Source organism: Shewanella scandinavica (assembly GCF_031932065.1).
In the GTDB taxonomy this organism is placed as follows: domain Bacteria; phylum Pseudomonadota; class Gammaproteobacteria; order Enterobacterales; family Shewanellaceae; genus Shewanella; species Shewanella baltica.
The window spans coordinates 1-57,671 of the sequence record NZ_JAUOES010000024.1 but is presented as its reverse complement, the minus strand read 5'-3'; the positions used below and the strand labels follow the sequence as shown (position 1 = coordinate 57,671).

Annotated in this window: 55 protein-coding genes; 24 read left to right on the top strand and 31 right to left on the bottom strand. The window is 45.8% G+C overall.

Going from position 1 to position 57,671, the window contains the following annotated elements; all coding sequences use genetic code 11:
• Positions 1-32: 32 nt before the first annotated feature.
• The 8 genes from atpE to mioC all read right to left on the bottom strand — a co-directional run bounded on the left by atpE (position 33) and on the right by mioC (position 7,022).
• Positions 33-284 carry a F0F1 ATP synthase subunit C gene (gene atpE / locus Q4Q50_RS17900; protein WP_006083840.1) on the bottom strand — a complete coding sequence of 84 codons (252 nt, stop codon included), beginning with the start codon at positions 282-284 and terminating at the stop codon, positions 33-35.
• A gap of 64 nt (positions 285-348) precedes the next feature.
• Positions 349-1,143 carry a F0F1 ATP synthase subunit A gene (gene atpB, locus Q4Q50_RS17895; RefSeq protein WP_006083839.1) on the bottom strand — a complete coding sequence of 265 codons (795 nt, stop codon included), beginning with the start codon at positions 1,141-1,143 and terminating at the stop codon, positions 349-351.
• A gap of 12 nt (positions 1,144-1,155) precedes the next feature.
• On the bottom strand, positions 1,156-1,539 hold the full coding sequence (locus tag Q4Q50_RS17890; RefSeq protein WP_063883871.1) for an ATP synthase subunit I: 384 nt from the start codon (positions 1,537-1,539) through the stop codon (positions 1,156-1,158).
• 225 nt (positions 1,540-1,764) lie between these two features.
• Positions 1,765-2,643, bottom strand: a complete 879-nt coding sequence (locus Q4Q50_RS17885) for a ParB/RepB/Spo0J family partition protein (RefSeq protein ID WP_006084765.1) — start codon at positions 2,641-2,643, stop codon at positions 1,765-1,767.
• A 9-nt stretch (positions 2,644-2,652) separates the two neighbouring features.
• Entirely contained in the window at positions 2,653-3,441 is a 789-nt protein-coding gene (locus Q4Q50_RS17880; RefSeq protein WP_012090674.1) for a ParA family protein, read from the bottom strand.
• A 73-nt stretch (positions 3,442-3,514) separates the two neighbouring features.
• Entirely contained in the window at positions 3,515-4,135 is a 621-nt protein-coding gene (gene rsmG / locus Q4Q50_RS17875) for a 16S rRNA (guanine(527)-N(7))-methyltransferase RsmG (protein WP_006083835.1), read from the bottom strand.
• Positions 4,136-4,252: 117 nt separating this feature from the next.
• Positions 4,253-6,142 carry a tRNA uridine-5-carboxymethylaminomethyl(34) synthesis enzyme MnmG gene (gene mnmG, locus Q4Q50_RS17870; RefSeq protein ID WP_311900469.1) on the bottom strand — a complete coding sequence of 630 codons (1,890 nt, stop codon included), beginning with the start codon at positions 6,140-6,142 and terminating at the stop codon, positions 4,253-4,255.
• 439 nt (positions 6,143-6,581) lie between these two features.
• Complete coding sequence (gene mioC / locus Q4Q50_RS17865) at positions 6,582-7,022, bottom strand: FMN-binding protein MioC (protein ID WP_261273093.1); 441 nt, start codon at positions 7,020-7,022, stop codon at positions 6,582-6,584.
• A 250-nt stretch (positions 7,023-7,272) separates the two neighbouring features.
• On the opposite strand from mioC, the gene Q4Q50_RS17860 reads away from it, so the two are divergent.
• Entirely contained in the window at positions 7,273-8,826 is a 1,554-nt protein-coding gene (locus tag Q4Q50_RS17860; RefSeq protein WP_311900468.1) for a POT-type proton-dependent oligopeptide transporter, read from the top strand.
• 81 nt (positions 8,827-8,907) lie between these two features.
• Here Q4Q50_RS17860 and mnmE read toward each other — a convergent pair whose 3' ends face one another.
• From mnmE to rpmH, 5 genes are all read right to left on the bottom strand, one after another.
• Complete coding sequence (gene mnmE, locus Q4Q50_RS17855) at positions 8,908-10,269, bottom strand: tRNA uridine-5-carboxymethylaminomethyl(34) synthesis GTPase MnmE (protein ID WP_311900467.1); 1,362 nt, start codon at positions 10,267-10,269, stop codon at positions 8,908-8,910.
• 127 nt (positions 10,270-10,396) lie between these two features.
• On the bottom strand, positions 10,397-12,022 hold the full coding sequence (yidC, locus tag Q4Q50_RS17850) for a membrane protein insertase YidC (protein ID WP_311891285.1): 1,626 nt from the start codon (positions 12,020-12,022) through the stop codon (positions 10,397-10,399).
• 3 nt (positions 12,023-12,025) lie between these two features.
• Positions 12,026-12,280: a membrane protein insertion efficiency factor YidD gene (gene yidD / locus Q4Q50_RS17845; protein ID WP_006083829.1), complete on the bottom strand. Its 255-nt coding sequence runs from the start codon at positions 12,278-12,280 to the stop codon at positions 12,026-12,028.
• Positions 12,247-12,603 carry a ribonuclease P protein component gene (gene rnpA, locus Q4Q50_RS17840; RefSeq protein WP_006083828.1) on the bottom strand — a complete coding sequence of 119 codons (357 nt, stop codon included), beginning with the start codon at positions 12,601-12,603 and terminating at the stop codon, positions 12,247-12,249. The genes yidD and rnpA overlap by 34 nt, the downstream gene beginning before the upstream one ends.
• Positions 12,604-12,618: 15 nt before the next feature.
• Entirely contained in the window at positions 12,619-12,756 is a 138-nt protein-coding gene (gene rpmH / locus Q4Q50_RS17835; protein ID WP_006083827.1) for a 50S ribosomal protein L34, read from the bottom strand.
• A gap of 446 nt (positions 12,757-13,202) precedes the next feature.
• On the opposite strand from rpmH, the gene dnaA reads away from it, so the two are divergent.
• The 4 genes from dnaA to gyrB all read left to right on the top strand — a co-directional run bounded on the left by dnaA (position 13,203) and on the right by gyrB (position 19,429).
• Complete coding sequence (gene dnaA, locus Q4Q50_RS17830) at positions 13,203-14,591, top strand: chromosomal replication initiator protein DnaA (protein WP_006083826.1); 1,389 nt, start codon at positions 13,203-13,205, stop codon at positions 14,589-14,591.
• A gap of 19 nt (positions 14,592-14,610) precedes the next feature.
• Positions 14,611-15,711, top strand: a complete 1,101-nt coding sequence (gene dnaN, locus Q4Q50_RS17825) for a DNA polymerase III subunit beta (RefSeq protein WP_311891284.1) — start codon at positions 14,611-14,613, stop codon at positions 15,709-15,711.
• Between the two features lie 201 nt (positions 15,712-15,912).
• Positions 15,913-16,995 carry a DNA replication/repair protein RecF gene (gene recF / locus Q4Q50_RS17820; protein ID WP_311900466.1) on the top strand — a complete coding sequence of 361 codons (1,083 nt, stop codon included), beginning with the start codon at positions 15,913-15,915 and terminating at the stop codon, positions 16,993-16,995.
• Positions 16,996-17,011: 16 nt separating this feature from the next.
• A complete protein-coding gene (gene gyrB / locus Q4Q50_RS17815) occupies positions 17,012-19,429 on the top strand; it encodes a DNA topoisomerase (ATP-hydrolyzing) subunit B (RefSeq protein WP_220776523.1) in 2,418 nt (805 codons plus the stop codon).
• An 85-nt stretch (positions 19,430-19,514) separates the two neighbouring features.
• On the opposite strand, the gene Q4Q50_RS17810 is transcribed toward gyrB, so the two are convergent.
• Complete coding sequence (locus tag Q4Q50_RS17810) at positions 19,515-20,177, bottom strand: glutathione S-transferase family protein (protein WP_226060068.1); 663 nt, start codon at positions 20,175-20,177, stop codon at positions 19,515-19,517.
• 240 nt (positions 20,178-20,417) lie between these two features.
• Between Q4Q50_RS17810 and Q4Q50_RS17805 the strand changes: the two genes are divergently transcribed.
• From Q4Q50_RS17805 to Q4Q50_RS17790, 4 genes are read left to right on the top strand one after another with little or no spacing between them, the layout of a single operon-like run.
• On the top strand, positions 20,418-20,720 hold the full coding sequence (locus Q4Q50_RS17805) for a c-type cytochrome (protein ID WP_012586330.1): 303 nt from the start codon (positions 20,418-20,420) through the stop codon (positions 20,718-20,720).
• Position 20,721: 1 nt separating this feature from the next.
• On the top strand, positions 20,722-21,948 hold the full coding sequence (locus tag Q4Q50_RS17800) for a sulfite oxidase (RefSeq protein ID WP_311900465.1): 1,227 nt from the start codon (positions 20,722-20,724) through the stop codon (positions 21,946-21,948).
• On the top strand, positions 21,948-22,331 hold the full coding sequence (locus Q4Q50_RS17795) for a cytochrome C (protein ID WP_311900464.1): 384 nt from the start codon (positions 21,948-21,950) through the stop codon (positions 22,329-22,331). Before Q4Q50_RS17800 ends, Q4Q50_RS17795 begins: the two co-directional genes overlap by 1 nt.
• A complete protein-coding gene (locus Q4Q50_RS17790) occupies positions 22,328-22,663 on the top strand; it encodes a c-type cytochrome (protein ID WP_311900463.1) in 336 nt (111 codons plus the stop codon). The genes Q4Q50_RS17795 and Q4Q50_RS17790 overlap by 4 nt, the downstream gene beginning before the upstream one ends.
• Positions 22,664-22,755: 92 nt before the next feature.
• Here Q4Q50_RS17790 and Q4Q50_RS17785 read toward each other — a convergent pair whose 3' ends face one another.
• Positions 22,756-23,676 (bottom strand): 5-oxoprolinase subunit C family protein, encoded by a 921-nt coding sequence (locus tag Q4Q50_RS17785; protein ID WP_006084778.1) that lies wholly within the window; start codon positions 23,674-23,676, stop codon positions 22,756-22,758.
• A 334-nt stretch (positions 23,677-24,010) separates the two neighbouring features.
• Between Q4Q50_RS17785 and Q4Q50_RS17780 the strand changes: the two genes are divergently transcribed.
• Complete coding sequence (locus Q4Q50_RS17780; RefSeq protein ID WP_311891278.1) at positions 24,011-25,051, top strand: HDOD domain-containing protein; 1,041 nt, start codon at positions 24,011-24,013, stop codon at positions 25,049-25,051.
• Positions 25,052-25,152: 101 nt separating this feature from the next.
• Here the strand turns inward: Q4Q50_RS17780 and glyS are convergent, their stop codons facing one another.
• Positions 25,153-27,222, bottom strand: coding sequence for a glycine--tRNA ligase subunit beta (gene glyS / locus Q4Q50_RS17775; RefSeq protein WP_311900462.1), 2,070 nt, complete (start codon positions 27,220-27,222; stop codon positions 25,153-25,155).
• A gap of 10 nt (positions 27,223-27,232) precedes the next feature.
• Positions 27,233-28,138 carry a glycine--tRNA ligase subunit alpha gene (gene glyQ / locus Q4Q50_RS17770; RefSeq protein ID WP_219235734.1) on the bottom strand — a complete coding sequence of 302 codons (906 nt, stop codon included), beginning with the start codon at positions 28,136-28,138 and terminating at the stop codon, positions 27,233-27,235.
• Between the two features lie 117 nt (positions 28,139-28,255).
• Here glyQ and Q4Q50_RS17765 point away from each other — a divergent pair, with 117 nt between their 5' ends.
• Positions 28,256-28,858, top strand: coding sequence for a DNA-3-methyladenine glycosylase I (locus tag Q4Q50_RS17765; protein ID WP_311900461.1), 603 nt, complete (start codon positions 28,256-28,258; stop codon positions 28,856-28,858).
• Between the two features lie 201 nt (positions 28,859-29,059).
• Here the strand turns inward: Q4Q50_RS17765 and Q4Q50_RS17760 are convergent, their stop codons facing one another.
• The 6 genes from Q4Q50_RS17760 to fadB form a co-directional block, all read right to left on the bottom strand.
• Entirely contained in the window at positions 29,060-32,248 is a 3,189-nt protein-coding gene (locus Q4Q50_RS17760) for an amidohydrolase family protein (protein ID WP_311900476.1), read from the bottom strand.
• Between the two features lie 262 nt (positions 32,249-32,510).
• Positions 32,511-32,957 (bottom strand): MOSC domain-containing protein, encoded by a 447-nt coding sequence (locus Q4Q50_RS17755; protein ID WP_226060059.1) that lies wholly within the window; start codon positions 32,955-32,957, stop codon positions 32,511-32,513.
• A gap of 47 nt (positions 32,958-33,004) precedes the next feature.
• Complete coding sequence (gene tusA, locus Q4Q50_RS17750) at positions 33,005-33,250, bottom strand: sulfurtransferase TusA (protein ID WP_006083810.1); 246 nt, start codon at positions 33,248-33,250, stop codon at positions 33,005-33,007.
• A 171-nt stretch (positions 33,251-33,421) separates the two neighbouring features.
• On the bottom strand, positions 33,422-34,585 hold the full coding sequence (locus tag Q4Q50_RS17745) for a diguanylate cyclase domain-containing protein (protein ID WP_006083809.1): 1,164 nt from the start codon (positions 34,583-34,585) through the stop codon (positions 33,422-33,424).
• 242 nt (positions 34,586-34,827) lie between these two features.
• A complete protein-coding gene (fadA, locus tag Q4Q50_RS17740) occupies positions 34,828-35,991 on the bottom strand; it encodes an acetyl-CoA C-acyltransferase FadA (protein ID WP_006083808.1) in 1,164 nt (387 codons plus the stop codon).
• 22 nt (positions 35,992-36,013) lie between these two features.
• Positions 36,014-38,164: a fatty acid oxidation complex subunit alpha FadB gene (gene fadB, locus Q4Q50_RS17735; RefSeq protein WP_311900459.1), complete on the bottom strand. Its 2,151-nt coding sequence runs from the start codon at positions 38,162-38,164 to the stop codon at positions 36,014-36,016.
• A gap of 490 nt (positions 38,165-38,654) precedes the next feature.
• Between fadB and pepQ the strand changes: the two genes are divergently transcribed.
• The 4 genes from pepQ (at position 38,655) to hemG (Q4Q50_RS17715) (ending at position 42,680) form a co-directional block, all read left to right on the top strand.
• On the top strand, positions 38,655-39,977 hold the full coding sequence (gene pepQ / locus Q4Q50_RS17730; RefSeq protein WP_311900458.1) for a Xaa-Pro dipeptidase: 1,323 nt from the start codon (positions 38,655-38,657) through the stop codon (positions 39,975-39,977).
• A gap of 26 nt (positions 39,978-40,003) precedes the next feature.
• On the top strand, positions 40,004-40,618 hold the full coding sequence (locus Q4Q50_RS17725) for a YigZ family protein (protein WP_259583132.1): 615 nt from the start codon (positions 40,004-40,006) through the stop codon (positions 40,616-40,618).
• A gap of 77 nt (positions 40,619-40,695) precedes the next feature.
• On the top strand, positions 40,696-42,153 hold the full coding sequence (locus Q4Q50_RS17720) for a TrkH family potassium uptake protein (protein ID WP_311900456.1): 1,458 nt from the start codon (positions 40,696-40,698) through the stop codon (positions 42,151-42,153).
• A gap of 2 nt (positions 42,154-42,155) precedes the next feature.
• Positions 42,156-42,680 (top strand): menaquinone-dependent protoporphyrinogen IX dehydrogenase, encoded by a 525-nt coding sequence (gene hemG / locus Q4Q50_RS17715; protein ID WP_311900455.1) that lies wholly within the window; start codon positions 42,156-42,158, stop codon positions 42,678-42,680.
• A gap of 63 nt (positions 42,681-42,743) precedes the next feature.
• Here the strand turns inward: hemG (Q4Q50_RS17715) and Q4Q50_RS17710 are convergent, their stop codons facing one another.
• A complete protein-coding gene (locus Q4Q50_RS17710) occupies positions 42,744-43,052 on the bottom strand; it encodes an ArsR/SmtB family transcription factor (protein ID WP_006083802.1) in 309 nt (102 codons plus the stop codon).
• Positions 43,053-43,252: 200 nt separating this feature from the next.
• Between Q4Q50_RS17710 and hemG (Q4Q50_RS17705) the strand changes: the two genes are divergently transcribed.
• Positions 43,253-43,804 (top strand): menaquinone-dependent protoporphyrinogen IX dehydrogenase, encoded by a 552-nt coding sequence (gene hemG, locus Q4Q50_RS17705; protein WP_006083801.1) that lies wholly within the window; start codon positions 43,253-43,255, stop codon positions 43,802-43,804.
• Between the two features lie 70 nt (positions 43,805-43,874).
• Here hemG (Q4Q50_RS17705) and Q4Q50_RS17700 read toward each other — a convergent pair whose 3' ends face one another.
• From Q4Q50_RS17700 to def, 5 genes are read right to left on the bottom strand one after another with little or no spacing between them, the layout of a single operon-like run.
• Entirely contained in the window at positions 43,875-45,317 is a 1,443-nt protein-coding gene (locus Q4Q50_RS17700; RefSeq protein WP_006084792.1) for a TrkH family potassium uptake protein, read from the bottom strand.
• Positions 45,318-45,337: 20 nt separating this feature from the next.
• Positions 45,338-46,747 carry a Trk system potassium transporter TrkA gene (gene trkA / locus Q4Q50_RS17695; RefSeq protein ID WP_006083799.1) on the bottom strand — a complete coding sequence of 470 codons (1,410 nt, stop codon included), beginning with the start codon at positions 46,745-46,747 and terminating at the stop codon, positions 45,338-45,340.
• Between the two features lie 15 nt (positions 46,748-46,762).
• Complete coding sequence (rsmB, locus tag Q4Q50_RS17690) at positions 46,763-48,049, bottom strand: 16S rRNA (cytosine(967)-C(5))-methyltransferase RsmB (RefSeq protein WP_011981998.1); 1,287 nt, start codon at positions 48,047-48,049, stop codon at positions 46,763-46,765.
• Position 48,050: 1 nt separating this feature from the next.
• Positions 48,051-49,007: a methionyl-tRNA formyltransferase gene (gene fmt, locus Q4Q50_RS17685; RefSeq protein WP_283627119.1), complete on the bottom strand. Its 957-nt coding sequence runs from the start codon at positions 49,005-49,007 to the stop codon at positions 48,051-48,053.
• 8 nt (positions 49,008-49,015) lie between these two features.
• Positions 49,016-49,528 carry a peptide deformylase gene (def, locus tag Q4Q50_RS17680; protein WP_006084795.1) on the bottom strand — a complete coding sequence of 171 codons (513 nt, stop codon included), beginning with the start codon at positions 49,526-49,528 and terminating at the stop codon, positions 49,016-49,018.
• Between the two features lie 125 nt (positions 49,529-49,653).
• Here def and Q4Q50_RS17675 point away from each other — a divergent pair, with 125 nt between their 5' ends.
• The 6 genes from Q4Q50_RS17675 to hemF all read left to right on the top strand — a co-directional run bounded on the left by Q4Q50_RS17675 (position 49,654) and on the right by hemF (position 54,671).
• Positions 49,654-50,784, top strand: coding sequence for a LysM peptidoglycan-binding domain-containing protein (locus Q4Q50_RS17675; RefSeq protein ID WP_006084796.1), 1,131 nt, complete (start codon positions 49,654-49,656; stop codon positions 50,782-50,784).
• 83 nt (positions 50,785-50,867) lie between these two features.
• Positions 50,868-51,884, top strand: a complete 1,017-nt coding sequence (dprA, locus tag Q4Q50_RS17670) for a DNA-processing protein DprA (RefSeq protein WP_311900453.1) — start codon at positions 50,868-50,870, stop codon at positions 51,882-51,884.
• A 2-nt stretch (positions 51,885-51,886) separates the two neighbouring features.
• Entirely contained in the window at positions 51,887-52,360 is a 474-nt protein-coding gene (locus Q4Q50_RS17665) for a DUF494 family protein (protein ID WP_006083793.1), read from the top strand.
• 119 nt (positions 52,361-52,479) lie between these two features.
• Entirely contained in the window at positions 52,480-53,043 is a 564-nt protein-coding gene (locus tag Q4Q50_RS17660; protein ID WP_311900452.1) for a DNA topoisomerase family protein, read from the top strand.
• Between the two features lie 127 nt (positions 53,044-53,170).
• Positions 53,171-53,737 (top strand): L-threonylcarbamoyladenylate synthase type 1 TsaC, encoded by a 567-nt coding sequence (tsaC, locus tag Q4Q50_RS17655; RefSeq protein WP_011845357.1) that lies wholly within the window; start codon positions 53,171-53,173, stop codon positions 53,735-53,737.
• A 25-nt stretch (positions 53,738-53,762) separates the two neighbouring features.
• Positions 53,763-54,671, top strand: coding sequence for an oxygen-dependent coproporphyrinogen oxidase (gene hemF, locus Q4Q50_RS17650; protein ID WP_226060051.1), 909 nt, complete (start codon positions 53,763-53,765; stop codon positions 54,669-54,671).
• Between the two features lie 34 nt (positions 54,672-54,705).
• Here hemF and Q4Q50_RS17645 read toward each other — a convergent pair whose 3' ends face one another.
• Positions 54,706-55,143, bottom strand: coding sequence for a group II truncated hemoglobin (locus Q4Q50_RS17645; protein ID WP_311900451.1), 438 nt, complete (start codon positions 55,141-55,143; stop codon positions 54,706-54,708).
• A gap of 152 nt (positions 55,144-55,295) precedes the next feature.
• On the opposite strand from Q4Q50_RS17645, the gene aroE reads away from it, so the two are divergent.
• Positions 55,296-56,144, top strand: coding sequence for a shikimate dehydrogenase (aroE, locus tag Q4Q50_RS17640; RefSeq protein ID WP_011982002.1), 849 nt, complete (start codon positions 55,296-55,298; stop codon positions 56,142-56,144).
• Positions 56,145-56,149: 5 nt separating this feature from the next.
• Positions 56,150-56,425 (top strand): DUF1488 family protein, encoded by a 276-nt coding sequence (locus Q4Q50_RS17635; RefSeq protein ID WP_012586350.1) that lies wholly within the window; start codon positions 56,150-56,152, stop codon positions 56,423-56,425.
• A gap of 139 nt (positions 56,426-56,564) precedes the next feature.
• Here the strand turns inward: Q4Q50_RS17635 and Q4Q50_RS17630 are convergent, their stop codons facing one another.
• A complete protein-coding gene (locus tag Q4Q50_RS17630; protein WP_011982003.1) occupies positions 56,565-57,113 on the bottom strand; it encodes a gamma carbonic anhydrase family protein in 549 nt (182 codons plus the stop codon).
• Positions 57,114-57,671: the final 558 nt, after the last annotated feature.

The following is a 57,671-nucleotide window of genomic DNA, read 5'->3' as shown; positions in this document are numbered from 1 at the left end:
CCTCCTATTTAGAGTTAAGACAGAAGCGTTTTTTACAGCATTGCACCCAGTGGGTTGGTAAACAGCATGAATAATGCGATACCAACACCGATCATAGTTACGGCGTCAAGAAGACCCGCTACGATGAACATTTTAACTTGTAGCATAGGAGCCATTTCTGGTTGACGCGCAGCGCCTTCCAAGAACTTGCCGCCTAATAAGCCGAAACCGATTGCAGTACCAAGAGCACCCATACCAATCAGCAGAGCAACAGCGATAGCTGTCATGCCTAAAATCGTTTCCATCTGTATCTCCAGTATCTAAATCTATATTAGTTGATGATTTAGTTTAAAATTTCTTCAGCAATCCTTAATGATCTTCATGCGCCATGCTTAAATAAACAATGGTCAACATCATGAAGATAAACGCTTGCAGTGTGATAACCAAAATGTGGAATATTAACCAACCCAGTTGCAGAGTCACACCTAGGGTAGATAATAACAAGTTGGTACCATACATCAGCGCAATAAGGATGAAGATCAACTCACCTGCGTACAAGTTACCAAAGAGTCGCAATGCCAATGAAATTGGTTTTGCTATCAAAGTAACAGTCTCTAATAGGAGGTTGACGGGTATCATTGCCTTATGGTTAAAGGGCTGTAGTGTCAGTTCTTTAACAAACCCAGACACACCTTTGACCTTAATGCTGTAGAAAATAATCAGCAAGAACACACCGATAGCTAAGCTAAAGGTAATGTTAACGTCAGTCGTCGGAACCGCTTTAAGATATGGAATACCCATTAAACTTGCTGCGTGAGGCAGCCAATCAACAGGGATCATATCCATGAAGTTCATCATGAATACCCATACAAAAATGGTCAGAGCTAAAGGTGCGATCAGAGCATTGCGACCATGAAAACTTTCTTTCACGCTGTTATTTACGAACTCAACGATCATCTCAACAAAACATTGCAGTTTGCCAGGAACACCGGAAGTCGCTTTTTTACCAACGCTGCGGAAAATCCACAGGAACAGAACACCAAGACCAACCGAAAAGAACAACGAATCAATGTGCCATGTCCAAAAGCCTTCACCAACACTTAAGTTGGTAAGGTGATGTTGGATATAGCCCTGCGGTGTTAACGCTTCACCAGTTGCAGCCATGATTCATCCCACTTAACTTTGCTTGAAGTATAAAGGAGCTGTCCAATGCACGATTAGCGTCAGCACATAACAAACAAAAAGCGGCATAAAAGCGACCTTAATATTGATAAATACAAACGAAAACATTGCGATGGTTAACAGCAACTTTACCGCTTCCCCCCAGTAAAAAGCCTTTATGACTTTTGCAGCTGAACTTGCTCCCGTGTGGGAGAAAGCGAGGGTTGCGAATACAAAATTAGGGAGCACAGCGATTGAACCACCTGCTAAAGCAGAATAGCCAAACTGAACTCCCCACACGGCGAAAAAGAGAATTGAAGCACCCCCAGCGACCGCCGCCTGCATCATCACCAATTTATAGGCTGACCACCGGCCACGACGCGCTAAAACCTTACTCAATTCATCCTCTCCGCATTCATACTTTTTGTTTCGATGACCGGATGACAAATACCCGTATTTATGTCGATGCACAAAAAGCTTGCGAAAGTATACCTTTTCACGCCTTCATTGCAACTTTGAGATAAGGAAAAACAACACTTTTAACGTGATCTAGCGCCAAACGAGTTAAAATGTAAGATTAGCATCTGTCACAAATTTACATTAAAAACTGTTAATCTACAGACATTAATGAATTTTACTAAGAATCCCGTCTAATTCAGCCAGATTCTGATAGTTAATTACAATTTTACCTGTGCCCTTACTACTATGAGCGATAGAAACCTTGGCACCTAATCTTTCAATTAACTGCTGCTCTAAACGACAAACATCTTGATCTTTAGTCGTAGTTTCGGCTTGTTTAGGCGGATTTAAGGTTTGATTAATTAATCGTTCAGTTTCGCGAACGGTTAATTCCTTAGCGGCCACTAATCTCGCAAGATTTGTTTGTTCTTCTCCCTCAATTGCTAACAAAGCGCGAGCATGACCCATATCGATGTCGCCATACTCGAGTAGACGTTTTACCGGCTCATTTAAGCCGTTTAAACGTAACAAGTTAGATACACTCGCTCTGGATTTTCCCACAACATCGGCAACTTGTTGGTGAGTCAGTTCAAATTCTTGCATTAAACGTTGCAATGCAATGGCTTCTTCCATGGCATTTAAATCTTCACGCTGGATGTTTTCAATCAAAGCGATAGCAACAGCGGCCTCATCGGGCACTTGTTTGACTATGCAGGGGATTTTATTTAAGCCAGCAAGTTGAGAAGCACGCCAGCGACGTTCGCCCGCAATGATCTCATACATGTCGTTTGCCACTTGTCTTACAACGATGGGCTGAATAATGCCTTGGTTGCGGATAGAATGCGCCAGTTCTTCCAACGCTTCGGGGGACATGTCTTTACGAGGTTGATACTTACCCGGTTGTAATAAGTCTAAATCGAGATGGATAAGCTCTTCTTTTTTATCGACAACATTAGCTTCGTCAGTGTGTTTTTTACTGGCGGCATGGCTGTTACTCAGTAGGGCATCTAACCCTTTGCCTAATCCTCTTTTCTTTAACGTCATGGTGATCCTTTACGCTTGCTTAGCCTGAGTTTGTTGTTCTGAACGACGGATCATTTCACCCGCAAGCGCTAGATACGCCTTAGCGCCGGCACTCGATTTATCGTAATACATAGCAGGCGCACCAAAACTTGGCGCCTCAGCCAGCCTGACATTACGCGGGATCACAGTACGATATACCTTGTCACCAAAATGCTGTTTTAGCTGATCGGACACATCATTAGACAAACGATTACGCGGATCGTACATAGTGCGTAAAATGCCTTCAATGCCAAGCCCAGGGTTAACCATAGCGGCAAGCTTAGTGATGGTATCAATCAGCGCCGTTAAGCCTTCGAGGGCATAGTATTCGCACTGCATAGGCACAAGCACAGAGTCGGCCGCTGACATAGCGTTCACAGTTAACATGTTCAATGAAGGGGGGCAGTCGATAAAGATATAATCATATTGATCTTTTATCGGTGCAAGCGCGTTACGCAAACGGATCTCACGCGCAAAAAACTCCATCAGTTTTATCTCTGCCGCTGTCACATCACCGTTACTGGCGATCAGATCATACTTACCCGCAGTGTTTTTAATGACGATCTCGTCGAAGGATTTTTCTTCAACCAATAACTCGTAAGCCGTATTTTCGACCTCGTATTTATCGACACCGCTGCCCATAGTCGCATTACCTTGGGGATCGAGATCGATCAATAATACTTTACGTTTTGTTGCTGCTAACGAAGCGGCGAGGTTAACGCAAGTAGTTGTTTTTCCTACGCCACCTTTCTGGTTAGCCACGGCAATCACTTTACCCACAATATCACCCTGTATGTAAATGCTGGTTTATTGCCCTTACTTAAAAATGATTTATTCATCACTTTCAAGCCTGTTATTCTTTGATTATTTTCAATAAATGTCTTTGTTCATCGAGTTTAGGCACCTTAAGTTCGATGACTTCTTTCACTGCAAATCCACTTGGAATATGTTGCATTTCTTCATCATTTAACTGGCCTTTAAGCGCATAAAACTGCCCATGTTCGGCGGGTAAATGATGGCACCAAGTGAGCATATCTTGGATTGAAGCAAATGCACGACTTAATACGCCGTCAAATTTTTGCTCTGGTTGATAAGCTTCTACGCGGCTTTCAACCGAACTGATGTTATGTATGCCTAGTTCAAAGGACACTTGTTTTTGAAAACGAATGCGTTTACCTAAGCTGTCCAATAACACAAATTGTTTATCGGGATTCATAATCGCTAACGGGATCCCAGGTAAACCGGGTCCTGTGCCTACATCGATAAAACGTTCACCTTGTAGATGTTTTGAAACCACTAAGCTGTCCATGATATGGCGGATCAACATGGCTTCGGGATCTCTCACCGATGTCAGGTTATAGGCTTTATTCCATTTGTTGAGCATGCCAACAAAATCAATTAGTTGTTTTTTTTGCTCGGCGGTTGCGGGCAAATTAATTTCGGCTAAATAAGCCTCTAACTGGGCAGATAACACTGAGCAACCTCAACAAAGATACGATTATGAACGCGAAGGCTATTATGAAGCCCGAAAACGATGAAGGGAAGCCTGAATGCTTCCCTTCTATGACCTAAGCAGCGATTAAGCTTGCTTTTACGCACTTTTACGTAATAAGCCACGCTTTTTGAGGTGAACCAACAAAATTGAAATAGCCGCAGGGGTAATACCAGAGATCCGTGACGCTTGGCCTATGGTTTCTGGTTTGTGGTTATTTAACTTAGCAATCACTTCGTTCGACAAGCCCGGTACTTCTTTGTAATCAAGCGTCAAAGGTAAGCCTGTGTTCTCATTACGCACAGCTTTGTTGATCTCTTCCTGCTGACGTTGAATGTAGCCAGAGTACTTCACTTGGATCTGAACTTGCTCAGCCGCCTGTGGATCTTCAAGTCCAGGACCAAAACCTTCAATTTGCATTAACTTGCTGTAATCCATTTCAGGACGACGCAGTAACTCTTCAAATGACGCTTCTCGAGAGATCGGCGTGTTCAAATGTGGGTTTAACGCATGGATCAAAGGCGAATTTGGATGTACCCATTGGCCACGCAGTCTTTGCAGTTCAAGTTCAATGGATTCTAGCTTCTCACTAAATGCTGCCCAGCGAGCGTCGTCGACTAAACCGAGTTCGCGACCTTTGGGCGTTAAGCGAATATCGGCGTTATCTTCACGGAGTAGCAAACGGTATTCGGCACGGCTAGTAAACATGCGGTACGGTTCTTTGGTACCCAGAGTCGACAGATCGTCAACCAGTACTCCAAGATACGCTTCATCACGACGTGGACACCAAGCTTCTTTGCCTTGCACTTGCAACGACGCATTCATGCCCGCTAATAAACCTTGAGCACCGGCTTCTTCATAACCGGTTGTGCCGTTTATTTGGCCAGCGAAGAATAACCCATTGATCGCTTTGGTTTCTAATGAGTTTTTCAGATCCCTTGGATCGAAATAATCATATTCGATCGCATAACCTGGACGCATGATTTCTGCGTTTTCCATGCCCTTGATCGAACGTACTAAATTCAGCTGTACATCGAAAGGTAAGCTGGTCGAGATCCCGTTAGGGTAGATCTCATTGGTATTTAAGCCTTCAGGTTCGATAAAGATCTGATGCGAAGATTTATCCGCAAAGCGGTGGATCTTGTCTTCAATCGATGGGCAGTAACGTGGGCCAATACCCTCGATTATGCCTGAATACATTGGGCTTCTATCTAAACCACCACGAATAATTTCATGGGTTTTTTCATTGGTATGAGTGATCCAGCAAGAAATTTGTTTTGGATGATGACTGACATCGCCCATAAACGACATCACAGGTAACGGAGAATCACCTTTTTGTTCAGCCATTTGAGAAAAATCGATCGTGTTTGCATCGATACGTGGCGGGGTACCGGTTTTTAAACGGCCAACACGGATCGGTAACTCACGTAAACGATTAGCTAAGGCAATGGCTGGTGGATCGCCTGCACGGCCACCGCTGTAGTTTTCTAACCCTATGTGGATTTTGCCGCTTAAGAATGTACCAGTTGTTAATACAACGGCTGGAGATTCAAAAGCTAATCCCATTTGAGTCACTACGCCAACAACTTGATTATTTTCAACAATTAAGTCATCAACGGCTTGTTGGAAAATACGTAAATTAGGTTGGTTTTGTAATATGTTTTGGATCTTTTGACGATACAAGGCACGGTCAGCTTGTGCACGTGTTGCTCGTACGGCAGGGCCTTTGCTTGAATTCAAGGTTCTAAATTGGATCCCTGCATAATCGGTTGCGATCGCCATTGCACCACCTAAGGCGTCAATTTCTTTCACTAGGTGGCCTTTGCCTATGCCACCGATCGCTGGATTACATGACATTTGTCCTAACGTATCGATATTGTGCGTTAGTAATAATGTTTTTGATCCCATTCTTGCTGCAGCCAACGCGGCTTCAGTTCCGGCATGACCACCACCAACAACAATAACATCAAACCGTTCATGAAAATGCATGCCACTACCTTCAATTGCTAAGAGACTCAGTACGAGCCGAGTATTTTAGCATTTGCTTTGCGCTAGGTGAATGATCATTTTACCTTGATCGATCGAGACGATCCGGACTAATAGATCTTAAGATCTTTATATAGATCTTCTTATTATGTTTACTATTAAGATCGCATTTTTCTGTGTATAACCCAAATTAAGTATATAAATCATTAATTAGCGCGATCTTGATCCTGTGATCTGATCGCGATCTAACGCCATTAAACATGGGGATAGATCGCCTACTTATCCACAAGGCGGATCATTAAGCAGATCGGACTGTGAATAGTACAGAGGTTGATCAGATCTAAATAATACCTTATCCACATGTTTATACTTTAAATAAGTAAATTGTGGATAAATAGGATCTAAACTGTACATAGATCTCGACCTTATCCAATAAGCGATCTTAAATATCCTGTTGCCATTGTGCTAACCATGCAAGCGCTGGGTCTTCTGGCACAGGATCAAGTTGTACATCGATCTGGATCTTATCCACAAAGGCTTTTGCATCGCAGTCTTGAATCGCTGAAATGAGTTTTTCAGGGCCTTGGCAAAAGGTGTCATAACTTGAGTCGCCAATTGCACATAAGGCAAAGTTCACTTGGCTGAGATCCGGTTTTTGTTCGGTAATTTCGTTGAAAAAGGGCTGGATATTATCTGGAAGATCACCCGCGCCGTGGGTAGATGACACGATAATCCATAGTGCATGGGTGTCGATTTCGCACAGTGTTGGAGTTAAATGCACTTGAACTTGGTGCCCTTGATCCGTTAATTGCGCCATCATTTCGTCAGCAACATACTCTGCACTGCCCAATGTTGTGCCAACTATTACTTCAATCTTTGCCATTATGATTTCTCAGTGTGTTGTTGTTTTTAAAACAAATTTCAATTAAATAGATAGCTCAATGGCTATTATTATGTTCATCATAAAGGAAATGTGGATCGGACCACAGAAGCAATACGTGATTTTTGCAGTTTTTGCATCCTTTATATAATGTTGGTTTGGCTTACATGTTACCTTTAGCTTCTTGATACAAAATTAATATATTTACCAATTTAATTTCATTTTAAATCAAATAATTATAATAGGATGTTCTATGACAACACCCGTAAATGCGCCCCAGTGGCCACGGCAAATTCCTTACATCATCGCCAGTGAAGCTTGTGAACGTTTTAGCTTTTACGGTATGCGGAATATTCTTACCCCATTCTTGATGACAGCACTTTTGTTGTCTATTCCAGAAGAACTACGTGGAACTATGGCTAAGGATGTGTTCCATTCCTTTGTCATTGGAGTGTACTTTTTCCCATTACTCGGTGGTTGGATTGCTGATCGTTTTTTCGGTAAATACAATACTATCTTATGGTTAAGCTTAATTTACTGTGTTGGTCATGCGTTTCTCGCTATTTTTGAACACAGCATTCAAGGGTTTTATACGGGATTATTTTTAATTGCGCTCGGATCGGGTGGGATTAAGCCCTTGGTTTCTTCCTTTATGGGAGATCAATTTGATCAAACCAATAAAACATTGGCGCAGAAAGCGTTTGATCTGTTTTATTTTACGATTAATTTTGGCTCCTTCTTTGCCTCGTTATCTATGCCATTACTATTGAAATATTATGGTGCTGCGGTCGCATTTGGGATCCCTGGTGTCTTGATGTTTATTGCAACTGTGTTCTTCTGGTTAGGCCGCAAACGTTATGTGCATATGCCACCCGAACCGAAAAATCCCCATGGTTTTTTACCCGTTATTCGTACCGCATTGCTCACTAAAATCGCTGGCCAAGCCAACATAGGTTTAGTGTTAGCTTTAGTTGGGATCATTTCTGCAGCGTATGCCTTAGTCAATATTCCAACCTTAGGTATCGTTGCTGGTTTGTGCTGTGCGTTAGTGCTTGTGATGGGATTTGTTGGCGCAGGGGCTTCATTGCAACTCGAACGGGCTAGGGGGATCCATCCGGATATCGCCGTTGATGGTGTGCGTTCAGTTCTACGGATCTTAATCTTATTTGCGTTAGTGACTCCCTTTTGGTCTTTGTTCGATCAGAAAGCGTCCACTTGGATATTGCAAGCCAATGACATGTCAAAACCGGCATGGTTTGAACCTGCCATGATGCAAGCGTTAAACCCATTATTAGTTATGTTACTGATCCCATTTAATAACTTTGTGTTATATCCGGCGATTGAGCGCATGGGGGTAAAGTTAACTGCTTTGCGTAAAATGGGGGCTGGGATTGCCATCACGGGAGTGAGTTGGATAGTCGTTGGTAGCATTCAATTGGTGATGGATAGCGGCTCGGCATTATCAATATTTTGGCAGATTGTGCCCTATGCTTTGCTCACCTTTGGTGAAGTATTAGTTTCAGCCACAGGGCTAGAGTTTGCCTACAGTCAAGCGCCTAAAGCTATGAAAGGCACTATCATGAGTTTTTGGACCTTATCTGTGACCGTCGGTAACTTATGGGTGTTATTGGCGAACGTCAGTGTGAAAAGCCCTGCTGTGACCGAACAGATTGCCCAAACTGGGATCAGTATTACCGCATTTCAGATGTTTTTCTTCGCAGGTTTTGCCATCTTGGCAGCATTGATGTTTGCGCTTTATGCAAGATCCTATCAAATGCAAGATCATTACCGCCACGTCGAATCATGAAGATGGGTGGAAATATTCGGTTGTAGATAAAAAATCAGCCCATATTGTATGGGCTGATTTATATGGAACTAATAATGTTAGTTACTTCCCGATACAGAAGGAGCTGAAAATCTTGCCGAGTAAATCGTCAGAAGTGAAGCGGCCAGTGATCTCTGATAGTGCTAATTGGCACATGCGTAGCTCTTCCGCCAGTAGTTCTCCTGCAAGGTAAACCTCTAACTGCTCTTTACCCAATTGCAGGTGTCCTGCGGCTAATTCAAGGGCTTCTAAGTGACGACGACGGGCGATAAAGCCACCTTCGAGATTACTCTGATAACCCATAAGTGACTTCAAGTGTTGCTTTAATTCTTCAACACCTAAGCCTGTTTTTGCCGAGATCCGGTAGACGCTATAACCTTGTTCTTCGGTCATCATTAAGTCTTCGCCAGTAAGATCGGCTTTATTACGGATCACTGTTACACCTAAATTGGAGGGAAGGCGATCGACAAAGTCTGGCCAAATCGCATGGGGATCGACGGCGGCGGTTGTCATGCCGTCCACCATAAATAGCACACGATCGGCGCTGTTTATTTCATTCCATGCGCGTTCAATACCAATTTGTTCTACGGTATCAGTGGTATCACGCAGGCCTGCGGTATCAATAATGTGCAGCGGCATACCATCTAAATGGATATGTTCACGTAATACGTCGCGTGTTGTGCCAGCAATTTCAGTCACAATGGCCGACTCTTTACCCGCTAATGCATTTAATAAGCTTGATTTTCCGGCATTGGGGCGACCGGCTATCACTACTTTCATCCCTTCACGAATAATAGAACCTTGCTTGGCACTGGCTTGCACTAGGTCGAGTTTGTCGATGATTTTATAGAGAGCATTGGCAATCTTGCCGTCACTTAAAAAGTCGACTTCTTCATCGGGGAAATCAATTGCGGCTTCAACGTATAAACGCAGGTTAGTGACTTGGTCCACCAGCTCATGGACTTCCTTAGAAAACTCACCTTGTAGCGATTGTAGTGCGCTTTTAGCGGCTTGCTCACTGGTTGCGTCGATAAGGTCGGCAATCGCTTCGGCTTGGGTTAAGTCGAGTTTATCGTTCATAAAGGCTTGTTCGCTAAATTCACCTGGTTTTGCGATACGAATACCACCGACTTCCATTACCCGTTTGATCAGCATATCGAGGACGATTTGGCCGCCGTGGCCTTGAAGTTCCAGTACATCTTCGCCAGTAAAGGAATTAGGTCCTTTAAAGAATAGCGCTATGCCTTGGTCTATCACTTGGCCCGATGCACTTTTAAAATCGCAATAATCGGCATATCGGGTTTTAGGAAGATGACCTAATACGGCCATAGCGACATCACTGGCTTTGTCGCCTGAAATTCGAATGATGCCTACGCCGCCACGTCCGGGCGCGGTGGCTTGAGCCACAATAGTGTCAGTTGTCATGGAAATACCCACCAAACTAATATCTACTAAATCATGTAAAGGAAAAGGCGGCCAATTAAGCCGCCTTTTAGTGTCATGCGTTCACATTAATCTGTAACGATGCGCTAGAGTCTTGCAAATCTTAGGCTTATTTTAAGCCTTTTTTCTCAAGACCTGCATAAATAATCTTCTGCTGCGTGATAGCAACTATGTTACCCACTAACCAGTACAGTACTAGACCTGCTGGGAACCAGAGGAAGAATACGGTAAAGATTACTGGCATCCACTGCATCATTTTCACTTGCATAGGGTCCATAGTCGGTGCAATAGGCTGCATCTTCTGCATCACAAACATAGATACGCCCATCAATAATGGCAGAATGTAGTAAGGATCTTGTACCGATAAATCGTGGATCCATAACATAAATGGGGCGTGACGTAATTCGAAGCTTTCTAACAATACCCAGTACAAGGCAATGAAGATTGGCATCTGTAAAATAATAGGTAAACAGCCACCCATAGGGTTAACTTTTTCTTTCTTATACAGTTCCATCATGGCCTGACCCATCTTTTGACGGTCATCACCAAAGCGTTCTTTCAAGTCAGTCAGTTTAGGTTGCAGGTTACGCATTTTCGCCATTGAGGTGTACTGCGCTTTTGTTAGCGGGAACAGTAAACCACGAACGGTTAAGGTGATCAGAATAATCGCCACACCCCAGTTACCGACGAATGATTGATAGAACATCAATAACCAGTGGATTGGTACGGCTAACCACCATAGGAAGCCGTAATCGACCACTAGGTTTAAGGTATCAGAGATGGCTGACAGTGCTTTTTGATCCTTAGGACCAACGTAGAACTGTGAGCTAATTTCTTGGGTCGCACCAGGTGCAATATCATATACCGCACCGCGGAAACCAATATTGGCTAAACCGCCCGCACTGACACTAGAGAAAATAGTGTTGCTGTCGGTAGCCGGTGGGATCCACGCCGAAACGAAGTAATGTTGTAGCATGGCAGCCCAACCACCCAACGTTGCTTGGTTCAGGTTGCTTTTCGCCATGTCATCAAATTTGTATTTCTCATAACGCACATCTTGCGTAGAGAATGCGCCGCCACGATAGGTAGGCATCATCATGCTGCTTTCAGATGGTTTAATCGTTTGTTTAATTTGACCGTACATCTGAACTTGCAGCGGAGCCGCTGAAGTGTTGTTGATTTTATAGTCAACATCGACGTTGAACTTACCGCGATGGAATACAAACACTTTAGTGTATGTCACGCCATTGTCGGCTACATAAGTTAACGGCACTTCTAAAGTGTCTTGACCTTCGGCTAAGGTATATTCAGTCGCTGCAGAGCTAAATGCGGCACGGCCTTTGGCGCTACTGTCGATACCATCGCGACCTATAAGACCGCTCTGGGCTATATAAGTGAAATCTTTCGTTTGCTCAAGCAACACGAAGGGTTGATCTTTATCCTGTTCCATTTTGTGCGAAACTAACGCAGCAAAAACAATGTCGCCACCGATTGGATTAATTTGAACATCCAACTGGTCGGTTTTCACGGTAATCAGTTTGCTGGTTGCTGTCACTGCTGCAGGAACACCTGTATCAGCTTCTGGAACATCGGCACTGTGTGAGTTTGCCGCGTTCGCCACTAAGGACGATTCGGTTGCAACTGGTTTAGGAGCTTTGTCTGCTTGCCACTGTTGCCACAGCAAAAAGCTGACAAACAGTAGTCCTATGAGCAATATATTGCGTTGAGATTCCATAGCCTATTTATTACACCTGTCATTTTTAGGGGGGACGGGATCACTACCGCCGGGATGTAAAGGGTGACATTTTAATATGCGTTTCAATGCAAACCAACAACCTTTCGCGGTTCCATGCACTTTTATTGCTTCAATAGCGTAGTGAGAGCAGGTGGGATTGAAACGGCATCGAGGGCCCAGTATAGGGCTTATGAATACTTGATAGCCACGAATTAACGTGGTCGCTAGCCATTGTAGCGGCGACTGAGTTTGCGCCATAGCTTTTCTATCAATTTGTTGATTTCAGCGTTTTCCATTTCCATCACGCCATTTCTGACAAGCACAACAATATCAAGATGAGGAATGTCGTGTTGATTTAAGCGAAAACTATCTCTGATCACACGCTTAATACGGTTACGTTGATTGGCGCGTTTTACAAAGCGTTTGGCAACAGTAAGGCCCATACGCGGATGTTGTTCCGTGTTAGGAATAGCGAGCAAGGTAATTTCAGCAGAAGATGCTTTGATGGGATTGGAAAATACAGATTTAAATTGCGCGGGAGTTAACAAACGTAACTCCCGCGAAAAGGTATAGCTAGTCAACTAGTTACCCACTTATTAAGCAGATAAACGAGCGCGACCTTTCGCACGACGACGTGCAAGCACCTTACGGCCGCCTACAGTAGCCATACGAGCGCGGAAGCCGTGAGAACGCTTGCGCTTCAGGTTGCTAGGTTGAAAAGTACGTTTACTCATGATGGCAATCCGTCTTTGTTAATTAGTGAACATATCCTTATCTCTAGGATAGAGGTAAGGGCAAAAAAGAGGCCGAATTGTAATCACAATACTTAGTCACGTCAACAACGAAAGTAAGTAAGTGCTTTATTTCTGCCAGCGTATCCTTTGATCAATCCCCAGAATACACCATAAGATGTGGATAACTCTGTGTACGGACACTACATATAGTAGTGCAGGGGATCTTCGAGCCGATCGAAGGGGCGCCATTATAGATCAATGTGGATCGCTTAATAAAGCAGGATTTGCGGATAGTGCAGAATAAAAGGATCGTTTTGGATCTTTGATGATCGAGGATATCCACACAGAATGATCTCGCTGGGGATAAATATTTTTTAAGGATAGCGATCCTTGAGATCTCGCTATAGAATACACCTCTTTTTTGATGATCTTTTGGGGATAACTAAGTGGCTGTTTCACTTTGGCAACAATGTATCGGACGATTGCAAGATGAGCTTTCTGCTCAGCAGTTCAGTATGTGGATCAGACCGTTACAAGCCGAAATGGATGGAGATACTCTGGTGCTTTATGCGCCCAACCGCTTCGTGCTTGATTGGGTCAGAGATAAGTACATCAATATCATTAATCAGTTCTTTACTGAGCAGATGGGCAGCGATGCACCTAAATTGCGTTTCGATATTGGTAGTCGTCCTTCGGCGAAAAAGCCAAGTGTGCCAGCACCTATAGCGCCAACTCGTGTAGCAAATACCCAAACTAAAGCGACAGTAGGCACGACGTTTAACGTCCAAGCCGAGCCGATGGCGAACGCGAATCACCGCAGTAACATCAATCCTAGCTACCAGTTTGATAACTTCGTAGAAGGTAAGTCGAACCAATTAGGTAAGGCTGCTGCGTTGCAAGTGGCTGAAAATCCAGGTGGTGCTTATAACCCATTATTCTTATATGGCGGAACAGGTCTAGGTAAGACTCACTTGTTGCACGCTGTCGGTAACGGGATCATTAAAAATAATCCGAATGCCAAAGTGGTTTACATGCATTCCGAGCGTTTTGTTCAAGACATGGTTAAAGCGCTACAAAACAATGCGATCGAAGAATTTAAACGTTACTACCGTAGCGTCGATGCCTTGTTTATCGATGATATTCAATTTTTTGCTAATAAAGACAGATCCCAAGAAGAATTCTTCCATACCTTCAACGCCTTGCTGGAGGGGAATCATCAAATTATTTTGACTTCAGATCGTTATCCAAAAGAGATCGACGGTGTTGAAGATAGATTGAAATCGCGTTTTGGTTGGGGTTTAACTGTGGCTATTGAGCCACCAGAGTTAGAAACCCGCGTGGCGATTTTGATGCGTAAAGCCCAAGAGAGCGGCATTAACTTGCCCGATGAAGTGGCCTTCTTTATTGCTAAACGTTTACGTTCAAACGTGCGTGAGCTAGAAGGGGCGTTAAACCGCGTTATCGCTAACGCTAACTTTACTGGTCGACCAATTACCATTGATTTTGTTCGTGAAGCTTTACGTGACCTCTTGGCACTTCAAGAAAAATTAGTCACTATAGACAATATTCAGAAAACCGTAGCTGAATACTACAAGATCAAGATGGCTGATATGTTGTCTAAGCGCCGTTCACGCAGTGTCGCGCGGCCTAGACAAGTGGCAATGGCGTTATCCAAAGAATTAACTAACCAAAGCTTGCCGGAAATTGGTGATGCTTTTGGTGGTAGAGATCACACCACAGTGTTGCATGCCTGTCGTAAGATTGCTCAGCTACGGGAAGAGAGCCACGACATTAAAGAAGATTATGCTAATTTGATTAGAACCTTATCTTCTTAGAACAAGGAATTTGGACACTATGAAATTCTCCATTGATAGGGATGCCCTATTAAAGCCGTTGCAATTGGTGTGTGGTGCGGTAGAAAGACGCCATAATTTGCCCATTTTGTCTAACCTCCTTGTAGAAGTAAGTGGTCACTCACTTAAGCTGACTGGTACAGATTTAGAAGTTGAACTGGTGGGCCAAGCTGTGGTTCACGGTGATATTGAAGAAGGTCGTACTACGGTTCCGGCTAAAAAGCTGCTCGATATTGTTAAATCTTTGCCAGAACAAAGCGAACTGAAAGTCGAACAACAAGATAATAAATGGTTGCTGCGTTCGGGCCGTAGCCGTTTTTCCTTAGCGACCTTGCCCGCAGAAGAATATCCTAACGTTGAAGCCTTCCAAGCTGAGATTGAATTTAGCTTAAAGCAGGGCGTATTGAAGTCGATTATCGACTCAACGCAATTTTCTATGGCTAACCAAGATGTGCGTTATTACCTCAACGGTTTATTGTTTGAAACTGAAGGTAACGTATTGCGCGCTATTGCGACCGACGGCCACCGTTTAGCCTTAAGCCACCGCACGATTGAAGCACTATTACCTGAAAAACAAGTCATTGTTCCGCGCAAAGGCGTAATGGAAATGGCGCGTTTATTGGAGTCGGACGATCTCGATATTGCGATTGCCATTGGTGATAATGCCATTCGTGCCACTACGGCTAACACTGTATTTACCAGTAAATTAGTTGATGGCCGCTTCCCTGATTATCGCCGTGTATTGCCAAAGGGCGGTGATAAAATCGTGATTGCGAGTCGTAATCACCTGAAGCAAGCGCTGACCCGTGCATCGATTTTATCGAACGAAAAATTCCGTGGTGTGCGTATTCAACTCGAAAATGGTTTGCTCAAGATCACCGCTAACAATCCTGAACAGGAGGAGGCGGAAGAGATCATCGATGTGGAATATAACAACCAAGCCTTAGAAATTGGTTTTAACGTCAGTTATTTGCTCGACGTGCTCAACAACCTAAAGTCCGATGATGTGCGTATTACGCTCATTGATGGTAACTCCAGCGCCTTAATCGAAAACCATTTGGAAGAAGATTCCATGTATGTGGTTATGCCGATGCGCTTATAAACCATCGACTTTTACGTTACCCGTGTCTGTAGCTCAGTCTCCGATAGCTATGCCGCTTAATTGCGGCACAGTGTTTAATACGCAGCATTGGCCATTCCTTCACTCATTTACCGATAGCCTTAGCCTGTGGCAGCGATTGAGTTGCCTGTTAAGTGTTATGAATCCTTGCCTTCGCCGTTTACGCGGCTTAATGAGTAATGCATGAGCCTGACCCGTCTCAATATCGAAGCGTTTCGCAACATTCAGTCCGCACAGTTAATCCCTGCACCTGGGATTAACGTGATTTATGGCCAAAATGGCAGTGGCAAAACCAGTATTCTTGAGGCGATATATTTCCTCGGTATGGGGCGTTCGTTTCGCAGCCATTTATCCCAGCGAGTGATTAATAACGACGACGATAAGTTAACCCTGTTTGCGACCTTAAATTTAGCGCGCGGTGACAGTAAAATCGGTTTACGCCGATTTCGCAGTGGTGAGACTGAAGTAAGAATCGATGGTGAAAAAGTCAAACGTCTGTCGACTTTAGCCGAAACCTTACCTATCCAAGTGATCACGCCTGAAAGCTTTTCGCTGCTGTTTGAAGGCCCAAAATCACGTCGACAATTTATCGATTGGGGCGCATTTCATGCTGACCCACAGTTTTATGGCGCTTGGACGAATGTTCGCCGCGTTCTTAAACAAAGAAATCAATTGCTTAGGAATGGTTCAGCTTATAGCCATATTCAATTTTGGGACCAAGAGTTTGTGCGTTATGCCGAGCAGGTTACTGAAATACGAAACCATTATGTAGACTCGTTAAATGAGCTACTTAAGGGTATAATCGGGGAGTTTTTACCGAGTGTAGATGTGAAGGTTTCATTTACCCGCGGCTGGGATAGTAAAACGGATTTTGCAGAACTACTCGAAAACCAATATTCCAGAGATTTGGCCACAGGTCATACCGTCAGCGGTCCCCATAAAGCTGACCTTAGACTTCGTGTAGGCACTTTGCCGGCGCAGGATGCCCTGTCCCGTGGTCAATTGAAATTATTAGTCTGTGCACTGCGTATTGCACAGGGAAAGTTGCTCAAACAACAAATAGATAAACACAGTATTTATCTTGTGGATGATCTTCCATCCGAGTTGGATGCACAGCATAGGCAGCTATTGCTAAAGCAGTTAGTGGATACAGGTGCACAAGTGTTTGTCACTGCCATTGAGCCTGCAGCAATAGTCGATTCGTTACACACACCTCCCAGTAGGATGTTTCATGTGGAACAGGGACGTGTAACGGTAATTGAATAACCATTGAGAGAATAATATGTCAGAGAATAGTTACGATTCTTCGAGTATTAAGGTCCTTAAGGGCCTTGATGCAGTACGTAAGAGACCTGGGATGTATATTGGTGACACCGACGACGGTACGGGTCTACATCATATGGTGTTCGAAGTAGTCGATAACTCTATCGATGAAGCCTTAGCCGGCCACTGCAGCGATATTACCATTACTATCCATGTCGATGGTTCGGTTTCTGTTAAAGATGACGGCCGTGGTATTCCGGTTTCTATCCATGAGGAAGAAGGCGTATCGGCTGCTGAAGTTATCATGACGGTATTGCATGCCGGTGGTAAGTTCGACGATAACTCTTATAAAGTGTCTGGCGGCCTCCACGGCGTGGGGGTCTCGGTTGTAAACGCTTTATCTAAAAAGCTGCAAATGACTATTCGCCGTGCGGGCAAAGTGTACGAGCAGTTTTATACCCACGGTGTGCCTGATGCGCCAATCAAAGAGATTGGTGATGCGACTAAAACCGGTACTGAAATCCGTTTTTGGCCAAGTGAAGATACCTTCAGCGATGTTGAGTTTCACTTTGAAATTTTGGCAAAACGCGTACGTGAACTGTCATTCCTGAACTCAGGCGTCGGTATTCGTTTAGTTGATGAACGTGACAACAAGAATGAATTCTTCAAATACGAAGGCGGTATTAGCGCATTCGTTGATTATTTGAACCGTAATAAAACTCCCGTCAATAAAGACGTATTCCACTTTATGCAAGAGCGTGAGGATGGTATTACCGTTGAAGTGGCGATGCAGTGGAATGATGGTTATCAAGAAAATATTTTCTGTTTTACCAACAATATTCCACAGCGTGATGGTGGTACTCACCTAGCGGGTTTCCGTGGCGCCTTAACGCGTAACTTAAACAACTACATGGAAAACGAAGGCTATAACAAGAAAGGCAAAACTAACGCGACAGGCGATGACGCCCGTGAAGGTTTGACCGCCGTTATCTCTGTTAAAGTGCCCGATCCTAAGTTCAGCTCACAAACTAAAGATAAGTTAGTTTCGAGTGAAGTGAAATCTGCGGTTGAACAAACCATGGGTGAGAAGCTGAACGATTATCTGCTGGAAAACCCAGCCGATGCTAAGTTGATTGTCGGTAAAATTGTCGATGCGGCCCGTGCCCGTGAAGCGGCGCGTAAAGCCCGTGAAATGACTCGTCGTAAAGGCGCGCTCGATTTAGGTGGTTTGCCAGGTAAGCTGGCCGATTGCCAAGAGAAGGACCCTGGTCTTTCCGAAATTTACATAGTGGAAGGTGACTCTGCTGGCGGTAGCGCTAAGCAGGGACGTAACCGTAAGAACCAAGCGATTCTGCCACTGAAAGGTAAAATTCTAAACGTTGAGAAGGCACGCTTCGATAAGATGTTGTCTTCTCAAGAAGTGGCCACACTGATCACGGCGCTTGGCTGTGGTATTGGTCGTGACGAATACAATCCAGATAAGACGCGTTATCACAACATCATCATCATGACGGATGCTGACGTCGACGGCTCGCACATTCGTACCTTGCTGTTGACCTTCTTCTTCCGTCAAATGCCTGAATTGATTGAACGTGGTTATGTGTATATTGCTCAGCCACCACTATTTAAAGTGAAAAAGGGCAAGCAAGAACAGTATTTGAAAGACGAGCCTGCATTGACTCAATATCTTACGACTCAAGCATTGGATGGCACTATTGTGTACCCAACGCAAGGTGCGATTGGTATGTCAGGTGAGCCGTTAGAGCGTTTAGTGACTCAGTATCGTGAAGTGGAAGCGATTGTTGCCCGTTTAGAGCAACGCTACCCAACGCACATTACTAACCGTATGCTTTACCACCCAATGATCACCAACGAGATGTTGGCCGATGAAGGCAAGATGAAAGAGTGGATCGATGCCTTTATCCATGAGCTGGTGGAAATGGAAAGCAGTGGCGTACTGTATTCTGCTGAGCCGATTCTCGATCCTGAGCGTAAAGTGTATTTGCCTAAGATCACTATTCGTAAACACGGTATCGATACTAACTATCTGTTTACTTATGACTTCTTCCAATCAAGTGACTATCAACGCATCGGCAAGTTAGGTGCGGCGTTAGATGGCATGATTGAAGAAGGCGGTTATGTGCAACGCGGCGAACGTGTGAAAGAAGTCGGCAGCTTCCTTGAAGCGCTAGATTGGACGATTTCTGAAGCCAAACGCGGCTTATACATTCAACGTTATAAAGGATTGGGTGAGATGAACCCTGAGCAATTGTGGGAAACTACAATGGATCCTGAATCACGCCGTATGTTGCAAGTCACGATTGATGACGCCGTGGGTGCCGATCAATTGTTCACTTGTTTGATGGGTGACCAAGTTGAACCTCGCCGTGAGTTTATCGAAGCGAACGCATTGAACGTGGCTAACTTAGACGTGTAGTGCTAGATGCGCAATGCGTGTTAGTACGTGAATGATTAAGGGAAAGCCAAGGCTTTCCCTTTTTTATTTCTATGATTTATCTCTTCTATCGATCAATACCCGCTTCATCAGCTGCAACAATTTCAGTCTCAGCTTTAGCCGCACTCATCCACGCCTGCATTTCCGGACAGCTGATCACATGCTGCATATAGGCACTGCTTGCCTGCGAGACTTCAACACCGTAGGTGAGAAAGCGCATGACCACAGGGGCAAACATCATGTCGGCAATCGACCATTGGCCAAATAACCAAGTACCTTCCGCATGTGATGGGGCGAACTCGGCCATTTGTGCTGACCAAATCGCATCGATGCGCTCAATGTCTTTGCGGACCGCATCAGTGAGCTCAACATAACGGCTCGCGCGTATGTTCATTGGTAGAGCGTTACGCACGGCATTAAAGCCAGAATGCATTTCACTGGCAATCGATCTAGCCTTGGCTTTTTGTTTAGGATCTTGCGGCCATGCACTACCGGCAAGATAGGTGTCGTTGAGGTATTCGCAAATCGAGAGTGAATCCCATACCGTGATATCGCCATCGACTAATGTCGGTACTTTTAACGTCGGCGAAATGATTTTTAGTTGCTGATAAAAGCTGTCGGTATCGAGTTGCAGTAATACTTCGTTGAACTGCACGCCAGATTTCGCGGCCATTAACCAAGCCCGCAGTGACCAGCTAGAGTAGTTTTTATTGCCAATATAAAGATCCATTGTTTGTCCTTGAGTGAAATGCCGAGTGTTTCTGCAAAGCTACTATATGGGCTCATTTCACCTATGACTAATGAATATTTTACCCTTTCTACATCCGCTAATACGCGTCATTTCTCTTGAGCTTTCGAATCACTTTTATTGAATTTAAACCACTCACCGCATTGGGATAATTTAAGCATATCTTAATTACTTCGTTCGATGGAACTCGTCGGGATGAAGACTAACTGATGAGAACTGTGGATGTGGCTGCGAGTGATCTATCCGGCGAGCGTGCTGATATTAATGTTACCAGCTGTGGTAAACGCCGATGAGGCTAATAAGTTATTGAACATGTGTAAGGCCTGCCATGGCGAGTCTGGCGTGAGTCGTTTTGAGCATATTCCTAACATTGGATGGCAAAACTCGGATTACCTGTTGAAGCAGCTTCGAGCCTTTAAGACGGGAAATCGCCAAGATCCCACTATGACTAAAGTCGCCCAATTGTTGAGCGAGGCTGATATGCAGCAGATGGCGGATTACTTTTACCTCGGAAAGGACAAATAACATGGATCTTAATCGTCGGATTTTTATTAAAGGAGCGGGAGCGACGTCTGTGTTATCAGCTTTACCCGTTAAGTGGGTATTTGCCGATCAGCTTCCCGCAGCCGTTACTCCTCTGGATATATCAGCATTAACATGGACTAAGGCTGAGGACTTGCCGAGTTACTTCAAAGTGTTAAACACTCATCCACTGAATGCGTTTCCGCCTGAGCATAAACTTGCTCCTGCTGTGACACCAGCAGATGCCTCATTTATCCGCTGGAATGGCATAGTTCCTGATTTTAAGGCGCTGGATGCTAAGACTTGGACTTTTAAAGTGGATGGCGAGTCCGTTGCTACCCCGAAAACCTACACAATCGATGAGCTAAAGCGCCGCTTTAAGCATTACACATTACAGTTACTGATTGAATGTGGTGGCAATAGCCGTTCAGGCTTCTTTCCTAGTACGAAAGGCAATCAATGGAATAATGCTGGGGTATTTTGCTCCGAGTGGACGGGTGTCTTGGTGAGCGACGTGCTTAAGGATTGCGGTATTAAAGCCGATGCTATTTACACGGGTCATCACGGTGTTGATCGGCATTTGAGCGGTAAAGGTGAGGCGATTTCACGCGGTGTGCCAATAAAGGCGGCGCTCGAAGAGCTTGGACTCATTGCATGGTCGATGAACGGTGAGGACATTCCTTATCTACATGGATATCCCTTGCGTATTGTTTTTGGTGGCCGGCCGGGATCCGTTTCGCAAAAAGCCGCGACGGGGATCAGTGTGCGCAATAAAGTGCATGATGGACATAAAATGGAAGCGCCAGCATATCAACTCCCTAAGTATCCCATAGCGCCAGGTGAGTCCGTTGACAATAAGGACTACCGAATCATTGAAGAAATGATAGTGAAGTCCTTGATTATCGAGCCTCAATCCGGAACCGAATTAGCTGTGGGTCAGAAGATAGCCATCGCAGGCCATGCTTGGGCGGGATTGCGGGAAGTCGTTAAAGTGGAAGTGAGTTATGACTATGGAACCCGCTGGTTTACCGCTGAGTTAGAAAAACCTAAAAACGTAGCGGCATGGCAGCAGTGGAAGATTGAATTGCAATTACCGTCGCAGGGATATTATGAAATCTGGGCCAAAGCGACCGATAGTGAAGGTGATAGTCAGCCTGTCGTACAACCGCAATGGAATCCTAAGGGATATATGTTTAATGGTTGCCATCGTATTGCCGTTAGAGTGGTGTAATGAGAGTACTGAACAAGCTATTTATTTTTCTTGGGCTAGTGGCATCCAGTATTTCGCTAGCCGCTGAGTATCCAGTGGACCCTAAATCGGGTTTGATCATGGCTCCTGGCTGGGAGTTAGTGAATTATCAGTGTAATGCTTGCCATACCAGCATGATAGTCGTGCAAAATCATGGCGATAAAGCCTTTTGGAAAGAGACTCTGCAGTGGATGGTTGACACTCAAGGCCTGTGGGACTTGTCGGATACTTGGGAGCCAACCTTGAGTTATCTAAGCACTTATTATGGCCAAGTTGAAATGGATATGACGCTTTTTAGGCGTATTCCCTTAGAACCTAGCCTGCAGCCTGCGCTAGTTAAACCTTTCCCTAAGGAGCCAAAATGAAAGCAATTATCATAAGTTTGATTGCGCTATGTGGCTTATCCACAGAGGTCTTTGGAGAGGTTTATCAAGCAGATATAGAGCAAGGTCAGGCGTTGGCTACGGCTCAGTGTGAGTCGTGTCATGGTAATGCAGTGATCGCTATGGCCAAGCAATTCCCAAACTTGAAGGGACAGAAATTTGCTTACCTCAATAAACAGCTCGTCGATTTTAAAGCAGGTTTACGACTCGATTCTTTGATGCAAGCACAGGTCAGCGCGTTAAGCTCTGAGCAATTGCAAGATGTGGCGCTGTTTTATAGCCAGCAAGTTACACCAAACCTAAGTGCGAATTAGCATTATTGTGGGGGGACAATTTGAATGAAGTCGAATGCGGCTTGCTAGGAATGCGGGATGATGCTTCTTGGCCGCTATGATTAAGCGGCTCGTTAACCTAGACTGCGTTGTAAGCGATAGAAGTAGTCATGCCATTCCGCTTGTGCCGTTGCCGCTTGTTCATCGTCAACTAATTCGAATTTAACTGTTTGTCCTGGGCGAGTTTGCGCGAGTTTCCACAGATCGGCTTCAATAATCACGGCGATTTGAGGATGACTGCTGGTGGTTTGCGCATCGGCAAGGAGCACGAGTGGTTGCCCTGAAGCGGACACTTGAACCACTCCGGGCGTGACTGTGTGTGATTGCACAGGGAATGGCTTCGCCAATGTTAACGTATCACCTTTGAGTATTGCACTCGCACGATCACTTTCAGCTGAAAGTTGCCACTGTGTTTGCCAGAATGTTTGCTGAGATTTCAATGAGAAGGCTTGAGTGTGCTTGGTCGCGAGTGCGCGAATATGCCCATCCCAACTTTTTTGAATTGCGCCAACTTGCCTTCTTAGTGGATGAGCTGAACCTAAGGTCAGTCGATCGCCCGCTTCTAATGCGCGGCCATGAAATCCACCGATACCTGAGGTTAAATCGGTAGCGGCAGAATTCATCACTAGCGGTACTTTAACGCCGCCATCAACGGCAATATAAGCACGCATGCCTTTATTTCCCCCTCTAAGACTGAGTTTTTGCCCTGCCTTAATGGAGTAACGCCAGCCGCAAACTATGGGCTTATTGTCTATACGAGCATCGAAATCGGCACCGGTTAAGGCAATCCAAGCGTCGCGTTTAAACAAAAAAATCGATTGGCCAAAGGTTAATTCCAATACGGGTGTATTGTCTGGGTTTGATAATAGGCGGTTTGCTAAACACAGGGCTGGTCTATCTAAGGCGCCAGCTTGGGTTACACCTAAATGTCTATATCCCATGCGTCCGAGATCTTGAACTGTGGTTAGTGCACCCGCTTTTATTACCTCGATCATCAAATATTCCGTCGTTAGCTGGCGAGTATGTCGTGAATGACTTAAAGGGAGACGAAATACGTATCACTTTATGAAGGGTGGACATATTGTCAGCTAAATGCTGCAAGAATGTAAGTTTTTTGAGGTTTCAAGTTGTAACCAAGATTGTCTTTATAAAGGCAGCAATAGCGGGATTGTAGACATCAGAAATGAATTGAATATGTTACACTTAAGCGAGCCATTAGCATGTCTGTAACGTGTTTATGTATCGCTTAAGCTTGATCAAAATGGATTTGAGATGGGCAATATTTAACTGACTTTTTAACAATTATCTATAATGACAGGTTGATGCTTCTTGATTAAATCACTTTTTAATAAGCTGTTTAATATTCGTGATTCGGCGACGGTAGAGAGACCCAAAAGTTTTTCAACGACGGACTTAGGTAAGTCGTTTGAACCTGCGCGAAAGCCAGCTAAACCTCTCGAAGATATTAGCGTGGTATCTGTTGATTTATCTGCTCTCTTTTATAGTTTGTTATTTCCGACACGGGTTAAGGACACTGGCGGCGTAGCCAATAATCTTGAACGTCGAGTCATGGCGGAGATAGAGCAGGCCTTGGCATCACCACAAGTGATCGCCGAGAAAGTGTTAAAGCTACCGTCAAAAGTATTGGAATTAGATCGTAAACTGGCCGATCCACAATTTGATATTAAGGACCTATTAGCGCTCATCGAGCAAGATCCTTTACTGAGTATTGAGGTGCTTAAGTTATGTAATTCCCCTGCATTTAAACGTAGCGATAGGGATATCACCAGTTTGCAGCAGGCTTTGGTACAGCTTGGTCGTGAACAGTTGAGAAAGTTTGTTACCACTTGTCTAGTGCGTGAAATGTTGGATATCAAGCCAATCTATTTCCGTCGTTTTGGGGCTGAAATTTGGCGCCATTCGATGCAGGTTGCTTTTCTTGCCAGTGAGTTAAGCGATGAAGATCAAGATACGGCTTTTTTATTGGGCTTATTACACGATGTCGGCAAGTTGGCCATTTTTAAAATGCTTCTCGATGCATTTGTACAGGCAGAGCCGGGAGAACAGCCTAATTCTGGTTTATTTAGACAAGTGATGACGACGAAATCGTTAGCCTTAAGTTCATTGCTCGCTAAGCATTGGCAGTTACCCAATACCTTTGAAACAGAATTAGACAAGCTTGCCAGTGTGAACTCGCGCCCGCAAGCTGGGCTAGCTGCTGTGGTATGGCGGGCGAATGTGATCAGCGAGATTTCTATGCTGCATCAAGCAGGGCAATTGTCCCCTGAGATTCTGGCGAATTTACTGCAGCAAGTTAACTTAGATCAAACACAATTTGATGGCTTACATCAAAAACTACTGCAGTTTTGATTAGGCCATGTAATACGTTGGATATAAGAAATCAGGGCAATAAAAAACGCGCTATTGAGCGCGTTTTTTATAAATCGATAATTTTAAAAGCTTTAGTATCATTATTGCAGTAGTGATATATCCGCGACGTGCAGGAACTGCTCGCGTAGATTATTCAACAATGCTAAGCGATTGTTTTTCAACGCTTCATCATCTACCATGACCATCACATCTTCGAAGAACTGATCCACGCTTTCACGTAGGCCAGCTAACAAGGTTAAGGCTTGTTGGTAATCGGCATTGGCAAACAAAGGTGCCAGCAGTGGTTGCAGCTCGTTCAACTTGGCCGCTAATGCTTGCTCTGCGGCTTCAGTTAACAGACTCGCATTGATCGTTGTCGGTAAAGCACCTTCAACCTTAGCCAGAATGTTGGATACTCGTTTGTTCGCTGCCGCAAGGGCGCTAGAAGCTTCTAGGCTTCTAAAGTGTGATACCGCATTGATACGGCTATCAAAATCAGCAGGGCGTGTTGGGCGACGTGCTAGCACGGCTAAGATCACATCAACACCAATACCTTTATCTTGATACCAAGCACGGAAACGAGCCATTAAGAATTCAAGCACTTCCTCTGCTGCGTTTGCGTTGCTTAAGTTAGTACCGTGGAGTTCCTGAGCCTTAGCAATCAGGGTTACTAAATCCAGTGGCAGTTTGTTCTCAACGATAATACGTAGCACGCCAATCGCCGCGCGGCGTAGGGCAAAGGGATCGGCTGCGCCTTTTGGTGCTTGGCCAATACCAAAGATGCCGACTAAAGTATCGAGCTTATCTGCTAATGCGACTGCGCAAGATACGCCTGCATTAGGCACAGTATCGCCAGAGAACTTAGGCTTGTATTGCTCTTCCATCGCAACAGCAACAGCTTCAGTTTCACCATCGAGGCGGGCGTAATGCATGCCCATAGTGCCTTGAGTATCGGTAAATTCCATCACCATATTGGTCATCAAATCGGTTTTAGATAACAAACCAGCACGGGCTGCATCAACCGCATTCGCGCCAGTTTGCTCAGCAATAAAGGCGGCTAGGGCAGAGATACGAGTCACTTTGTCTTTTAATGTACCGAGTTGCTGTTGGAACAGGACGGTTTCTAAGCTAGGTAAACGTGATTCCAGCGTGTGTTTTTTATCGGTATTAAAAAAGAATTCTGCGTCGGCAAGACGTGGACGAACGACTTTCTCGTTGCCAGAGATAATTTGCGCAGGATCTTTAGATTCTATGTTGGTCACAAAGATAAAGTTTGGCAGTAACTTGCCCGCGTCATCAAAAACTGGGAAGTATTTTTGATCGCCCTTCATGGTGTAGACCAAAGCTTCAGACGGTACGGCTAGGAATTTTTCTTCGAAGCTGGCGGTCAATACCACTGGCCATTCAACCAAAGAGGCGACTTCTTCAAGTAGGCTATCTTCGATATCGGCTGTGCCACCAATCTTAGCGGCGGCTTTTTCGGCATCGGCTTTGATTAATGCTTTACGGCTTTCGTAATCGGCGATGACTTTGCCTTTTTCTTTTAGGTCGGCAAGGTAGTGATCAGCATGGGCTAATTCAAACTGCTTGAGTCCCATAAAGCGGTGACCGCGAACAGTGCGTGCCGATTTGATACCCAGCAACTCACCTTCAATCAACTCGCTGCCTAACAACATAGTCGCTGTGTGCACTGGGCGAATAAATTGGGTTTTATTATTGCCCCAGCGCATTGGCTTAGGGATAGGCAATTTATCGAGTGCACGTTGAGCCATAGCAGCGATCAAACTTTTCGTTTCGACGCCTTCAACTTTAGCGTTATGGACTAACCATTCGCCTTTATCTGTGACTAAACGTTCGGCTTGTTCAACTGTAATACCATTACCACGTGCCCAACCTTCGGCAGCTTTCGTCGGCTTACCTTCTGCATCAAAGGCTGAACTCACGGCGGGGCCGCGTTTTTCAACCACTTTATCAGCTTGTGCAAGGGCCAGTTCGGTAACGTTAATTGCCAGACGACGTGGCGCTGCATACCAAACGGCTGAGCTAAAGGCTAAATCGGCTTTGGTGAGTTCTTCGGTAAAGTTAGCTAAAAAGGATTCAGCCAGTTTACGCAGTGACTTAGGTGGTAATTCTTCCGTGCCTAACTCTATGAGTAAGTTTTCAAAATTCATGTTTTTACCTCTACTTACACATTGGGAAGCCAAGCGCTTCGCGTGCCTGATAATAGGATTCAGCAACCGCTTTCGCCATAGTACGAACGCGCAGAATATAACGCTGACGTTCTGTCACTGAAATGGCGTGGCGGGCATCGAGTAAGTTGAAGGCGTGTGAGGCTTTCATCACTTGCTCGTAGGCGGGCAGAGGTAAAGGTTTTTCCAGTGACAATAAATGCTGACACATTTTTTCGCACTGATCGAACAGGGTGAACATAAAGTCCACATCGGCGTGCTCGAAGTTATAGGTCGATTGCTCGACTTCGTTTTGATGAAACACATCGCCATAGGTGATGCGCCCCAGCGGACCATCGGTCCAAACGAGATCATAAACACTATCAACACCTTGGATATACATAGCCAGACGTTCTAGGCCATAGGTGATTTCACCTGTGACTGGGCTGCATTCGATGCCGCCAACCTGTTGGAAGTAAGTAAACTGAGTTACTTCCATACCGTTAAGCCAGACTTCCCAGCCTAAGCCCCAAGCACCTAGTGTTGGTGATTCCCAGTTATCTTCCACAAAGCGGATATCGTGGATTTGAGTATCGATACCCAACGCTTGCAGTGAGCCTAAATACAGCTCTTGAATATTGTCAGGTGAAGGCTTCAACACGACTTGGAATTGGTAGTAGTGCTGCAGACGGTTAGGGTTTTCACCGTAACGACCGTCCGTAGGGCGGCGCGATGGCTGCACATAGGCACTGCTCATAGGTTCTGGCCCTAAAGAACGCAGGAAAGTTTGTGGGTGGAATGTTCCCGCGCCGACTTCCATATCTAGAGGTTGAACGATTGCACAGCCTTGCTGTGCCCAATATTCCTGCAGGGTGAGAATGAAACCCTGAAATGTTTTTACGTCGTGTTTTGTCGTCATGTCTACTTGTCTACTGCCGTCAGCCTGAATAGAAAATGGGTTCGATTATACCTTGTAGATATCTGCTTATGTAGGTTATTTTTTACCTTCTTAATTAAAACAATAAGGTTATATACCATGGAAGAGATCCGTTGTGGCTGGGTAAGTGATGATCCCTTGTATCGTGAGTATCATGACAAAGTGTGGGGGCGGCCGGTTTATGATCCTAAGGAGCTGTTTGCTAAGTTGTGTTTAGACGGTCAACAGGCCGGATTATCTTGGATTACGATCCTGAAGAAACAACAAAACTATGAGCAGGCCTTTGCCAATTTTGAACCAGAAGTGATTGCTGGCTTTGATGAGGCGAAAGTCGAGGAACTTATGTTGAATCCCGGCATAGTGCGCAATCGTTTGAAGGTGAACTCTATCATCAAGAATGCCAAAGGATATTTGGCCTATACTGCCGATGGGAAGGATTTCTCTGCATTTTTATGGAGCTTTGTTGGCGGTGAGCCCATAGTTAATCAGTTTACTGCTATGTCGCAGGTTCCAGCGCAAACGCCAGAATCTGAAGCCATGTCAAAATCCTTAAAGAAACTCGGATTTAATTTCGTCGGCCCAACAATTTGTTATGCCTTTATGCAGGCGGTGGGTATGGTGAATGACCACCTTGTAGAGTGTATTTCTTACCAGGCCTGTGTTGATTCCTGTGCCGGTCAGCATAACTGCGAACATCAGTAATCGCTCATCTTGCTGATGTGATGTAGGACAGTACTCATAGCAATATTTGAGTTCTTGTCCATATGCACAATAAACAATGCACAAAATGTAAAAAAGCATGTTCCACGTGGAACATGCTTTTATCTTCATTGGTGATATCTGGTTAATCCAAATAATTAAAACAGGAAAGCGAATCTCCCATTCTAGCCTTGAGGATAGAGTTTAGATTTTCTCAAAGAAAAACGGCTTACGTTTTTCCTTATCCCCATTAAGTTCATTCATCGTCTCAGCATTAAAAAGCTTACCGTTGACCATGGTATAAGTGACTTTATCTGTGACGCGAATATCGGCTAATGGATCACCATCAATAACTATTAAGTCTGCGAGCTTACCTGCTTTAATCGAGCCTAGCTGTTGTTCCATACCAAAGGTTGTCGCAGGATTAATGGTGGCCGTTTTCAATACCTCCATATTGCTCATGCCACCTTGGGCGAACATCCACATTTCCCAATGCGCCGCTAAACCTTCGCGCTGACCGTGGGCGCCTATATTTGGGTGAACACCTAACTTATTGAGCTCATTAGCGACTTTTGCAACATTGAAATGATTGTAGTGGCCATCTGGTGCATGCGGGCGTCGCATGGATCTCGCCTGCAAGATATCGGCGGGGACATACATCGATAGACGTGGATGCGCCCACACATCGGTTTTATCGTACCAGTAGTTTTCGCCTGAAATACCGCCATAGGCAACCACTAAGGTTGGAGTGTAACCGACTTTAGTTTGGCTCCAGAATTGTTTGATATCGTTATAAATCGTCGCGACAGGCAAAGAGTGTTCAACCGTTGTATGGCCATCGGCGACCATAGTCAGGTTATGTTGCAGCAAACTGCCACCTTCTGGCACGACCATCATTTCGAGTTCACGTGCGGCGGCGATGACTTGCTGCCTCTGATTACGGCGTGGCTGGTTGTAGCTTTTTACGCTAAACGCCCCGACTTTCTTCAGACGCTCAAGATGAAACTTAGCATCATCGAGTGAGTCTATGTGTGATGTGTAGCCTGGCGCATTGGCACCATACAATATGGTACCAGTAGAGAAAATACGTGGGCCAACTATGTGTCCTGCTTTTTGTTGCTCGGAAGCGGCAAAAATCTCTGTCGTGTCATTCGAGGGATCGTGAATAGTGGTGACACCCAAAGATAAACCGGAATACAGAGCCCAGTTCTGTTGTGGCACAATTTCATCATCTGCTTGCGGTCCATGGGCGTGGGCATCGAATAGCCCTGGCATGATCGATTTTCCTTTGATGTCGATGATCTGTGCATCTTTTGGAATCGCGATATTGGCATCACCAACGGCGACAATATGATTGTCTTTGACTATGACCACGCCATTATTGATGACTTGGTCATTTTCCATTGTAATCACTTTGCCACCGATGAAGGCGATTGTTCCACGTGGAACATCGGCCTTTTCGGTAAAGCCTAAATTGATAATGCTTGGCTGAGCTTTTTCATCTTTGTTGAGATATTGAGTATCAACCTTGGCTTGATAAAGTTCGGGGCCAAGTGTCCAATACAGTTGGTTGCTTTTACTGTTCCAACTGATACTTTCACCCGCACGGACACTCAATTGGCTTACGGGTAGATTGTTGGCATTGGGTCCAATCTCAACGGTTTCACCGTGTTTAGCAAAAGGCGTCACCCAAACCTTAAAGCGTTCGGCAAAGGCGAGTTGCTCACCATCGGGTGAAACCCTAAATTCAGTCGCATGCTTGCTGCTGTAATGAACCCGTTTATCGAAGCCATCTAAGTTGATAGATGATAACTGTGGCGTTTCATCTTCGCTGCTATTCATAAAAAAGACGCGATCGGTATTGGCACCAAATTGAGCTTGGTAGCCATCGGCACTGATCTTGCTATTTTGTTTGCCTTTGATATCGACTTTATAGAGTCCAGGTTCTTGCGACCAAGTTCTTGGTGTGAGGTTACCGCCTTGGGTTTTACGATACACCACAAGTTCACCATCGGGTGAAAAGGTGGGTTCTACGTACTTTCCTGGCTCAGATGTTAGCTGCTTAGGTTTGCCACCTTTGGCACTAATGACTTGCACTGTTCCTTGGTCTTGGTCATTCCAAGTGGTGAAAACAATATTTTTGCCATCGCGTGACCATTGTGGATACAGTTCTTCAATCCCATTATTGAGTTCAGTTAAGCGCGACATTTTTCCATCGGGTAATGATTTTAACCAAATCTTCCCTAGTGCTTCGAAGGCGACTTTACTGCCATCGGGAGAGACCTGCGCCATACGTAGCATTTTGACATCGAAAACATCTTTATCTATATCTTGCTTAAAGCGTACTGAGGGTTGTACTGCTAACTCAGTTTTTACGCTAAAGGGGATATCTGTGAGTGTTTTGCTGGCAACATTCAGGCGGTTAATCTTTCCCTTCGCCCAGAAGAAAATATCCTTGTTATCTTGAGTCCATGCCATTGTTGGATAGACGCCATGAATCGCCCAAGTCTCTTGCATATCACGGTCTAGTTCGCCAAACAGTTTAGTGGTTTCACCAGACTTGAGGTCGAGTAGGTAGAGTGATGAATTAAAATCATCGCGCTTTATATAGGCGAGCTTAGTTCCATCAGGACTTGGTGTTGGTCGAATTGCGCCACCCGTACCTTCAATCAAAATTTCAATGTCACCGGTTTGGGTATCATAACGTTTGATTTTGTAGATACCGTTAACTGAGTCCTTTGAATAGTGGAATGTTTTGCCTGGCGTATCATCTTGGCTAAAGTAGATATAACGGCCATCGGGCGAGTACGCGGGTTCGCCTAAATCTTTCTGATCATTTGGGCGTTCAGTTAGTTTGACGCCTTCGCCGCCCGCTACGTGGTATAGCCACACTTCACCCGCACCTAAACTGCGGCTGGCGGTAAAATGCTTACGTGCAACAAGATACTGAGAGTCAGGGCTCCAAGCGGGACTGTTTAATAGTCTGAACGTTTCTTGGGTGACAGTTCGTGGATTGCTACCATCGGCATCCATGATCCAAATGTTATCACCACCATCGCCATCTGAAGTAAATGCAATGTGCTTACCATCTGGGCTATAGACGGGCTGCATCTGCCAAGCAATACCTTGGGCTAATGGCTTAGCTTCACCGCCTGATACTGGGATTTGATAAATGTCGCCGAGTAAGTCGAAGACGATATGCTTACCATCTGGACTGACACTAAGGTTCATCCAAGTGCCTTCATTAACGTCAATTTTGACTTGCTCAAAGGGGGCATTCGCTGGAGCGTTAACATTCCATTCGGCCTCCTTCGTTTCTGCTGCGTTAACGGCTAGGGTATTCATCCCTAGAGCGAGGGCGATATAAAGCGGGGTAAGTTTAGATTTCAATATGTCACTTCCTGTTATCGTTCTTATGGACTGCTTGAGTGGTATTAATTTTAAGATGAACTTTTGTTAATACTTAGTCTAGTTATCGCATAAATAGGGAAGAAGGAACACGTAAATACTGTTTCAATTGATGACCGAGCGAAGGATAAGTCATGGCGATATGGATAAGAGAGTTGGCATAGCAGAAATAGAACCAAGTTACTTGGTTCTATTTACAGAGCAGTATGGAGAATTAATCAAGAGAGCCGACTAGCTTTGAATAAAATTAGCTCGGATTCACCAGAGTGATCTCATCACCTAAGTGGATCATGGCATCATTTAATACTCGGCAGGTTACACCACCTCGCCAATCTGGCGTGAGCGCGGCTTCTAAACCGACATGTGCTATTTCCATTTTTTTACAGGGGTCGGTTTCACCCGTTATTTCGAGTCGCAAATCACCGATCTGTAAATGTTTACCAACATCGGCACTGCTAAATACGAGATCATCAACGAGCAGATTTGCTCTGCGAGTCGTCCAAGGTAAATCTGCCTCGATACTATGGCAGGCCTGTTGCCACTGAATTTTAGAAAGCACAGTGACTTGGCGTTTGCCTGGGCGACCAAACACATCTTTCTCTACGCCACTGAGTTGGGTGACATTGGCACAGAGAACTTCATTCATTGGGCCGCGTTTTACAGTTTTATAGGCAATCGCCAGCAGTTTTGGCATAGTTTCTCATATCCTTTGTTTTATGAGTAAGTCGTTAACGATACGACTTAAAGTCCTTTTTTGATCAAATATTGATATGGCGTTTGCGTGGTTTCACTGGCAATTAAGGTGTGATCCATAAACTCACAAAAGCTCGGAATATCACGCGTCGTTGCAGGGTCATCGGCAATGATCAGCAGTGTCTCGCCGGCAGCCATTTGTCTTACGGTTTTACGCACCATCATTACAGGCTCTGGGCAGCGTAAACCAAGAGCATCGAGTCTATGCTGTGCGGTTGAGAAAGCGTCGTTCATATTACCTCTACTGAACGGTTAAGCAGAATTAGCTAATGTTACTCCAGCCCCCATGATAAACCAAGTTGGCGGTTTCAATTTGTGATCTGGTTTCATTGATGTGTTCTATCAATACGAATGTTAGATATTGAATGTTCCACGTGGAACATTGATGGCGAATGGGTTTAAAAATTACTCGACGGCTTTATCAACGCTTTGAGATTGAGAGATTGAATGGACATCTGCGGTACTATTCTCAGGTGCTAAATCATTTGCTGCCGCCATAGTTTGTTGCTGCTGTTTGGACGCACGTTTGTAGCTATACATTCGCTGATCGGCTTTATGAATTAAGCTATTGGCTTCTTCATATTCGTAGGGCCCTGTATCAATAATGCCAAAGCTTAAGGAAATATTGTTTAAACTGAGTTTTATTTTTTGATTGAATCGAGTGATGAAATTATCCCGAGCTTGTTCTTCACGGCAGTTAGGCATAATGATACAGAACTCATCTCCACCATATCGAAAGCAATGATCCTCGGCACGAGTGATTTCTTTAATCGCTTTTGCTACAGCACGGAGTACTTCATCCCCAGATCTATGGCCTTGGGTGTCGTTGAATGACTTAAAATCATCTACGTCTAAGTAGATCACGCTGACGGGTTCGGCACGCCTTTGGGCGGCCCTGAGTATGCGCGTTGCCGTTTCTTGTAAATGCCTAACGTTGAGCAGGCCTGTTAAGGGATCGGTTTGCGATAGTTCTTCTAACTGCTGTGTCCGCTCTTTGACTTTGCTTTCCATGCTTTGGGCATATTTTTCGGCTTTATCCTTAGCGTTCTCAATCTCGGATACTAAGCTGCGAATATAAGTATCAAATACCAGCGTGACATCAAACAGCACCAGTTTATCAATCGCGACACGGATACATTCGCCTTGATGTGTATCTTGCACTGAACAGTTGATCACGGCGTAGATAAGCTCTTTTAGTGTGTGTACCGCAGACAGGTAAAGCTTAGGCTCAACACCAATGCGTTTATGGACCAACCCAATCCGCAGGCGATTGTTTACGTACTCAAGATCATAAACACCATTAAATAAATCGAGCACATATCTTCTCTGTGCGGTACGTAAGCGGGCAAGGGTGTCTGAGTCTCCGATCAGCAGCGCAATTTCTGAAACGCTGGTTTGTAAGCCATAAAAGTCATCGACGATTTTATCGATGTTTTCTTCAATGATGGGCTTAAAGGATTGCAGGGCCTTTACGTCCGCCCCAGTAAAAGAGAAGAGCGCCTTACGAGACTCGATCTCCAGCTCAGTGATCCGCATTTGTTCGAAAAGGGTCTGTTCCGTTTGTAGCATCAGGCATTCCTCTTGTAAAACAACGAATTGCATCCTTGCACTACACTGCCTAGATTTGGCTGATGATTGCTTGCCTGTTGTCGTCCACAATAGCCAGTGATGCCCTTGTAGTTAAGTTGATAACGGACTGATTTTCAAATGAACAGCAGAAGAAATGAGAAATATTAATATTTACGCTGGCAGAAAATTTGGCATAAAAAAGCCGGAACAAGTTCCGGCTTTGAAATTATTCGAGTAACGAATTAAACGCGTTCGAATACAGTGGCGATACCTTGGCCTAAACCAATACACATGGTCGCTAACCCTAAGGTCGCGTCTTTGTCTTCCATTAAGTTGATCAGCGTCGTAGAGATACGAGCGCCTGAACAACCCAGTGGGTGACCTAGTGCAATTGCGCCGCCGTTGAGGTTGATTTTGTCATCAACCACATCTGCTAAACCTAAATCTTTCACACAAGGTAAAGACTGAGCAGCAAACGCTTCGTTAAGTTCAATCACATCTAAATCGGCAACGGTAATACCGGCACGAGCCAGTGCTTTTTGCGTGGCTGGCACTGGGCCGTAACCCATGATAGCCGCGTCACAACCTGCAACCGCCATAGAGCGAATGCGTGCACGAATCGGCAAGCCAAGTGCGCGCGCTTTAGATTCTTCCATGATCAACATGGCTGAAGCGCCATCTGACAGTGCAGAAGAAGTACCAGCAGTCACAGTACCGTTTACTGGATCAAACACGGGGCGCAGTGCAGCCAAAGATTCCATTGTGGTTTCTGGGCGGATCACTTCGTCTTGCAGGACTTTAATTAAGGCGCCGTTAGCATCGTGACCTTCAATGCCATAGATTTCTTTGGCAAAGCGGCCTTCAACCGTTGCAGCATAAGCGCGTTGGTGTGAACGTACCGCAAAAGCATCTTGCTGCTCACGGGTAATGCCGTGCAGTTTACCCAGCATTTCAGCCGTTAAACCCATCATGCCAGAGGCTTTTGCCACGTTGTTAGCAAGACCTGGGTGGAAGTCGACACCATGGCTCATCGGCACATGGCCCATGTGCTCTACGCCACCAATAATAAAGGTGTCGCCCATGCCAGTCATAATCGCACGCGCAGCTTGATGGATTGCATCCATTGATGAACCACATAGGCGGTTAACTGTCACAGCGCCAGCGGTCTTTGGAATGCCCGCTAATAGCGAAGCGTTACGGGCGATGTTGAAGCCTTGCTCTAGGGTTTGTTGCACACAACCCCAAATCACGTCTTCAATTAGGTTTGGGTCGAGTTGTGGGTTACGCAGCAACAGACCTTTCATTAATTCGGCAGACAGAGTTTCTGCACGCACATTACGAAATACGCCAGCCTTTGAGCGGCCCATCGGAGTACGGATGCAGTCTACGATAACAGCTTGTTTCATGATTAAATTCCTTTCCCGCTAATTAGGCTTGGTAGTAGCTACCGTTATTGGCTGCTAATGTGCGCATCGCATCTGTGACTTGATACAGACCGCCCAAGTGAGCGTATTTGTCTGCTAAGGCCACAAAGTTTGCGACACCCATGGTATCCAAGTAACGGAACACACCGCCTCTGAATGGCGGGAAACCTAAGCCATAAACTAGGCCCATATCCGCTTCGGCAGGCGATGCGACAATACCTTCTTCTAAACAGCGCACGGTTTCGATGATCATAGGGATCATAGTACGGGCAATAATGTCATCGGCTTCAAAGGCTTTTAACTCGCCAAAGGCATCTTTCAATAGACCGTAGCTTGTTGGATCGACATCTTTCTTCGGCTTGCCACGGCTATCGACTGAATAGACATAGAAACCTTTACCATTTTTCTGGCCAAGACGTTTGTTCTCAAACATCACATCAATCGCGTCAGTACCTGATTTACCCATGCGATCAGGGAAACCTTCAGCCATAACGGCTTGGGCGTGATGACCTGTGTCTAAACCGACTACGTCGAGCAGGTAAGCTGGACCCATTGGCCAACCGAATTGTTTTTCCATCACTTTGTCGATTGCAGCAAAGTCGCCACCTTCGGCAAGTAAGCCGTTAAAGCCTGCAAAGTAAGGGAAGAGTACGCGGTTAACGAAGAAGCCTGGGCAATCATTAACAACGATTGGGGTCTTGCCCATTTTGCTGGCATAAGCCACAACAGAGGCGATGGTTTCTTCAGAGCTGTGCTCGCCACGGATAACTTCGACCAACGGCATTTTGTGCACTGGGTTAAAGAAATGCATACCGCAGAAACGTTCAGGTTTCTTCATGCTCTTAGCGAGCAAGTTGATTGAAATCGTTGAAGTGTTTGACGCGATAATTGCATCTTCACTCACATAGCCTTCAACTTCGGCTAAAACCTGTGCTTTGATTTTTGGATGTTCAACAACGGCTTCAACGACGACATCACTGTGTTTAATCGCGGCATAATCTAATGAAGGCGTGATGTTGTTCAGCACTTTGGCCATTTTTTCTGGCGTTGAACGGCCACGGACGACTTGGGCAGACAGCAGTTTAGCGGCTTCATTGAGGCCTAAATCTAATGCTGGCTGGGCAATGTCTTTCATGACAATCGGTGTGCCTTTGCTGGCGCTTTGGTAAGCGATGCCGCCGCCCATAATGCCTGCGCCTAATACGGCCGCGTTGTTGACTTCTTTCGCTAACTTGCCGGCTTTCTTCGCTTTACCTTTAACAAATTGATCATTAAGGAAAATACCGATAAGTGCCTTGGCAACGTCGGTTTTAGCTAGCTTGATAAAGGCTTGATGTTCGATTTGTAATGCTTCAGCACGACCTTTAGTCGATGCTTGCTCAATCACGCTTACAGCAGCCATTGGTGCAGGGTAGTGTTTACCCGCAACCGCAAACACCATGCCTTTGGCTGTGGTGAATGACATCATAGCTTCAAGTTTTGGCAGTGTTAGCGCAGACAGTTTACGGTTACGACGTGCTTGCCAATCCAGCTTTTCAGCAACGGCGTCTTTGAGCATTTGAATCGCAGCAGCTTCTAACGCTTGTGGTGCAACCACGGCATCAACAGCGCCGACTTTCAGTGCATCTTCAGCGCGTTGGTCTTTACCGGTCGTGATCCACTCAAGTGCGTTATCTGCACCAATCACACGTGGCAGGCGAACTGTGCCGCCAAAACCTGGGATGATGCCGAGTTTAGTTTCAGGTAAACCGATTTTGGCTGTGGTGTCTGCGATACGGAAATCGGTTGCCAGAATGGTTTCACAGCCGCCACCTAAGGCAAAGCCTTTGATTGCTGATGCGGTTGGGAAAGGCAAGTCTTCGAGTTTGTTGAAGACTGCGTTGGCTTGTTCAACCCAAGAGAGCAATACGGCGTCATCTTGTGCGAACAGGCCTAAAAATTCGGTAATGTCGGCGCCCACAATAAAGGTATCTTTACTTGAGGTCAGCACTAACGCTTTGATATTGGAATCTTGCTTGATGCTGTCTAATGCCGCATCGAGCGAGGCGAGGGTTTCTCTGTCGAATTTGTTCACCGAACCGGGTGCGTTAAAGCACAGCTTGGCAATATTATCCTCGAGTAACTCAACCTGAATTGTAGGACTTTGGTAGATCATTGCTTGCTTCCTTTTGGCTTAAAAGTGATACCCACCATTATGTGTTGGTGCTAGTACGACTCTCTATCTCACAGCAGCTTCGGCCATCATTTGACCAGTTGTGTGCCAGTGTGCTTCGAAATTCGATAAATTACAACACCCAATTTAAACGACTGTTTAATTTCTTGTCGGCTAGAGTGATTTTTCACCTTTGTGATACACTGCACAGAGTGTAGAACACCTAGGATGCGTTAAATCACTTTGCGGATAAATAGGTCTTTGTGGCTGTTTACCTTAGACGTTTAAACGCTGCAGCCATGCTAGGGTTGAACATAACTCTTAAAGATAATCATGACGTTATTGCTTTAATGTTCTTTGTTCCGCAGCCATGCATTTTAGATAGAGTGACAGTTTAATGTTTTGATTGAATCTGTTGTTCATGATCAGATTAAGATTATGTGAGCAAATTCGGCTCATATTATTAACTTTTATTCATTGCAGGAGATGACAAATGGATCAGTTGGCTCATCACTATCGTGCCCATATTGCCGAGTTAAACCGTCGAGTCGCAGAGATTTTGTCTCGAGAAGCCTTGTCTGGTTTAGTGATTCATTCGGGTCAGCCGCATCGGATGTTTTTGGATGATATCAATTATCCCTTTAAGGTAAACCCGCACTTCAAGGCATGGCTGCCTGTGCTGGATAATCCGAATTGCTGGTTGGTGGTTAACGGCCGTGATAAGCCGCAGCTGATTTTTTATCGTCCTGTGGATTTTTGGCACAAAGTGTCTGATGTGCCTGATATGTTTTGGACTGAGTATTTCGATATTAAGCTGCTGACCAAGGCTGATAAGGTCGCCGAGGTTTTGCCGACAGATATCGCTAATTGGGCCTATTTAGGTGAGCATTTAGATGTGGCCGAAGTGCTGGGTTTTACCAGTCGTAATCCCGATGCTGTGATGAGTTATCTGCATTACCACAGAACCACTAAAACCGAATATGAGTTGGAATGTATGCGCCGCGCGAATCAAATTGCGGTGCAGGGACATTTGGCGGCTAAAAATGCCTTTTATAATGGTGCGAGCGAGTTCGAAATCCAGCAGCACTATTTATCTGCCGTAGGCCAGAGCGAGAATGAAGTGCCCTATGGCAATATCATCGCCCTTAACCAAAATGCGGCGATTTTGCATTACACCGCACTTGAACACCAAAACCCTGCGAAACGTTTGTCATTTCTTATCGATGCCGGCGCGAGTTACTTTGGCTATGCCTCTGATATCACCAGAACCTACGCATTCGAGAAGAATCGTTTCGATGAATTGATCACTGCGATGAACAAGGCACAGCTAGAGCTTATCGACATGATGCGTCCGGGTGTGCGTTATCCCGATTTACACTTGGCCACCCATGCTAAAGTCGCACAAATGCTATTGGATTTTGATTTAGCCACAGGTGATACCCAAGGTTTGGTCGATCAAGGCATAACCAGTGCTTTCTTCCCCCATGGCTTAGGCCATATGTTAGGCCTACAAGTGCATGATGTTGGCGGCTTCTCCCACGATGAACGTGGAACTCATATTGCGGCGCCAGAGGCCCATTCATTCCTACGTTGCACCCGCATTTTAGCGCCTAACCAAGTGCTGACTATGGAACCCGGGTTATACATTATCGATACTCTGCTCAATGAGCTTAAACAAGATAGTCGTAGCCAACAGATCAACTGGCAAACGGTGGATGAGTTAAGGCCTTTTGGCGGTATTCGTATCGAAGATAACGTTATAGTGCATCAAGATAGAAACGAGAACATGACCCGTGAACTCGGCTTGACTGATTGATATAGGGTAAAGATTAGGGCGGATGTGTGCTCGAAAGTTATAGCGTTCCCTGTGAAGATATCGTGATTGAAGAAGAGATAAAGCATAGCCGCTTTATCTCTTTTCTGTTTCATTGCGATAGCTTTGATAAATTTAAGTTAGCACTCACTGACATAAAGCGTGACTATCCCGGCGCCAGCCATTATTGCTCTGCTTTTGTGGCTGGCGCACCGGATGATAGCGTCTTGATTGGTTCGAGTGATGACGGTGAACCCGCCGGCAGTGCTGGTCGCCCGATGTTAGCTGTGTTGCAAGGGGCAAATATCGGCGAAGTGGGTGCTGTTGTGGTGCGTTATTATGGCGGCACTAAACTGGGTGTCGGTGGACTCGTTCGGGCTTATACGTCGGGCTTACGGCAAGGCTTGGTTCAATTACCGACGCGACTTAAACAGTTACGTTATCCCGCCAAGTTGCATTGTGATTATGCGCAGCTACGCGATGTGGAGCATCTATTACAACAAATGGATGCCGTGATTATCGATAAGCAATTTGCCGCAGCGGTCGATATTGTGTTTGAGATAGGCCGGCAGCAACAGGCATTGCTGTGTGAGTCGCTGGCGACGCTCAGTCAGGGAAGTTTGAGGCCTGAGTTTGAGCTGTGATGCCTGCGTAAATTATGCCAAAATAGCCCTAATGCTGAAAATACCTTTGCAGCCAATGGAATGATTGAACTCGCTTAATGCAATATAAAACCATAATAAGAATCATAGGCCTGCTGATTGGTTTATTTTCAATCACTATGCTGCCACCAGCACTGATCGCTGTTTGGTATAACGATGGCGGCGGCACGGCGTTTATGCAGGCATTTTTTGTCAGCCTATTTATTGGTTTCTGGCTCTGGTATCCCAATCGCCACTGTAAAGAAGAATTGCGTACCCGAGAGGGTTTCCTGATTGTGGTCCTATTCTGGACCGTGCTGGGTTCTATCGGTGCCTTACCGTTTATCTTCTCGAGCCAACCTGACCTCAGTTGGACCGATAGTTTCTTCGAATCTTTCTCTGCGTTAACCACCACCGGAGCCACAGTGATTGTCGGGCTCGACTTCTTACCTAAAGCCATTCTGTTTTATCGTCATATGCTGCAATGGCTCGGCGGTATGGGGATTATTGTGCTCGCCGTGGCGATTTTACCTGTGCTTGGCGTCGGGGGAATGCAGCTCTATCGCGCTGAAATTCCGGGCCCAGTGAAAGACAGTAAGATGACCCCGCGGATCGCCGAAACCGCTAAGGCACTGTGGTATATCTATTTATTGCTAACTATTTCCTGTGCGACCGCCTATTGGATGGCGGGCATGAGTGTGTTCGATGCGGTTTGCCATTCATTTTCAACTATCGCTATTGGCGGTTTTTCGACCCATGATGCTAGCATGGGGTATTTTGATAGTTCAGTGATTAACCTTATTTGTGTATTCTTTTTAATCGTTTCTGCGGTTAACTTTAGCGTGCATTTTGCGGCATTTTCACGGCGAGGAATTAACGTTAGAGTGTATTTTAAAGATGCCGAATTTAAGATGCTGGTGGCGATTCAACTCATTCTTACCGCGATTTGTTTCCTCACGCTTTATCATTCGGGCATTTATGATTCGCCGGAAGAAACCTTAGATCATGCCTTATTTCAGGCGGTTTCCGTGGCCACTACCGCAGGGTTTGGTACTGAAAGCTTCCACATGTGGCCGCTGTTTTTACCTATTCTATTGATATTTTCGAGCTTTATCGGTGGCTGTGGCGGATCGACTGCGGGTGGGATTAAGGTGATTCGAGTCATTTTGCTGCTGTTACAGGGCTCGCGTGAATTGAAACGATTGGTTCATCCTAAGGCGATGTTCTCTATCCGTATTGGTTCTAAAGCCTTGCCCGATCGTGTTGTTGATGCCGTGTGGGGGTTCTTCTCTGCCTATGCGCTGGTGTTTGTGATCTGTATGCTTGCACTCATGGCGATGGGATTAGATGATATTACCGCCTTTAGTGCCACCGCAGCTTGCTTAAACAACCTAGGCCCAGGCTTAGGTGCGGTAGCCAGTAACTACGCCAGTATTGGCGATGGCGCCAAATGGGTATTGGTCGTGGCTATGCTGTTTGGTCGCCTCGAAGTATTTACCTTACTGATTTTGTTTACGCCAACTTTTTGGAAGAATTAATCATGCAGACGTTAATAATCTATTCGACGATTGATGGCCAAACATTGGCAATTTGTCAAAAAATCAAGACGATTGCAGAGCAGGCGGGAGAACAGGTTTCGCTGGTCACATTAGCGCAGGCTGAAGCGTTGAGCTTAGCTGATTTTGATAAAGTGCTGATCGGCGCCAGTATTCGTTATGGTAAACATAGACCTGAACTTTACCAGTTTGTGAACCGCCACCATGCGGTGCTCGATACTAAGATTAATGGCTTTTTTACCGTTAATGTCGTGGCGCGCAAACCCTTAAAGAATACGCCTGAAACCAATCCTTATATGCAAAAGTTTCTGCAGTTTTCACTATGGCAGCCACAGTTGCTTGAAGTGTTTGCGGGCAAGATTGATTATCCTAAATACGGTTTCTTCGATCGCACTATGATACGTTTCATCATGTGGATGACTAAAGGACCAACCGATATCACAGGCACCTTTGAGTTTACCGATTGGGAAAAAGTCGACGCCTTCGGTAACCGCTTTAGCCAGCACTAAAAACCATTAAGCCCTAATCACTTGCAAGCGATTAGGGCTTAAATTTAAGCTAGCTTTACCGTGTTACACTGCGCAGTAGCGGCTATGCAGAATCGAAATCACTTGGGTGACTTGTTCGTTCTTGAGCTTGTAGTAAACAATTTGCGAGCTCTTACGGGTATCCACCAGATCTTCAGCGCGTAATACGGCTAAATGCTGGGATAGTGCCGACTGGCTTAATGGCACAGTGGCATTGAGTTCAGTTACGCTCAACTCTTTGTCTAGTAATAGGCATAAAATCATTAGGCGATAAGGGTTCGCTATGGCCTTAAGCCATTTAGCCGCACTTTCCGCATTAGTTACCATTGCAGCTACATCTATGTCATTTTGCATAAGGTCACTCACTTCATCGCTTTTGATTAGATAATTCTAATTGAACACCTGTGTTTACGCAATCATACTGCTCAGCCATGCAGATCTCAATTTTTGCATCTCAGAATATGAGATACGGCTGATTTGTGATCCTATCAGAGGTTTATTTAACGTAATCTTGCCACAATGGTGACATTAACTCAGTGGATCGGTAATTCCCTATGACACGCGTTCTCGTACTTTATTTTACCCGTGGTGGCCACACGGCCAAGATTGCCAATGCAATTGCCGACCAATTAACCTTTCGTGGCGCTAAGGTCGACCTCGTTGATATCAATAGTGCTGCCGCAACTTGTATCAATTGGCCCGATTACGAGGTTGTCGCCTTAGGTGCCTGCGTACTCTATGGCACCTATGATAAGAGTGTGTTCAAGTTTATAGAGCAACATGCAGAGGCTTTGGGTGCATTGCCAAACAGTTTCTTCTGCGTCAACGTGGTAGCGAGAAATCCAGAAAAACGTATTCCTGAGAATAATAAATATCTGCAAAAGTTCATCGCTTTATCGCCGTGGACGCCAGCCGATCTTAAAATTATTGCGGGGAAAGTGGATTATCCTTCATGGCCTTGGTACGACAGGTGGATGATCCAGTTGATTATGAAGATGACCAAAGGCCCAACCGATCCTAAGTCGGTTATCGATTACACCGACTGGGCAGATGTAAAGGTCTATGCCGATCATCTGCTTGAATTAGTCGACGTTACCGCTATTTAGGACGGGTCAGGCTTAATAAAAAAGGCGCTTAACAAGTTAAGCGCCTTTTTAGTATCCAAACTCTACAGAATTAATACTTCCAGAAACTCGGGTGGAATAACACTGCTACGGTCAGAATTTCTAAACGACCGAGGAGCATGCCGAGTGACAACGCCCATTTCGCCACATCGGGCAGGGTTGAGAAGTTACCCGCAGGGCCAATAATCGGCCCTAAGCCAGGACCTACGTTCGTGACCGCCGTGATAGCGCCCGTGAAACTGGTCATAGGATCGAGCCCTGTGAGCACTAAAATTACCGACAAGCCTACAATCACCATTACAAACAACAGCACGAAAGTGATCAGCGAGCGCACGATATCTTCACTGATGATGCGATTGTTGTAGCGTTCCCTAAAGATACCGTTTGGATGACATTGCTGTTTCAATTGCTCACGCATAATGGCGCCAGCAATTTGAAAACGGAAGATTTTAATCCCGCCAGAAGTTGAGCCAGAGCAGCTACCGACAAACATTAAGAACATAAAGGCGATGTTGGCAAAGGCGCCCCAAGCACCGTAATCCGTTAAGCCATAACCTGTAGTGGTCACCACAGAAACCACGTTAAAGCTGGATAAACGCAGTGCATCGAGGAGTTCAATATCGCGGGTTTGCCACAGCCAAAAGCCAATAGAACAAGACACGAAGGTCAGGAAAAACAAGAAGCCTTTGACCTGAGCATCGTTCCAAATCCGCAGATCCCTTTGCTGTATGGTGTGCACAAACATGAGTAGCGGTAAGCCACCCGCCGCCATAAAGAACACGCCAACCCAGTGAGCCGAGTGGGAGAACGCGGCCATTGAGCTATCAGATGTTGAGTAGCCGCCGGTTGATAGGGTGGTCATGGCATGGTTGATGGCTTGAAACCAAGTCATCCCCGCCAGATGATAGGCAACGCAGCAGGCAACAGTCAGCAAAATATAAATAAAGAATAAGTACTTAGCCATGCTCTGGGTGCGTGGTACGGCTTTATCGCTCCAATCCGAAGATTCAGTGCGGAACAGCCGCATACCACCGACGTTCAAGAAGGGCAGAATGGCCACCGCCATCACGATAAAGCCAATCCCACCTAGCCACTGCAATAAAGAACGCCAGATTAAAATGCTGTGATCCATGGTATCCAACCCCGAGAGCACAGTAGAACCTGTGGTCGTGATGCCGGACATAGTCTCAAAGAAGGCGTCGGTATAGCCAATCCCGTGATATAGGGTAAAGGGCATGGCGGCAAACAGGCTTACGATCAACCACGTTAGGCTGGTCAGCAGGAACATATCGCGGATATTGAGGTTAATAGTCTTGCTCTGGCCATTGTGTAAACACAAGCTGGCACTAATGCCTGTCACTAACGCCGACAGCATGAAAGAGCCCACGGTTTCCTCGGCATTGAACACGGCGAGGAGCAGTGGGATCAACATGAAGGCTGTCAGCATGGACAAAAACAGCCCTAAAATAAACAATAGTGGTCTAAAGTTCAGCATAAGTTGGCTTACTTAGGTTCTTAGAAGAAGAAAGCACTTGGTTGGAAAAGCTTCTCGACTTCGCCGACAAACTTTTTATTCACTAGGAATAAGATCACGTGATCCCCTTGTTCTATCACGGTTTTGTCGTGAGCCATTAATACTTCGTCGTTGCGGACAATAGCACCAATGGTGGTTCCCGGTGGCAACTTAATATCGCCAATGGCTTTGCCAACCACTTTAGACGTGCTGGCATCCCCGTGGGCAATCGCTTCAATTGCCTCGGCGGCGCCGCGACGTAGGGAGTAAACGTTACAGATATCACCCTGACGGATATGGGTTAACAGTGCCGAAATGGTGGCTTGCTGGGGTGAGATAGCAATGTCGATATTAGCTTCTTGGACGATATCCACATAGGCTTCGCGCTGGATCAGCACCATGACTTTTTTCGCGCCCATACGTTTTGCCAGCAATGCCGACATAATATTGGCTTCATCGTCATTGGTCACCGCAATAAATACGTCGGTTTGATCTATGTGTTCTTCGAGCAGTAATTCTTGATCCGAAGCGTCACCGCAGAACACGGTAGTATTTTCCAGTTGCTCCGATAAGGCTTCAGCCCGCTCATACTTGTGCTCAATCAGTTTAACTGAGTGGGTGCGCTCGAGGCGTTTGGCTAAACCTAAGCCTATGTTACCGCCACCGGCGATCATAATGTTGCGGTAGGAGTTATCGAGCTTTTGCATTTCGCTCATAACAGCGCGAATGTGTCGACTGTCGGCGACGAAGAAGACTTCATCATCGGCTTCGATAATCGTGGTACCGCGAGGCATGATAGGGCGGCCTTGGCGGAAAATCGCCGCAACCCGGGTATCAATATTCGGCATGTGTTCGCGCAGTGCCGCTAACGCATTCCCCACCAGTGGACCACCATAATAGGCACGAACGGCCACTAGGCTTAGCCGTCCTTCGGCAAATTCGAGTACTTGTAGCGCGCCGGGATATTCAACGAGTCGCTGAATGTAAGCGGTCACTAACTGTTCAGGGGCGATTAATTCATCGATCACGAAGCCGCCGCGGGGGCGACCGTCGCTATTTTTGGTTTCACTGTCGATAAAGAGTTTATCGCGCATCGCCAGATAGGGTTCTGAGCGAATACGGGCAATTTTTGTTGGCGTGCCGAAAAGAGTGTAAGCAATCTGACAGGCGGCCATGTTGCATTCATCGCTATTGGTTACCGCGATCAGCATGTCGGCATCTTCTGCGCCCGCTTCTCTGAGCACATCGGGGTGGGCTGCATGGCCCGCCACAACGCGAAGGTCATATTTATCTTGCAGGGCGCGTAGTCTGGATTTGTCATGATCGACTATGGTGATGTCATTATTCTCACCTACCAAATTCTCGGCCAAGGTTCCCCCGACTTGACCCGCACCTAATATGATAATTTTCATGGCCTTGCTTACTTCCTAATCGGTCGCTTTTAATAAACGGGCGTAATAGAACCCATCCATATTGTCTTGTCCTGGCGTGATTTGCCAACCTATATCCTGTGGCGAATTTTGCTGGGAGAGTGTCTCTAGCTTAGCATCTGCCGTTCTCTCTAAAAACGCACTGATCTGGTCGCGGTTTTCCTGCGGTAAAATCGAGCAAGTAGCATAAAGAAGCGTGCCACCGGGTTTGAGCCACTTCCAGCAATGCTCGAGAATTTGCTGTTGTAGTTCAGCCAGTTCTTCGATGTCATGGTTTTTACGTAACCATTTAATATCGGGATGGCGACGGATCACTCCAGTGGCCGAGCATGGCGCGTCCAGTAAGATACGATCAAATTGTCCACCTTGCCACCATGAGTCAATATTGGCCGCATCGCCATGGATAAGCTCCGCTTTTAATGACAAGCGGTCAAGGTTCTGTTGCACCCGCTCGAGGCGTTTGGCATCAAAGTCGACGGCAACCAGTTTGATGCTTGGCTCAAGTTCGAGTAGATGACAGCTTTTACCACCGGGCGCCGCGCAGGCATCGAGGATTAATTCATTCGCTTGTGGCGCCAGTAATGTCGCCGCCCATTGCGCCGCGCCATCTTGCACTGAGGCCGCGCCTTCATGGAAGCGTGGCAGTGTGGCGACATCTTTTGGATGCGCTAAAAGGATGGCATCGGCACTGCTGCCTTCGCTCGCTTCAATCTCGAGTTCGGCTAAAGCAGCAAGGTATTCGGCACGGCTCTGGGATAAGCGATTGTTACGCAGCCACATAGGTGGGCGTTCATGGCTTTGTTGAATGATGTCTTGCCACTGCTCGGGATAGGCTTCTTTCAAACGCTTAATCAACCAAGCGGGCGTGTTGTAGCTTAAGGTATCTGATTCAGTGCTTAGCGGCGAAAGCTGACGCTGAATGTTGCGCAGTACACCGTTAACGACCTTAACCATGCCTTCAAATTTTAACTGGCGACAGGCTTCGGCGGTTTCTGAAATCGCGGCGTGGCTTGGAATGCGAGTGAAGTAAAGTTGATAGCAACCTATGATCAGCAACTGGTGGATAATCCTTTGCTTACCTTTGAGTGGTTTCGCTAGGCATTCACTGATGCGTTTCTCTATTTGCGGCAGAGTGCGCATCACGCCATAGCAGAGTTCGGCGAGTAGGGCTTTATCTTTGCCGCTGGCAAGGTGCTTTTGTTGATCGGGTAATGCCACTGAAAGTGACACGCCTTTTTCTAATACTTCGAAGATGGCTTTCGCAGCCAGCGCGCGCAAGTTCATACTATTGTGCCTCGTTTGCGAGGCGAGTATTCGGGCTAAACCATTCACCTCGAGCATTGAGAATATCGGCAACATTGAGCGGTTTTTTCCCCGGCAGTTGCATACTCAGCAGGGTTAACACGCCGTCGGCGGTGGCGACTTCTATGCCTTTTTTGCTGGCGCTGATAATAGTGCCCGGAGCGGCTGTGCTGGTGGTTTCACTAACTTGGGTTTGCCACACTTTAATAGTATTGCCTTGGTGCTCAAAGTAACTCACTGGCCAAGGATTAAAGGCACGGACTTCTTGCCAGAGTTGTTTGGCAGATTTATTCCAATCGAGTCTGGCTTCTTCTTTACTGAGTTTTTCTGCGTAGTTCGCTAAGGCTTCATCTTGTTTTTCTGCGGCTAAGGTGCCGTTTGCTAGACCTTCGAGGGCTTGCAATAGGGCAACAGGACCTTGTTCAGCCAGTTTCTCGTAAAGGCTGGCAGAGGTGTCGCTATCTTCAATCGGCAGAGTGGTTTTCAGTAGCATATCGCCAGTATCTAAACCCACATCCATCTGCATAACTGTCACGCCAGTTTCTTTGTCGCCGGCCCAAAGTGCGCGTTGGATCGGTGCGGCACCGCGCCAGCGTGGCAAAATAGAACCATGAACGTTAATACAACCTAAACGCGGTGTATCTAATACGACTTTTGGCAGGATAAGACCGTAGGCAACTACCACCATAATATCGGTATTCAGCGCGGCAAGTTCTTGTTGCGCGGGTTCTTTACGTAATGAACCCGGTTGATACACAGGAATATTGTTGGCGACGGCGAGTTCTTTTACTGGGCTGGCGGTCAGTTTCTTGCCGCGGCCAGCGGGTCTATCGGGCTGAGTGTAAACGCCAATCACATTGTGGTGTGAGTTCAACAGTGCTTGTAAGTGGCGAGCGGCAAAATCCGGTGTTCCGGCAAAGATGATGTTGAGTGGTTTCAAATCTGATCCTATGCTTCTTTGGCGTCCAATCGGGCCGCTTTTTCAAGTTTTTGTTTGATCCGCTGACGTTTTAGCGGCGACAGATAATCGACAAACAATTTGCCTTTGAGGTGATCCATTTCGTGTTGAATACAGATAGCAAAAAGCTCATCGGCCTCAACAATAAATTCGTTGCCGTGCCTGTCTAAGGCTTTTACCGTCACAAATTCGGCGCGATCGACTTTGGCATAAATGCCCGGCACCGACAGGCAACCTTCTTCATTGCAGAAGTCGCCGCTGCTGGCGATAATTTCGGGATTGATAAACACTTTAGGTCGCTCGACTTCATCTTGTAAGTCCATGACAATAAGTTGTTTATGGTAATCCACTTGGGTCGCGGCCAGACCGATACCTTTTTCTTGGTACATGGTTTCGAACATATCATCAATTTGAGTTTGCAGCTCGGCATTAAACTCTGTGATGGGTGTGGCTTGTGTCCGCAATCTTTCGTCAGGAAATTGTAATACTTTTAATTGTGCCATACATAAACTCTTAACAAGTCTGTCAAATCTCTGCCAGTTAGTTATACTGACTGATGCTAATGGGTTAATTTTAATCTTTAGTGCCTATCAATAACAGTAAAAGCTCAAACTAAGAGCCAAACAACATGGAAATACCCATGAAACGGTTAATTTTACTCGCGTTAATGACATTCAATTGCACGTTTGTTGCCGCCGATACCCTTACGCTGAAAGCGGGGCATCCTGAGTCATATGTGGTGAAAAAGGGCGATACTCTTTGGGATATCTCCGCAGCGTTTCTAAATGATCCATGGAAATGGCCACGTCTTTGGGATGTAAACCCACAGATTGCCAATCCCCATCTTATTTATCCTGGCGATCAACTCACGCTCGTGTTTGTCGATGGTCAGCCTCGGCTTGTGCGCAACGGCGACATGGTCGACAGTGCGAAACCCCATGTGAAGAAAAGTCCTGAAGGACGGATCATTGCTAAGAGCAATGCGATTCCTGCCGTCGACTTGGCCTTAATTGAGCAGTATTTAGTGCAGAATCGCGTTGTCGCAACCGACTGGCTTGCCGAGCAACCTATGGTATTAGCAGGTGAAAGCCCATCGCGTCACCATATTGTGGGTGATGTGATTTATATTGATGCTGAACTGCCGATGAATCAAAAGTACGGTGTTTACGAACGTGGTCGTGAGTTTTTCAATAAAGCCTCAGGCGAAGCGATAGGACAAGAGGCCATTTTAGCATCAACTGGGCAAGTGGTTGAGTCTGGTAAGGTTTCAAAAATTAAGTTGTTAACCAGCTTTCGTGAAACCAAAGCGGGTTTCAGAGTCATGCCGATGGAAAGTGATTCCTTGATGTCAGCTTACTTCACCCCAAAACCGGCAGAGTTAAAGACGCCAGCCGTCGTGCTTGCTATCGAATCAAAGATGCGTGAAGCGGGTAAGTTAGATGTGGTGTACTTAGATAAAGGCACCCAGGATGGAGTTGAGCCCGGAGTCGTGTTCTCTATTTACCGTGATGGTGAAGTCATTGTCATCAACAATGATGGTATGCCAGTGCCTGCCACTGAGCGCACTGCCTACGATAACCTGATGGCATCTGTCTCATCGGATCGCGCTATTCAAATGCCAGATATCTATCATGGCAAATTGTTGGTGTTCAAAGTATTCGACAAAGCGAGCTTAGGTTTGATTGTCTCCACTGAGCGGCCTGTGCGTGTCGACGATAAGTTAATTGCCCCAGAGTCTTTAGCCTTAAGAGGTCAGTAATATCTGAACATTTGGTCGATTGGTTAGTTGTTTGCGCTGTATCTGGGCTGGGACCCGCTCGGATCCAACAATTATTAACGCACATGGAAGTGGACGACCTCAGGCAAAGGTTAGAGCACGAGAGAGAAGCGCTACCTTTATCTGACCATCTGCTCCATAGTCTTGCTATTGATTATCAAAAAGTCGATGTCGCCCTCGAATGGCAGCAGCAAGCCGCTGACCATCATCTCGTTTGTTTCTCCGATCCGCTTTATCCGCCGTTATTAAAACAACTCTCAGATCCGCCCGCCGTCCTGTTCGTTAAAGGTTGTTTGGAGGCGTTAGCCCTGCCTTATCTTGCAATTGTTGGCAGTCGTAATGCTTCACCAGGCGGATTGCAGGTCGCTTATCAGCTGGCTGCGGAGATGTCCTCAATGGGATTTGGTATCTGCAGCGGTATGGCTATGGGGATTGATGCCGCTGCCCATAAAGCCTGTGTTGAACATCAAGGGAGAACTGTTGCTGTGCTCGGGACTGGCATTGAGACTGTTTATCCACGAAAACATCGGCAGCTTTATCATGATATTCAGCAGCAAGGCTGTATACTTAGCGAGTTTTGGCCAGATGTCGGTCCCTTTGCGGGGAATTTCCCGAAACGAAATCGGATTATTAGCGGTCTGTCTTTAGGGACACTTGTGGTTGAAGCCTGTCGTAAAAGCGGTTCTTTAATCACAGCGAGGTTGGCGATGGAGCAAGGGCGTGAGGTGTTTGCCGTTCCGGGCTCAATCTTGGGCGGTTACCATCAAGGCTGTCATGATTTATTACGTGATGGGGCAAAACTTGTGGAAACAGCCGCCGATATAGTGGAGGAGTTGGCAAGTTTAACCGCTTACCACCTTGAAGAATTGAAGTTATGCCACCATATACAGCAAGGCGAGATTTGTAATTTGCCATTTTCGTCTCTGTTAGCTAGTGTAGGTTATGAAACTACATCCATTGATGCAGTAGTTGAACATAGTGGGAAAACGATAGATCTGGTGTTAGAACAAATGCTTGAACTTGAGTTGCAAGGTTGGGTGATTGCAGTACCCGGTGGTTACGTCAGAGTAAAGAGGAGCTAGCCATGTTTGATATCCTCATGTATCTATTTGAAAACTATGTTCACAGTGAAGTTGAACTACTAGTTGATGAAGACGAGTTAACCAAGGAACTCACTCGTGCCGGATTTCATCAATCCGAGATTTTAAAAGCGTTAACTTGGTTAGAGCGCTTAGCTGAATTACAAGAAGGTGATAAACCTTATCTTTGTAATCACGATCAGCATTCGTTTCGTATCTATACAAAGGACGAAATGGACAAGCTGGATGTGGAATCCCGCGGTTTCTTGCTGTTTTTAGAGCAAGTTAAAGTGCTGAATGTCGAAACCCGTGAAATGGTGATCGATAGAGTCATGGAGTTGGATGAGCCAACCCTGATTTTAGAAGATCTCAAATGGGTTATCTTAATGGTGTTGTTTAACGCTCCTGGTCATGAGTCCGCTTATGAGCAAATGGAAGATTTAATCTTCGAACAGCCCGAAGGCCGACTACATTCTTAATCGTTGTGAAAGATGAATTATGAGAGAAAGGAGGCTAAGACCTCCTTTTTTGATGCCATAAATTCCTTGATGGCACTGCGCTTGATATCCTAATGCGCTACGACAGGTGGTGAATGATTATGTCTAAGATTGATGAACAATTATTTAGTGCCCACGAACACGCACTGGAAAAAGAATACGAACTTTGCCCTGAATGTGGCAGTGAGTTATCGGTCAAACACAGTAAGCACGGTGGTTTTGTTGGCTGTAATAATTACCCTTGCTGTAATTACACTCGCCCCTTAGTGCAGCACGAATCCATTGAAACTCAAGTGATTGAAGGTTCTGTTTGCCCTGAATGTGGCCACGAGCTGGCGGTAAAATCTGGTCGATTTGGGATCTTTATCGGTTGCACTCAATACCCTAGCTGCACGCATATTGAAAAACAGGATCAAGCGAGTGACAAGCCTGATATCCCTTGCCCAGAATGTAAAACGGGTAAACTGGAGCACAGAACGAGCCGCTTCGGAAAGAGTTTTTATGCCTGTAGCGCTTACCCTAAGTGCAAGTTTATTGTGAATTATCCTCCGGTTGCTGAAGCTTGCCCGAGCTGTGGTTTTGGGATCTTAGTCGAGCGTAAAGGTGCGGCGGGGATGCGTTTAGAATGTCCGCAAAAAACCTGCAAGTACAAGCGCCCCTTGTAGCGAGGCCATTGCATAATATTTGTTGCCTTAGTGCGGCTTGAGTATAATCCCCAACCCGACCGTTAGATGGGGCGGCGAAAATTCGGGTAATGACAAAAACTGATAAGACGCATAAGGTGATTTGATAATGTTGCAGCTACACCCATCCGATATAAAAGACATCATTCTTCAAGGTGGCGTTATCGCTTATCCAACCGAGGCGGTTTATGGCCTAGGTTGTGACCCTGATAACGACACTGCTATCCAAAAGTTATTGGCGGTAAAACAGCGCCCATGGCAAAAAGGACTGATCTTAGTCGCCAGTGATTTTCAGCAGCTTTTAGCCTATGTTGATGAATCGCAATTGACGGCTGAGCAGCTTGAATTTGCATTTTCCAAGTGGCCAGGGCCTTTTACCTTTGTCATGCCAATCAAAGCACATGTTTCAAAATACCTCTGTGGCGAATTTGACTCTATCGCAGTGCGAGTGTCGGCCCATGCTGGGGTACAAGCCCTGTGCCGCGCGCTTAATAAACCTTTAGTGTCGACCAGCGCTAACCTTGCAGGTGAAGATCCCGCATTAACTGCCGCTGAAATCCTCGCCGATTTTACCGGTAAAATCGATGCACTGGTATTAGGTGAACTCGGCGAACAACGTCAACCCTCGACCATCATAGATGCGCGTAGCGGCAAAATTTTACGAAATGGACAATGAGCAAACCAATAATAAGGATAACAAGATGAGTGTGCCTGATGCTGCAGTGGTAAAAGCGTTTTTACTCGATTTACAAAACCGAATTTGTGCCGGTTTACAGGCTCTGGATGGCCAAGCAACGTTTGCCGCCGATTCATGGACCCGCGCCGAAGGCGGTGGTGGCACGAGCCGAGTATTAACCCAAGGTGCAGTATTCGAGCAAGCTGGAGTTAACTTTTCCCATGTGACTGGCGCCGCTATGCCGGCGTCGGCAACGGCGCATCGCCCAGAATTGGCGGGTCGCAGTTTTGAAGCTATGGGTGTGTCTTTAGTGATCCATCCTAACAATCCGTATATCCCGACGACTCACGCCAATGTGCGCTTCTTTATTGCTCAAAAAGAGGGTGCCGATCCTGTGTGGTGGTTTGGCGGTGGTTTTGACTTAACGCCTTATTATCCATTTGAGGAAGATGTGCGCGAGTGGCATCAAACGTCTAAGGATATTTGTGCGCCTTTCGGGGATGAGGTTTATCCCAAGTATAAGAAATGGTGCGATGAGTATTTCTTCCTGCCGCATCGTAATGAAACCCGCGGTGTGGGCGGACTGTTTTTCGATGACTTGAATCAAGCAGGATTTGATCAAAGTTTTAGCTTTATGCAAGCCGTGGGCAATGGCTTCTTAACCGCCTATGCGCCGATTGTTGAGCGTCGTAAGGATACTGAGTTCGGTGAGCGTGAGCGTCAGTTCCAACTCTATCGCCGTGGTCGTTATGTTGAGTTCAACTTAGTCTACGACAGAGGCACTTTATTTGGTCTGCAGACAGGTGGACGTACCGAGTCTATCTTAATGTCGATGCCGCCATTAGTGCGTTGGCAATATGCTTATACGCCAGAGGCGGGAAGCCCAGAGGCAGATTTGTACGATAACTACCTCAAACCACGCGACTGGGTTTAGCCGTTAATCATAAAAAGTGGATGCCATATCCACGTTATTGATTACGCATATGATCGGCCAGAGTTGAAATCGCCTCAAAGATGGCGGCTCGATGCTCTGGCTTTTTAATGTGTTCTTCAATCGCAAATTTCATACAAAACAGCCATTGATCGCGCATTGCCTCATCAATATCGAAATGCATGTGTCGTGCTCGCAATGCCGGATGACCATATTTCTGCTGATAGAGCTGCGGCCCGCCGAGCCAACCACTTAAAAATTCAAACAACTTTTGTTCAGACTCCGCAATGGGCGCCCTATGAATGGCAAGCAGTGTTGTCGTTTCTGCCGAACTTGCCATCTTCTGATAAAAACATTTAGTGATAGCGCGGATCACCTTCTCGCCGCCGATTAAGTCATAGGCGTTAGATTGACTCGGATCGCGATCATCCTGCGGCGGAGTGTGTTTACTAAAAATCTTTTTAAGCCAGTTCATTGGAATAGTCGTTCACTAAATAGAGTGTATTGAGCCGATGGCGCATTATAGCGTGAAACCTAGCGTGAAATTTAGTTGAGCATAATTCGTCTTGCGTGGGCTCAAAAGCGCGGTAGACTGCAAAGCCATTGAACCTAAAATTTCATATCGCTATGACAGACAGATACGCAGTGTTTGGCAATCCAATTAGCCACAGTAAATCGCCGTTCATCCATGGACAATTTGCCGCGCCCACCCAAGAGTCATTAACCTATGAAGCCATTCTCGCTCCGGTCGATGGTTTTGAAGCCTCATTGACGGCGTTTTTCAATGCGGGCGGCAAGGGCGCCAATGTGACTGTGCCTTTTAAGGAGCAAGCTTTTGCGCTGTGTGACAGTATCAGCCCCGAAGCCAAACTCGCTGGCGCAGTCAACACCTTAAGTTTATTGGCCGATGGCACTATTCGCGGTGATAACACCGACGGCTTAGGGCTGGTGGCCGATCTCATCGCTAACTTAGGTAGCTTGCAAGATCAGCGCGTGTTACTCATTGGCGCTGGTGGCGCGGCGCGCGGTTGTATTCTGCCGTTATTAAATGCGGGAATTGCGCAGCTGACCATCAGCAATCGCACCCACACAAAGGCGCAGCTTTTGGTCGATATCTTTACTTCTGTGGATAACGGCGCTTACGTGAGTAAAGTCACCGCCGTAGAAATGAGTGAGCTTGCGGGCGAGTTCGATATCATCATCAATTCAACCTCGGCTAGCCTTGCGGGCGAGTTGCCACCTTTGCCAGCACATATCATCACCACCCAAACCGTTTGTTATGACATGATGTATGGCGCCTCGGTCACCGCGTTTAACCAATGGGCACTCTCCCAAGGTGCTGCGAAAGTCATTGATGGGCTAGGTATGTTAGTCGGACAAGCGGCTAAGAGTTTTACCTTATGGCGAGGTATTGAGCCCGACACCCAAGTGGTGTTGACGCTTTTGCGGGACAAACTAATGGCAGAGCCTAAGTAGGAAGCATGAATCAAAGCATTCTTTTCCCCGATCTGCAATATTGGGACGATGCCCAAGGGCAAATCTGTTTTATGGCGCAATCGCAGGGGATGAACATCAAGTGCTATATCAGTGCTGCTAAATTACGTGAGCTGAATGATTTCTCTGAACAGCCGAGTACCGATGAAGCGGCTACTATGCTGGCATTATTTGATGCGGTGAGATTTGACGCCGAAGAAATGGCAGAAGACTTAATCGAAGCCGAAGAGTTTGATGAGTTTGGCGCAGTTCGCCTAGGCTAGCTTGATAACGAGTTTCAGTGGATAGATTTTGAATCAATAAATAGCAAAAGGCGGCAGAGACTGAATGAGTCTCTGCCGCCTTTCTTATATAGCGATAGTGATACTAAGCGACTAACTATAAGAGATTAGCGCTAAGTGACTAGAGGTTTTGTAATTCAACTAAATACTCGTTTTTCAGTCTGACATAGTTGTCGGCTGATTCTGGCAAAAAGGCCATTTCGGCAGGTGTTAATGGACGAGCCTGCTTAGCTGGGCTGCCTACATATAAATAGCCGCTCTGTAATACCTTGCCCGGTGGCACTAAAGAGCCCGCACCTAAGATCACATCATCTTCTAAAATCGCACCGTCGAGAATAATTGCCCCCATACCCACCAATACTCGATTACCGACTTTGCAACCGTGAAGCATCGCCTTGTGACCAATAGTCACATCATCACCAATAATCAGTGGATGACCATCGGGACGAGCAGCTGACTTACGCGTCACATGCAATATGCTACCGTCTTGCACGTTCGAGCGCTTACCAATACGAATATGGTTAACATCACCACGCGCCGCCACCATAGGCCAAATACTGGCATCAGTATCTAACGCAATATCGCCAACAAGCACCGAAGCTTCATCTACATACACATTATTGCCTAATTGAGGATGAATACCTTGGTAAGTTCTGAGTGGCCCTGACATAGAAAAGTCCCTAATTGAGTGGTTTTTTGTATTATAAAGGTTAAAAACTAGCTGGTCAGGTCAAATATCCAACGAACAGTGAGAAAATGACAATTATCTTAAAAATAGGGGTTGCGCACTTTCTCAATCTCCCTATAATGCGCATCCACTGACACGGCAGACAGCGAAAGCAAGCTGACGAGTTAGGTTGAATTGAATGGCTTTTAACCACTTAATTCAATCGCAGCAAGAAGTTGAAAATACTCCTTGACGCGAAACGGGAAATGCGTAGAATACGCAGCCCTAGCCACCTGGAAGCGTTCGACGCTCAGTGTGGTACTCAATTCCTATTACGGATATTGAGTTGCTCTTTAACAAGATAAAACAAGAAATCTGTGTGGACACTCACAGGTGTTGAGTTAATCGAAACTGCTTAACCTTCGGGTTGGCAGTCAAAAATTTAAATCAATGTAACAATGAGTGTCCATAGCAATATGTACAGTTTGTTTTAGCCCTTCTTTTATAGGAAGTGCGAGAAACAAAAAATCAGAATTCATTGAGCCGCTGAAGTCGTAAGAC

Bases quoted from the DNA above. Each gene is read 5' to 3' on its own strand.
- yidD (WP_006083829.1), bottom strand. From the start codon at position 12,280: ATGGCGCAAACTCAGTCGCCGCTACAATGGCTAGCGACCACGTTAATT.
- Q4Q50_RS17805 (WP_012586330.1), top strand. From the start codon at position 20,418: ATGTGGCTGCGAGTGATCTATCCGGCGAGCGTGCTGATATTAATGTTA.
- trkA (WP_006083799.1), bottom strand. From the start codon at position 46,747: ATGAAAATTATCATATTAGGTGCGGGTCAAGTCGGGGGAACCTTGGCC.
- Q4Q50_RS17700 (WP_006084792.1), bottom strand. From the start codon at position 45,317: ATGCTGAACTTTAGACCACTATTGTTTATTTTAGGGCTGTTTTTGTCC.
- fadA (WP_006083808.1), bottom strand. From the start codon at position 35,991: ATGAAACAAGCTGTTATCGTAGACTGCATCCGTACTCCGATGGGCCGC.
- Q4Q50_RS17785 (WP_006084778.1), bottom strand. From the start codon at position 23,676: ATGATCGAGGTAATAAAAGCGGGTGCACTAACCACAGTTCAAGATCTC.
- hemF (WP_226060051.1), top strand. From the start codon at position 53,763: ATGAGTGTGCCTGATGCTGCAGTGGTAAAAGCGTTTTTACTCGATTTA.
- Q4Q50_RS17810 (WP_226060068.1), bottom strand. From the start codon at position 20,177: ATGGATCTTTATATTGGCAATAAAAACTACTCTAGCTGGTCACTGCGG.
- Q4Q50_RS17710 (WP_006083802.1), bottom strand. From the start codon at position 43,052: ATGCAAAATGACATAGATGTAGCTGCAATGGTAACTAATGCGGAAAGT.
- gyrB (WP_220776523.1), top strand. From the start codon at position 17,012: ATGTCAGAGAATAGTTACGATTCTTCGAGTATTAAGGTCCTTAAGGGC.
- Q4Q50_RS17630 (WP_011982003.1), bottom strand. From the start codon at position 57,113: ATGTCAGGGCCACTCAGAACTTACCAAGGTATTCATCCTCAATTAGGC.
- atpE (WP_006083840.1), bottom strand. From the start codon at position 284: ATGGAAACGATTTTAGGCATGACAGCTATCGCTGTTGCTCTGCTGATT.
- def (WP_006084795.1), bottom strand. From the start codon at position 49,528: ATGGCACAATTAAAAGTATTACAATTTCCTGACGAAAGATTGCGGACA.
- Q4Q50_RS17885 (WP_006084765.1), bottom strand. From the start codon at position 2,643: ATGACGTTAAAGAAAAGAGGATTAGGCAAAGGGTTAGATGCCCTACTG.
- Q4Q50_RS17665 (WP_006083793.1), top strand. From the start codon at position 51,887: ATGTTTGATATCCTCATGTATCTATTTGAAAACTATGTTCACAGTGAA.
- mnmE (WP_311900467.1), bottom strand. From the start codon at position 10,269: ATGACAACTGACACTATTGTGGCTCAAGCCACCGCGCCCGGACGTGGC.
- Q4Q50_RS17755 (WP_226060059.1), bottom strand. From the start codon at position 32,957: ATGCCAAAACTGCTGGCGATTGCCTATAAAACTGTAAAACGCGGCCCA.
- Q4Q50_RS17795 (WP_311900464.1), top strand. From the start codon at position 21,948: ATGAGAGTACTGAACAAGCTATTTATTTTTCTTGGGCTAGTGGCATCC.
- atpB (WP_006083839.1), bottom strand. From the start codon at position 1,143: ATGGCTGCAACTGGTGAAGCGTTAACACCGCAGGGCTATATCCAACAT.
- Q4Q50_RS17720 (WP_311900456.1), top strand. From the start codon at position 40,696: ATGCAATATAAAACCATAATAAGAATCATAGGCCTGCTGATTGGTTTA.
- rpmH (WP_006083827.1), bottom strand. From the start codon at position 12,756: ATGAGTAAACGTACTTTTCAACCTAGCAACCTGAAGCGCAAGCGTTCT.
- Q4Q50_RS17790 (WP_311900463.1), top strand. From the start codon at position 22,328: ATGAAAGCAATTATCATAAGTTTGATTGCGCTATGTGGCTTATCCACA.
- rsmB (WP_011981998.1), bottom strand. From the start codon at position 48,049: ATGAACTTGCGCGCGCTGGCTGCGAAAGCCATCTTCGAAGTATTAGAA.
- dprA (WP_311900453.1), top strand. From the start codon at position 50,868: ATGGAAGTGGACGACCTCAGGCAAAGGTTAGAGCACGAGAGAGAAGCG.
- Q4Q50_RS17860 (WP_311900468.1), top strand. From the start codon at position 7,273: ATGACAACACCCGTAAATGCGCCCCAGTGGCCACGGCAAATTCCTTAC.
- tsaC (WP_011845357.1), top strand. From the start codon at position 53,171: ATGTTGCAGCTACACCCATCCGATATAAAAGACATCATTCTTCAAGGT.
- mnmG (WP_311900469.1), bottom strand. From the start codon at position 6,142: ATGCATTTTCATGAACGGTTTGATGTTATTGTTGTTGGTGGTGGTCAT.
- glyQ (WP_219235734.1), bottom strand. From the start codon at position 28,138: ATGACGACAAAACACGACGTAAAAACATTTCAGGGTTTCATTCTCACC.
- aroE (WP_011982002.1), top strand. From the start codon at position 55,296: ATGACAGACAGATACGCAGTGTTTGGCAATCCAATTAGCCACAGTAAA.
- dnaN (WP_311891284.1), top strand. From the start codon at position 14,611: ATGAAATTCTCCATTGATAGGGATGCCCTATTAAAGCCGTTGCAATTG.
- Q4Q50_RS17765 (WP_311900461.1), top strand. From the start codon at position 28,256: ATGGAAGAGATCCGTTGTGGCTGGGTAAGTGATGATCCCTTGTATCGT.
- mioC (WP_261273093.1), bottom strand. From the start codon at position 7,022: ATGGCAAAGATTGAAGTAATAGTTGGCACAACATTGGGCAGTGCAGAG.
- Q4Q50_RS17645 (WP_311900451.1), bottom strand. From the start codon at position 55,143: ATGAACTGGCTTAAAAAGATTTTTAGTAAACACACTCCGCCGCAGGAT.
- pepQ (WP_311900458.1), top strand. From the start codon at position 38,655: ATGGATCAGTTGGCTCATCACTATCGTGCCCATATTGCCGAGTTAAAC.
- Q4Q50_RS17745 (WP_006083809.1), bottom strand. From the start codon at position 34,585: ATGCTACAAACGGAACAGACCCTTTTCGAACAAATGCGGATCACTGAG.
- Q4Q50_RS17635 (WP_012586350.1), top strand. From the start codon at position 56,150: ATGAATCAAAGCATTCTTTTCCCCGATCTGCAATATTGGGACGATGCC.
- Q4Q50_RS17800 (WP_311900465.1), top strand. From the start codon at position 20,722: ATGGATCTTAATCGTCGGATTTTTATTAAAGGAGCGGGAGCGACGTCT.
- hemG (WP_006083801.1), top strand. From the start codon at position 43,253: ATGACACGCGTTCTCGTACTTTATTTTACCCGTGGTGGCCACACGGCC.
- hemG (WP_311900455.1), top strand. From the start codon at position 42,156: ATGCAGACGTTAATAATCTATTCGACGATTGATGGCCAAACATTGGCA.
- recF (WP_311900466.1), top strand. From the start codon at position 15,913: ATGAGCCTGACCCGTCTCAATATCGAAGCGTTTCGCAACATTCAGTCC.
- Q4Q50_RS17660 (WP_311900452.1), top strand. From the start codon at position 52,480: ATGTCTAAGATTGATGAACAATTATTTAGTGCCCACGAACACGCACTG.
- Q4Q50_RS17675 (WP_006084796.1), top strand. From the start codon at position 49,654: ATGGAAATACCCATGAAACGGTTAATTTTACTCGCGTTAATGACATTC.
- fadB (WP_311900459.1), bottom strand. From the start codon at position 38,164: ATGATCTACCAAAGTCCTACAATTCAGGTTGAGTTACTCGAGGATAAT.
- glyS (WP_311900462.1), bottom strand. From the start codon at position 27,222: ATGAATTTTGAAAACTTACTCATAGAGTTAGGCACGGAAGAATTACCA.
- tusA (WP_006083810.1), bottom strand. From the start codon at position 33,250: ATGAACGACGCTTTCTCAACCGCACAGCATAGACTCGATGCTCTTGGT.
- yidC (WP_311891285.1), bottom strand. From the start codon at position 12,022: ATGGAATCTCAACGCAATATATTGCTCATAGGACTACTGTTTGTCAGC.